Origin of the sequence: Nakamurella alba, from assembly GCF_009707545.1 — a bacterium.
In the GTDB taxonomy this organism is placed as follows: Bacteria; Actinomycetota; Actinomycetes; order Mycobacteriales; family Nakamurellaceae; genus Nakamurella; species Nakamurella alba.
Genome location: NZ_WLYK01000011.1, coordinates 114,878 through 172,548, shown reverse-complemented (window position 1 = coordinate 172,548; position 57,671 = coordinate 114,878). Strand labels below are relative to the sequence as shown.

The window sequence follows — 57,671 nt, the reverse complement described above, 5'->3', positions numbered from 1 at the left end:
CCGGGTCGATTCCGCGCGCGGCGGTCAGGTGATCACCACCGACGGTCCGTACGCGGAGACGAAGGAGGCGCTCACCGGTTACTACGTGATCGAGGCCGAGGACCTGGATCAGGCGGTCGCGATGGCGGCGCAGCTGCCGGCGGCCCGCAACGGCGCGGTGGAGATCCGCCCGCTGATCGCCTTCCGGTGACCGACCCGGCCCGGGACCTGTTGGCGCACACGGTGCGTCGCGAAGGCGCGCGGGTGCTGGCGACGCTGATCCGGACAGTCGGCGACGTCCAGGTGGCCGAGGACGCGGTACAGGAGGCGGTGGTCGCGGCGTTGACCAGTTGGCCACGCACCGGCGTCCCGGCGGAACCCCGGGCGTGGCTCACCCTGACCGCCCGTCGCAAGGCGCTGGACGTGCTGCGCCGGGAATCCGGACGGTCCGCCCGCGAGGAAGAAGGACTGCGCATGATCGAACTGGGGCGCTCGGACCTGCCGCCGGAGGACGTGGTGCGGGACGACCAGCTGCGGCTGATCTTCACCTGCTGCCACCCGACCCTGGCCCCGGCCACCCGTGTCGCGCTCGCGCTGCGGACCCTGTGCGGGCTCGACGTCCCGACGATCGCCACCGTCCTGCTGGGCACCGAGGCGGCGACCGCGAAGCGCCTGACGCGGGCCCGGCAGAAGATCGCGGCGGCCCGGATTCCCTACCGGGTACCGGATGTCGCGGACCTACCTGACCGGCTGCCGGCGGTCTGCGCGGTGATCCAGGCGCTCTACACCGCCGGGTACCGTCCGTCGTCCGAGGATCCGGTGGTCCGCACCGAGGCCGTCCGGCTGGCGGAACTGCTGCACGACCTGCTCCCGGCGCAGACCATGCCGCAGGGCCTGCTCGCCCTGCTGCTGCTCACCGAGGCGCGCCGGCCGGCCCGGCTCGACGACCGCGGGGAGCCGGTACCGCTGGACCGCCAGGACCGGAACCGCTGGGACCGGCCGATGATCGACCGCGGCATCGACCTGTTGAACCGGTCGCTGCTGGCGACGCAGGGATCGGCGGACCCGTACCAACTGCAGGCTGCCATCGCCGCCGAGCACGACCGGGCGGTCAGCGCGGACGCCACCGATCATGCGGAGATTCTCCGGCTCTACGACCTGCTGGTGGCCGTTGCGCCGAGCGAGCCGGCCCGGCTCGCCCGTGCTGTTGCGGTCGCAGAGGTGCACGGCAGCGCCGCAGGTCTCGCCGCCCTGGACGAGCTGCCGCCGGGTGGGCGCCGGGACGAGGTCCGTGCCGACCTGCTGGAACGCAACCGGGGCTGAGACCTGCTGCTGAGAACTGCCCCTACCGACGGGCTGCCGCTCGTGGGCGCCCGTGTCAGGATCACCCCGCAGGTCCGGTGGTCTGCCGGGCCGCACCGGGAGGGAGCAGATCGGTGGCACACCCGAGGGCGAAGATGCGCCGCATGTTCGAGCTGGTCGAGCCGATCGCTGCGGTGTCCTTCGGCGATGCCGTGCTCGGTGCGTTCCTGGAGCACGGCATGCGGACCATCTGGGACGGCTACTTCGCCGGCCGGGCCGCGGCCCTGGGCCGGGTCCCGGCGGAGGTGGTGCACGCCGCCTTCTACAGCTTCGCCGAGGGCGAGGCGGCGCGGCACATCCCGTGGGTGTGGAGCAAGGTCACCCCGGACGAGGCGATCCGCATCCGCGAGCGGAGCAGTGCCGCTGCACTCCGGCACCGGTTCGGCGCTCTTGCCGATCCTCCGGGTCTGGACCGGACGATCGCACTCGCGACCCGGGCGGCGTTCTCGGCACCGACCGAGGGCCGGGTGCTCTACGCCGCACTCCGCTCACTGGATCTGCCCGCGGACCCGGTCGCCCGGCTCTGGCACGTCACCACGCTGCTCCGGGAGTACCGGGGCGACGGCCACAGCATCGCGCTCGCCGCCAACGGGATCGCCGGGACCGAGGCGCACGTGCTGTTCGCCATCTCGCTCGGGATGCGGCCGGCGGAGTTCGGCCGGCTGCATCACCTCCCGGCCGCCCGGCTCGACGCCGTTCTCGGCGGTCTCCGACAGCGCGGCCTGATCGACGGCAATTCCTTCACCGCTGCCGGCCGGGCGCTCCACGGCCGGATCGAGGCACTGACCGACGACCTGGCCGCCCCCGCCTACGAGGTGCTCTCCCCCGGTGAACTCGACGAACTGATCGCCGGTCTCGAGCCGCTGACCGCGAGCTTCCCGGCCGACACCTCGACCTGAGTGCGGGCTCTCAGCCGCGGACCCGCACCAGGCCCTCCTGGACCACGGTCGTCAGCAGGTGACCGTCGGCGTCGAGGAAGGCTCCGGTCGCGAGTCCGCGCCCGCCCGCGGCGACCGGTGCCTGCATCTCGTAGAGCACCCAGTCGTCGAACCGGATGGGCCGGTGGAACCACATGGCGTGGTCCAGCGAGGCCATTTGCTTGATGGTGTTCTCCGCGACGACTCCGTGCGGCCGGAGCACGGTGTCGAGCAGAGTCAGGTCCGAGACGTAGGCCAACAGGCAGACGTGCAGCAGCGGATCGTCCGGGATCCGGCCGTCCGGCCTGATCCACACCCGCACCCGTTCCTCCGGAGCGGCGACGCGCTGCTCCGGAGGCATCAGCCAGGTCGGCAGCTCCACGTAGCGGATGTCGAACGGCCGCGGCATGTGCGCCCACACGTGCCGGGTGTCCGGCACCGCGGTCAGCCGCTCGTCCAGGGTCGGCACCTGGTCCGGCGGCGGGACGTCCAGCGGCGCCGGCTCGTGCTCCATCCCCTCCTCGTCGCTCTGCCACGACGAGGACATGGCGAAGATCGTCTTGCCGTGCTGCACCGCGGTGACCCGGCGGGTGGTGAACGAGCGGCCGTCCCGGACCCGTTCGACCTGGTAGATGATCGGCACCCGCGGGTCGCCGCCGCGGATGAAGTAGGCGTGCAGCGAATGCACCCGCCGATCCGGCGGGACGGTACGACCCGTGGCCACCAGCGCCTGGCCGGCCACCTGCCCGCCGAACACCCGGACCGGCGAGATCTCCGGGGACACCCCGCGGAACAGGTCGTCCTCCAACCGCTCCAGGTCGAGCAGTGCCACCACGGCGTCCACCGCGGTCTGCCCGCGCACGGAGCTGGCGGGGTGGATCAACGGGTCCTGGGTCACCGGGACACCGTAGCGGCCCCGCACCCGCCCGACCTGCCTGCGAGGCCCGTCGGGATCAGGTGTGACGCACCCCGCCGAACCCGCCCGACACGCCCGACACAGTGATCACCGTTCCCCGCGACCCGACCCCCCGCCCGACGCGATGATCAACTTCCCCTGCGACCCGACCGTCGCCCGACGCGATGATCAACTTCGCCTGCGCGTAGGAACTCGTCGACTCCTGTCCCACCCACAACAAAAACACCGTGATCCCACGCGTCGACGAAGTTGATCATCGCGGGGTCGGGGAGGTGGAGCGGCCGGGCGGGCGGGAGGTCGGAGGCGGGGTCAGTCCTGCATGCCGAGGCGGTGCACGCGGATGAGGTTGGTCGAGCCCGGGGTGTTGGGCGGCGAGCCGGCGACGATGACCACGGTGTCGCCGACCTGGTAGCCGGTCAGCTCGAGCATGGCGGTGTCGACCAGTGCGACCATCTCGTCGGTGGAGTCCACCGACTCGACCTCGAAGGTCTTGGTGCCCCAGGTCAGTGCCAGCTGGTTACGGGTCGACTCCAGCGGGGTGAAGGCGAGCAGCGGCAGGTGCGTGTGCAGCCGGGCGAGCCGGCGCACGGTGTCGCCGGACTGGGTGAAGGCGACCAGCGCCTTGGCCTCCAAGCGCTCGCCGATGTCCCTCGCGGCGTAGGACAGCACGCCACGCTTGGTCCGCGGCACGTGCGAGAGCGGCGGTGCGGCAACGGATTCGCTCTCGACGGCCTCGATGATCCGGGCCATCGTCGCGACGGTGAGGAAGGGGTACTTGCCGACCGAGGTCTCGCCGGACAGCATCACCGCGTCGGCGCCGTCGAGCACCGCGTTGGCGACGTCCGAGGCCTCGGCACGGGTCGGGCGGGAGTGCTCGATCATCGAGTCGAGCATCTGCGTCGCCACGATCACCGGCTTGGCGTTCTCCCGGGCGATCTGCACGGCGCGCTTCTGCACCAGCGGCACCTGCTCCAGCGGGAGCTCGACACCGAGGTCGCCGCGGGCCACCATCACGCCGTCGAACGCCAGCACGATCGCCTCGAGATTGGCGATGGCTTCCGGCTTCTCGAGCTTGGCCACGACCGGGACCCGGGTGCTGCCGACCTCGTCCATGACGCCGTGCACGAGGTCGACGTCGGACGGCGACCGGACGAAGGACAGCGCGACGAAGTCGACACCGAGGGAGAGGGCGAACTTCAGGTCCTCGATGTCCTTCTCGGACATGGCAGGGACGGAGACGTTCATGCCGGGCAGGGAGATGCCCTTGTTGTTCGAGACCTGGCCGCCCTCGGTGACGGTGCAGTGCACGTCGTCGCCGTCGACGGAGGTGACCACCAGGCCGACCTTGCCGTCGTCGATCAGCAACCGGTCGCCGGGGCGGGCATCGCGGGCCAGGCCCTTGTAGGTGGTGGAGACGCGCTCCTTGCTGCCGATGCAGTCCTCGACGGTGATGGTGACCTGCTCGCCGTTCGCCCACAGGTGCGGGCCGTCGGCGAATCTGCCGAGCCGGATCTTCGGACCCTGCAGGTCGGCCAGGATGCCGACGGTCTTGCCCAGGCGCTGGGCGGCGGCCCGGACGTGGCCGTGCACGACGGCGTGGTCGGCGTGGTCACCGTGGGAGAAGTTCATCCGGGCGACGTTCATGCCGGCCTCGATGAGCGCGGTGATCGCCTCCTCGGACGAGGTGGCGGGCCCGAGTGTGCAGACGATCTTCGCGCGGCGTTCCATGAGGACCTAGCCTACTGCGCTCTCTGAACCGATTCTGTACACGGGGTCACAGATGTCCGACCCTGTCGCGAAATCCCGCCCGGATGCGTGGCGTTTGCGGGCGCAGCAGTCCCCGGTCAACGGAGGCGCCACAAGCTCGGCAGGTCGGCGTGTGGGAGCGGGCCGCGCTCGGGGGATCTGCCCTGCAGGCAGGCGGCGACGGAACAAGTGCCCCGGAGAAGGACGCCCGGGCAGGGTGTCGGGAACGGAACAAGCGCCCGGAGAGGGACGGCCCGCCCAGCGGGCCGTTCGGTAGGCCCGCACCCGGGCAGGCGGAAACGGCACAAACGCCCGGAGAAGGACGGACCGGGCAGTGGGTCGGCCGGCCTGCCCGGACGTGTGCGGACCAGCCAAGGATCACGCCGCCCGCTGCCGGCGCTCCCGGGCCGAAAATGGACAACCCGTGTAGCCAGAAGGACCCGGAACGAACAACGGCCCACACCACCACCCCCGAACCCGGACGCCGGCGCTCCCGGGCCGAAATGGACAACCCGTGTAGCCAGAAGGACCCGGAACGGGCCTCGGCCCGCACCACCATCTCCGAGCCGGGAAACCGCTACCCGTACCGATCGGCGGCATTCGTTGGCCCTCCACCCGGGTGACAACCGGCGGAGGGGCCAACGAAGCTCACGCCGGACGCCGACGACCACTCCCGGGCCGAAAATGGACAACGCGTGTGGCCAGACGGACCCGGAACCAACCGCGGCCCCACCACCACCCCGAACCCGCCGCCCGACACCTCCGGAGCAGCAACCCCGGCCCGACACCCGCCGGACCAGTACCCGCCGGAGGACCTCAGCGCAGGGCGACGGCGGAGGGCTGGAGGGGGTCGGGCAGGGCGGAGACGGCGGAACCACCGGAGAGGAAGGCGTCGACACCCGCTGCGGCAGAACGACCCTCGGCGATGGCCCAGACGATGAGCGACTGACCACGACCGGCATCACCGGCGACGAAGACGCCGGGCATGTTGGTCATGTAGTCGTCGTCGCGGGCGACGGTGCCGCGGGCGGTGAGATCCACGCCGAGCTCGTCGAGCAGACCCTCACGCTCCGGCCCGGTGAAGCCCAGGGCCAGCAGCACCAGGTCGGCCTGCAGGTGCGCCTCGGTGCCCGGCGACGGGACGAACCCGCCCGGCACCCGCTTGCCCTCCATCAGGTGCAGTCCGGTGACATGGCCGTCGACACCCTCCAACGACGTGGAGTTGACGCCGAAGACGCGCTGGCCGCCCTCCTCGTGCGCCGCAGAGGTGCGCAGCAGCAGCGGGTAGGTCGGCCACGGGGTGGAGGCGTCCCGGGTGACCGGCGGCTGGACGTGGATGTCCAACTGGGTCACCGAGGCCGCACCCTGGCGCAACGCCGTGCCGTAGCAGTCGGCGCCGGTGTCACCGCCGCCGATGATCACGACATGCTTGCCCTCGGCACTGATCTCGGGTGCGGCCAGGGTCCCCTCGAGCACCTTGTTGGCCTGCACCAGGTAGTCCATCGCCAGGTGCACGCCGGACAGCTCGCGGCCGTCGACGGTCAGCTCGCGCGCCACGGTCGACCCGGTGGCCAGCACGATGGCGTCGAACCGGCGGCGCAGGTCGTTGACCGACAGGTCGACGCCGACGTTGCAGTGCGAGATGAAGCGGACGCCCTCGGCGGTCATCTGCTCGAGGCGGCGGTCCAGCACGGCCCGGTCCATCTTGAACTCCGGGATGCCGTACCGCATCAGGCCGCCGATCCGACCGTCCCGCTCGAACACGGTGACGGCGTGCCCGGCCCGGGCCAGCTGCTGCGCGGCGGCCAGGCCGGCCGGCCCGGAACCGACGACGGCGACGGACTTGCCGCTGGACACCAGCGCCGGCCGCGGGGTGAGGCCGCCGGCCGCGATGGCCCGGTCGGCGATCTCCTGCTCGACCAGCTTGATCGACACCGGGTCGTCCCCGATGCCGAGCACGCACGCGCCCTCGCAGGGCGCCGGGCACAGCCGACCGGTGAACTCCGGGAAGTTGTTGGTCGCGTGCAGCCGGTCGGAGGCGTCCTCCCAGCGGCCGGTGCGGACCAGCTCGTTCCACTCCGGGATCAGGTTGCCCAGCGGACATCCCTGGTGGCAGAACGGGATCCCGCAGTCCATGCAGCGGGCAGCCTGCACCTTGGTGTCGCCTTCGGCGAACGGCTCGTAGACCTCGCGCCAGTCCTTGAGCCGCAGCGGCACCGGCCGGCGGGGCGGGGTCTGGCGGCCGTACTTGAGGAAACCGTTCGGGTCAGCCACGGGAGGCCTCCATGATCAGCAGGTCGGCGTCGGCACCGGTGCGCTCCGCCTCGGCCTGGATGTCCAGGACCTTGCGGTAGTCGCGCGGCATCAGCCGGCGGAAGCGGGTGGCCGAGGCCGGCCAGTCGGCGAGCAGCGAGGCGGCGATCGCCGACCCGGTCCAGCGGCGGTGATCGCTGATCACCTCGCCGAGCCACACGAACTCGTCCTCGCCGGACAGCTCCTCGACGTCGACCAGCTCCGGGTTGATCCGGCTCAGGTCGGGGTCGAGCAGGTAGGCGATGCCACCGGACATGCCGGCCGCGGCGTTCCGGCCGGTCCGGCCCAGGATGACGACCCGGCCGCCGGTCATGTACTCGCAGGCGTGGTCGCCGGTGCCCTCGGCGACGAAGAGCGCCCCCGAGTTCCGGACGGCGAACCGCTCGCCGACCCGGCCGCGCAGGAACACCTCGCCCGAGGTGGCGCCGTAGCCGATGGTGTTGCCGGCGATGACCTGGACCTTCGATCCGGGCGCCTGGGCCGGCGAGTTCTCCGCCGGCCGCACCACGACCCGGCCGCCGGACAGGCCCTTGGCCACGTAGTCGTTGGCGTCGCCCACCAGGTCCAGTGTGATGCCGCGCGGTAGGAAGGCGCCGAGCGACTGGCCGGCGGTGCCGGTCAGCTCCACGGTGACGGTGCCGTCGGGCAGCCCGTCGGGGCCGAACCGGCGGGTCACCTCGGAGCCGAGCATGGTGCCGCTGGTGCGGTCCACGTTCCGGATCGGCGACCGCAGGGTGATCGTCCGGCCGTCCTGCAGGGCCTCGCCGGCGCTCTCGATCAGCTTGGCGTCCAACGTCTTGGACAGGTCGTGCTGCGCCGGGCGCAGACACGAGTGCCCGCTGGCGGTGTCGGCCACCGCGAGCAGCGGCGCCAGGTCCAGCCCGCGCGCCCGGTGGTGGTCCACCGCGGGCGCGACGTCCAGCAGCTCGGCGTGCCCGACGGCCTCCTGCAGCGACGAGAAGCCCAGGGCCGCAAGGTATTCGCGGACCTGCTCGGCGAGGAACAGGAAGAACGTCTCGACGAACTCCGGGGTACCGGTGTAGCGGTCGCGCAGCACCGGGTTCTGGGTGGCGATGCCGACCGGGCAGGTGTCCAGGTGGCAGACGCGCATCATCACGCAGCCGGCGACGACCAGCGGAGCGGTGGCGAAACCGAACTCCTCGGCGCCCAGCAGCGTCGCGATGACCACGTCACGGCCGGTCTTCATGCCGCCGTCGGCCTGCACCCGGACCTGCTCGCGCAGGTCGTTGAGCCGCAGCGTCTGCTGCGCCTCGGCCAGGCCCAGCTCCCACGGCTGGCCGGTGTGCTTCAGCGAGGTCAGCGGCGCGGCACCGGTGCCGCCGTCGTACCCGGCGATGATCACCCGGTCCGCATGTGCCTTGGCCACGCCGGCCGCGACCGTGCCGACACCGGGCTCGGCCACCAGCTTCACCGACACGTCGGCGCGCGGGTTGGCGTTGCGCAGGTCGTGGATCAGCTGCTTGAGATCCTCGATCGAGTAGATGTCGTGGTGCGGCGGGGGCGAGATCAGTCCGACACCGGTGGTGGCGTGCCGGGTGTTGGCGATCCACGGGTAGACCTTGTTGCCGGGCAGCTGCCCGCCCTCGCCGGGCTTCGCACCCTGTGCCATCTTGATCTGGATCTCGTCGGCGTTGACCAGGTAGGCGCTGGTCACGCCGAACCGGCCGGAGGCGACCTGCTTGATCGCGGAGCGCCGGGTCGGGTCGTAGAGCCGGTCGATGTCCTCGCCGCCCTCGCCGGTGTTGGACCGGCCGCCGAGCCGGTTCATGGCGATCGCCAGCGTCTCGTGGGCCTCCTTGGAGATCGACCCGTACGACATCGCACCGGTGACGAACCGCTTCACGATCTCCGCGGCCGGCTCCACGTCCTCCAGCGGGATCGGCAGCCGGACGTCGGTGCGCAGCCCGAACAGGCCGCGCAGGGTGCCGCCGCGGCGGGCCAGCTCGTCGACGGTGTCGGTGTACCGGCGGAAGACGGACTCCTGCTTGGTCCGGGTGGAGTGCTGCAGCAGGTAGACGGTCTCCGGGTTGAACAGGTGGATCTCGCCCTCCCGCCGCCACTGGTACTGCCCGCCGACCTCCAGGCCGCGGTGCTCGCGGACGGAGGTGTTGGGCACGAAGGCCAGCTCGTGCCGGATCCGGATGTCCTCGGCCAGGACCCCGAGATCGCTGCCGCCGGTCCGCGAGGTGGTGCCGGTGAAGTACTCCTCCAGCACCTCCTCGTCGATGCCGAACGCGGCGAACACCTGGGCCTGCCGGTACGAGCCGACCGTCGAGATGCCCATCTTGGACATCACCTTCAGCACGCCCTTGCCCAGCGCGTACACCAGGTTCCGGGCCGCCTTCGCCGGCGTGACGTCGCCGAGCAACCCGCCGGCGGCGAGGTCCTCCGCGGTTTCCACGGCCAGGTACGGGTTGACCGCACCGGCGCCGTAGCCCAGCAGCAGCGCGACGTGGTGCACCTCGCGGGCGTCACCGGCCTCGACGACCAGCGCCACCTTGGTCCGCGACTTCATCCGCACCAGATGGTGGTGCACGGCCGAGGTCAGCAGCAGTGACGGGATCGGTGCCCGGTCGGCATCGCTGTCCCGGTCGGACAGGATCAGGATCCGCGCACCGTCGGCGATGGCCTGGTCGGCCTCCGCCCGGCAGCGGGCCAGCGCCTCGCGCAGCGCCTCTCCCCCGCCGGCCACGTCGTACAGGCCGGAGATGGTGGTGGAGCTGAAGCCCGGCAGGTCGCCCTCGGCGTTCACCCCGACAAGCTTGGCCAGCTCGTCGTTGTCGATGACGGGCGAGGGCAGCTTGATCAGCCGGCAGGACGTCGGCCCGGGTGCGAGCAGGTTCTGCTCTGGGCCGATGACGCTGGCCATGCTGGTGACGACCTGCTCCCGGATCGCGTCCAGCGGCGGGTTGGTGACCTGCGCGAACAACTGCGAGAAGTAGTCGAACAGCAGCCGCGGGCGCTCGGACAGCACGGCCTCGGGCGTGTCGGTGCCCATCGACCCGATCCCCTCGGCACCGGTCTTCGCCATCGGGGTGAGCAGGACCCGCAGGTCCTCCTCGGTGTAGCCGAACACCTGCTGGCGCCGCAGCACGGCCTCGTGGCCGGTGACCACGTGCTCGCGGGCGGGCAGGCTCTCCAGCGGGATGAGCCCGGCGTGCACCCACTCCGAGTAGGGCTCCTGCGCCGACAGGTACGCCTTCACGTCGCGGTCGTCGAGGATCTTCCCGCGGGCGGTGTCGACCAGGAACATCCGGCCGGGCTGCAGCCGGCCGCGCTCCACGACCTGCTCCGGCGGGATCGGCAGCACGCCCGACTCGGAGGCGAGTACCACGGTGTCGTCGGTGGTCAGCCACCACCGGCCCGGGCGCAGGCCGTTCCGGTCCAGGACGGCGCCGAGCAGGGTGCCGTCGGTGAAGGTGACACAGGCCGGGCCGTCCCACGGCTCCATCAGGCAGGCGTGGAACTCGGAGAAGCCGCGGAATGCCGGATCCATGGTGTCGGCGTTGTTCTCCCACGCCTCCGGGATCATCATCAGCACCGCGTGCGGCAGCGACCGGCCGCCCAGGTGCAGCAGTTCCAGCACCTCGTCGAACGACGCGGAGTCGGACGCGTCCTTGCTGTTGATCGGGAACACCCGCGCCAGGTCGCCCGGGATCAGGTCGGAGGCGAGCATGGCCTCGCGGGCCCGCATCCGGTTCCGGTTGCCGCGCACGGTGTTGATCTCGCCGTTGTGCGCGATGAAGCGGAACGGGTGGGCCAGCGGCCACGCCGGGAAGGTGTTGGTGGAGAACCGGGAGTGGACGATCGCGATCGCCGACTCCACCCGCTGGTCGCGGATGTCGGTGAAGAACGCCGGCAGCTGCTCGGTGGTCAGCATGCCCTTGTAGACGATGGTCCGGCTGGACAGCGACGGGAAGTAGATGTCGACGCCGGCCGCGGCGGTCTCGTGCTCGATGCGCTTGCGGGCCGGGTAGATCAGCCGGTCCAGGGCGAGCCCGGACGGGCGGACGCCGTCGGCGTCCGCCGGGGCGGCGATGAAGAGCTGCTCGAAGACCGGCATGACGTCGACCGCCATCCGGCCCACGCCGGCGGCATCCGGCTCGGTCGGGACCGCGCGCCAGCCGACCAGCTCGAGGTTCTCCTCGGCCAGGATCTGGGCGACGATGCTCTTGGCCGTGCGCCGCTCGGCGACGTCCACCGGCAGGAAGGACAGACCGGTGGCGTAGGCGCAGCCGTCGGCCCGGCCGTCCGCGTCGCGGGACACGGTGGGCAGGTCGAAGTCGACCACGGCGCGCAGGAACGAGTCCGGGACCTGGATGAGGATGCCCGCACCGTCACCGACCGCCGGGTCGGCGCCGGCGGCGCCGCGGTGGTCCAGGTTGATCAGTGCGGTGATGCCGTCGGCGACGATCTTGTTCGAGCGACGCCCGCGGACATCCGCGACTGCGGCGACACCACATGCATCGTGCTCCATGGCGGGGTCGTAGAGACCCTGGGCATGGGGCTGGGCCGAGTACTTCACGGCAACCTCCCGTCGTCATGTCGCGGCGGCGACCTGAACAGTGGCACCGACCCCCGGAGGGGCGGCGGAGTGCGGCAGATCCACATCGGATCGGCCCGGGGGCGGGAGAGCTTCCTCCCTGACGGCAGCGTGCCCGGCGACGATGGCTGGTGGCACGCGACGGACGACACCGGTGCGGACACGGCGCAGCTCCGTACAGGATGTCCGTCGGTTCTGCGACCCGTGAACTGCCGGGTCCTTGGGACGACGGTGGCCCAGTTACCGGCAGATTACAGGAACTCCGCACCTCCCCCACACGTGAGAAATGCCCGCTGGATAACGGTCCGGAATCGAAAACCTGTCAGTTCGCCCGGTGACCGGGCAGCGGCGTGCCCGATACCGGTCACGGCGTTTCAGTCGCCGCCGCCCCCGCCGCCGCCGTCGGAGCTGCCGCCCGTGCTGTCGGTCCCGCTGTCGCCACCAGTGCTGTCGCTGGAGCTGTCCGTCGACGTGTCAGTTTCGGCGGAACTCTTCTGCCCGGTCGTGGTGGACGACGTGGATCCTCCGTCGTCCGCGGAGCGGGGATCGTCCTTGGACAGCGCCACCGCACCGGCGGCACCCCCGGCATCGACGGCCGGTGACGACGTGGCGGAGGTCGACGCCGGGGTCGCACCGACGACCGCCTTGTCGCCACCGTTCTTCTGTTCCTCGTCGGCCGGCTTGTCGTCGTCGGGATCCTCGTCCCCGCGCCCGCGCAGCAGCGCCGGGTCCTCTCGGTGCCGGCCGCGCAGCGCGATCAGGAACCCGATGGCCACCACGAACATCACGATCGAGGTGAAGACGTTGATGCGCAGGCCGAGGAAGGTGTTCGCGGTGTCGATCCGCAGCATCTCGATCCAGCCACGCCCGGCGGTGTAGCCCGCGACGTACAGCCAGAACACCCGGCCGGCGCCGAGCCGGAACCGGCGGTCGGCCCAGACCAGCAGCGCGGCGACCGCCAGGTTCCAGAGCAGTTCGTAGAGGAACGTCGGGTGATAGGTCCCGCAGAGGATCTCCGGGGTGGCCTTGATGTAGTCGGTCGGGAACTCCGGCGTGGAGCCGGCGATGCCGCAGGCCTCCTGGGTGCCGGCGGCGCCGCCCGGGGTCCGCAGGAACACCTCGAGCGCCCACGGCACGGAGGTCTGCGCGCCGAACAACTCCTGGTTGAAGTAGTTGCCCAGCCGCCCGATCGCCTGGGCCACCACGATGCCCGGCGCGATCGAGTCGGCGAACGCGGCGAAGGAGACCTTGTAGTAGCGGCAGCCGATCCAGGCGCCGACGCCGCCGAGGGCGATGGCCCCCCAGATGCCGAGCCCGCCGTCCCAGATGGCGAACGCCTTCCAGGGGTTGCGGCCCTCGCGGAAGTACAGCTCGTTGTCGGTGATGACGTGGTAGAGCCGACCGCCGACCAGGCCGAACGGAACGGCGAACACGGCGATGTCGGTGACCCGGCCGGCCCGGCCGCCGCGGGCGACCCAGCGCTTGTTGCCCCACCAGACGGCGACGACGATGCCGACGATGATGCAGACCGCGTAGGCCCGCAGCGGCAGCGGTCCGACGTACCAGACGCCCTGCGCCGGGGACGGGATGTCCGCCAGGTAGGCGGTGGCCGTCCCGGCCATGTCGGCGGCGCTCACGCGCCCACCCTCGCGCCGGAGCGCACGCCGGCGGCGAGTTCGGCGGCCAGGGCACGGACGGCGTCGAGTCCGTCCGGTCCGGGCTCGCCGGCCAGCGCGGTGAAGGCGGAACCGACGATGACCGCGTCGGCGAAACCGGTCATGGTGGCGGCCTGTTCGCCGTTGCGGACGCCGAGGCCGACGCCGATCGGCAGGTCGGTCTGCTCGCGGCAGCGGGCGACCAGGCCCTCGGCCGCTTCCGACACCGAGTCCCGGGCGCCGGTCACACCCATCACCGCGGCGGCGTAGAGAAAACCGCGGGTCCGGGCGGCGGTGGCATGGATGCGCTCGGCGGACGAGGACGGCGCAACCAGGAAGATCGGGTCGATGCCGTGGGTGTCGGCGGCGGCGAGCCAGTCCTCCGCCTCGTCGACGATCAGGTCCGGGGTGATCACGCCGAGTCCGCCGGCGGCGGCGAGGTCCCGGGCGAAGGCGTCCGGGCCGTAGGCCAGCACCGGGTTGAAGTAGGTCATCACCACGGCCTTGCCGCCGGCCGCGGACACCCGCTCGACCACGGTGAAGATGTCGCGGATCCGGAACCCGGCGGACAGCGCCGTCTGCGACGCGGCCTGGATCACCGGACCGTCGAGCACCGGGTCGGAGTACGGCAGACCGACCTCGACCAGGTCGCACCCGGCGTCGATCATCCCGGTCAGCAGCTCCGCGGAGCGGTCGACGGTCGGGAACCCGGCCGGCAGGTAACCGACGAGCGCCGCCCGGCCCTCGGCCCGGGTGCCCGCGAAGAGATCCTGCAGTGCACTCACCGGCTCACTCCTGTGCCGTTCACCGGGGGCAGGACGCCACGGGCCTTCGCCGGGTCCCCGTCCAGTCCGAACCATTCCATCGCGGTGCCCATGTCCTTGTCGCCGCGGCCGGAGACGTTGATCAGCACGATGCCGTCCTTGCCGATCTCCTGTGCCAGCTTCACCCCGCCGGCCACCGCGTGCGCCGACTCGATCGCGGGGATGATCCCCTCGGTGCGCGACAGCAGCGCGAAGGCGTCCATCGCCTCGGCGTCGGTGGCCGCCCGGTACTCGGCGCGGCCGATCTCGGCCAGGTGCGAGTGCTCGGGGCCGACGCCCGGGTAGTCCAGTCCGGCCGAGATCGAGTGCGACTCGATGATCTGGCCGTCCTCGTCCTGCAGCAGGAACGTCCGCGCGCCGTGCAGCACACCGACGGTGCCGGCCACCAGAGTGGCGGCGTGGCGGCCGGTCTCGACCCCGTCGCCGCCGGGCTCGATCCCCACCAGCCGGACGTCCGGGTCGTCGATGAAGGCGTGGAAGACCCCGATCGCGTTGGAGCCACCGCCCACGCAGGCGGTGACGGCGTCCGGCAGCCGGCCGGTCAGCGACAGCGACTGCGCCCGGGCCTCCAGCCCGATGATCCGCTGCAGGTCGCGGACGATCAGCGGGAACGGGTGCGGCCCGCCGACGGTGCCGAAGATGTAATAGGTGTCGTCGACGTTGGCCACCCAGTCACGGAAGGCCTCGTTGATCGCGTCCTTCAGGGTCATCGAGCCGGTCTCCACCGGGATGACCTCGGCACCGAGCAGCCGCATCCGGGCGACGTTGAGGGCCTGCCGCTCGGTGTCGACCTTGCCCATGTAGATCCGGCAGCTCATGCCCATCCGGGCGGCCGCGGTCGCGGTGGCGACACCGTGCTGGCCGGCGCCGGTCTCGGCGATCAGCCGGGTCTTGCCCATGCGCCGGGCGAGCAGCGCCTGCCCGAGCACGTTGTTGATCTTGTGGCTGCCGGTGTGGTTGAGATCCTCCCGCTTGAGCAGGATCCGGGCCCCGCCGACGTGCGCGGTGAGCCGCTCGGCGTCGGTCAGCGGGCTGGGCCGGCCGGCGTAGGTCTCCGCGAGATGGTCGAGCTCGGCGAGGAAGTCGGGGTCCAGCTTGGCCTTGTCGTAGGCGTCGGCCACCTCGTCGATGACGGTGACCAGTGCCTCGGGCAGCCAACGCCCGCCGAAGGATCCGTAGTAGCCGCGGGCGTCCGGGTCGTGCGCGGTGCCGGTGATGCCGTCGGACATCCGGGGCAGGCCGTCGGGACGCGGGGAGGGGCGGTAGAGGCCCAGGTTCTGGCTCACGGTCACAGCTGTGTCGACTTCCGGGTCGTGCGGGTGGTGGGCGGGACGTCGGGGTGGCTGCTGCCGTGTCGTCGTCCCTGCCGGCCGGGCCGCCCGTCGGTCGGCGGGGCGATCAGCGGGCCGGGCGGGGGCAGGACGGGTGGGATCCGGCGGTGACCAGGTCCGCCACGGCCGCCCGCGGGTCGCCGCTGGTGACCAGGCCCTCGCCGACCAGCACGGCGTCGGCGCCGGCACCGGCGTAGGCGAGCAGGTCGGCGGTGCCGCGGACACCGGACTCGGCGACCCGGACCACCTCGCTGGGCAGCCCGGGGGCGATCCGGGCGAAGACGTCCCGGTCGATCTGCAGCGTGGTGAGGTCACGGGCGTTGACGCCGATGATCTTGGCGCCGGCCTCCAGGGCCCGGTCCGCCTCGGCCTCGGTGTGGATCTCGACCAGCGCGGTCATCCCGAGGGACTCGATGCGCTCGAGCAGGCCGTGCAGCACGTTCTGCTCCAGGGCCGCGACGATCAGCAGCACCATGTCCGCACCGTGCGCCCGGGCCTCGTGCACCTGGTACGGCGAGACGATGAAATCCTTGCGCAGGACCGGGATGTCGACCGCGGCGCGGACCGCGTCCAGGTCGGCGAGCGACCCGCCGAAGCGCCGGCGCTCGGTGAGCACGGAGATGGCGCGGGCTCCCCCGGCGGCGTACCCGGCGGCCAGCTCGGCCGGATCGGCGATGGAGGCGAGGGCGCCCTTGGACGGGCTGGCCCGCTTCACCTCGGCGATGACGCCCACCCCGGGCTCCCGGAACACCGGCAGCACCTGCTTGGCGGCGGGAGCGGCGAGGGCGCGGGCCTTGATCTCGGCCAGGGGCACCGCCGCCTCGCGGGCGGCAAGGTCCTCGCGCACACCGACCAGGATCTCGTCCAGTACGTTCACCGGCTCGTCTCCTTGGGGCTGCTGTGGTTCCCGGATGAGGTGGTGCCCGTGGCCTCTCCGCAGGCCGTACGGCCTCCGGCGATGCGATGAGCCTTCGCCACGGCCGGTCCCGATCCCGACCCGCAGGGCATCATCGTAACCGCCCCGGGGGGTCCTTCCGGACACCGAGTCCCGATTCGTCCGGGTCGGCGACCGCGGCGTCCGGGTTGTCCGCCGGGCCGGTCGCGTCCGGCGGAGGTGTGACGGGCATGTGGTGTGCAACGGCGTCACGGTCCGGACGGTTCACCAAGGTGTCCGGACGGTCCTGCCCGCCCTCGTCCACCCGGTCGGCCGGATCGCCGGCGGTCGGGTCCGCACCGGCGTCCAGCGCCTTCCACCAGCCCGCGGCCGCGTCGGCGTCACGCACGTCGTCGGTGACCGCCGCCTCCCGCGCGGCGCGCCGGCTGGTCGGCGCCTCGTACCGGCTGCCCATCGCCGGCCGGGTGGTCCGCACAGCGGGGGCGAGCACCCGCAGCAGTCCGGACACCAGCACCAGCAGCCCGCCGACCGCCGCGAGCACCGGGGCCCAGGCATGCACCTCGACCGGGCCCATCAGGTCCGGGGTGGTGGGCAGGCCGGTGTCGGGTGCGGTGGCGTCCGAGGGTGGTGCGAACAGCACGGTGAGGGCGGCCGCACCGATGCCGGCACCGATCGCCGCCACGAGCACACCGACCGCCCGGGACCACCAGCCCCGCACCGCGAACGAGGCGGCCAGGCCGGCGAGGGCGACCAGGGACAGCGCCACCAGGGCCGGCGCCGCCTGGTGACCGGTGCGGGAGAGCTGTTGCTGCGCACCGTCGGGACCGTAGGTCTGGCTGATCCAGGTGGGCAGTCCGGCCAGCAGCGCGAGGGCCACGCCGAGCAGCAGGAGCACGACGGCGATGCCGGTCCGCCGACCACTGCGACCTGCGGGTCGAGCCGGCGGTTCCGCTTCGGAACCGTGCGCGACCTCCCCCGGCCCGGTCACGCTCCCCCAGCCGGGCGCAGCGTGCCGGCGGCGGCGACCGCGCGGATCACCGCGGCGGCCTTGTTGCGGCACTCCGCGTCCTCATTGGCGGGCACCGAGTCGGCCACCACACCGGCGCCGGCCTGCACGTGCGCAACACCGTCGGCCACCAGCGCGGAGCGGATGGTGATCGCGGTGTCGGCGTCACCGGCGAAGTCGAGGTAGCCGACCACGCCGCCGTAGGTCCCGCGTCGGGCCGGCTCCAGCTCGTCGATGATCTGCATGGCCCGCGGCTTGGGTGCGCCGGACAGGGTGCCGGCCGGGAAGCACGCGGTGAGCGCGTCGAACGCGGTGCGGCCCGGGGCGAGCCGGCCGGTGACCGTCGAGACGATGTGCATGACGTGGCTGTACCGCTCGATGGTGAAGAAGTCGACGACCTTCACCGTGCCGGCGGCGCACACCCGGCCCAGGTCGTTGCGGCCCAGGTCGACCAGCATGACGTGCTCGCTGCGCTCCTTGGCGTCGGCGAGCAGGTCCTTCGCCAGCAGGACGTCGTCCTCCTCGGTGCGGCCGCGCGGCCGGGTGCCGGCGATCGGGTGCATGGTGACCTCGCCGTCCCGCACCGTCACCAGTGCCTCCGGTGAGGACCCGACGACGCTGGCCGTGCGGCCGGACGGGGTCGGCACCCGCAGCAGGTACATGTACGGGCTCGGGTTGGTCGCCCGCAGCACCCGGTAGATGTCGAGCGGGTCGGCCTCGGTGTCCATGTCGAACCGCTGGCTGATCACGATCTGGAAGGCGTCGCCGGCCCGGATGTGCTCCTTCGCGCCCTCGACCATGTCGGTGTACTGGTCGGACGTGGTGCGCCGACGGACCTCCGGCTCGGGCCGACCGAAGACGGCGGCCGGCAGCGGCACCGGGGTGCCCAGCTGCTCGGACATCTGCTCCAGCCGGGCGACCGCGTCGTCGTAGGCGGCGTCCACCCGCTCGTCGGTGGCGTCCCAGTTCACCGCGTTGGCGATGAGGGTGACCGTGCCCTCGTGGTGGTCCAGCGCGGCCAGATCGGTGGCCAGCAGCATGACCAGCTCCGGGACCTGCAGCTCGTCGACGGCCGGGTGCTCGCCGTCGATCCGTTCCAGCCGGCGGACGATGTCGTACCCGAGGTAGCCGACCATGCCGCCGGTCAGCGGCGGCAGACCGGACAGCGGCTCGGTGTGCAGCAGCCGCAGCGTCTCGGCCAGCACCTGCAGGGTGTCCCCGTCGGTGGGCAGGCCGACCGGCGGCGTGCCGATCCAGTGGGCCACGCCGCCCTTCTCGCTCAGTGCGGCCGGGCTGCGCACCCCGACGAACGACCACCGCGACCACGACTTGCCGTGCTCGGCGGACTCCAGCAGGAAGGTGCCCGGCCGGTCGCCGGCCAGGGTGGCGTAGAGCCCGACCGGGGTCTGGGTGTCGGCGAGCAGGGTGCGGGTGACCGGGATGACCCGGCGGTCCCGGGCGAGCTCGCGGAACTCCGCGCGGGTGGGCCGGATCTCGCCGAGGGTGCCGGCGGCCGCGGCCGGGGCGGCGCCGTGTGCTGCGGGGGCGAGGGGTGGTGCGGACATGGCGATCATTCTGCCCCGCCGCCGACACCCGGTCGGACCTCCCCGGGGGTGCCCCCTACGATCCCCGGGTGCCGATTCCGCCGCTGCCCGACCCCGCCGGACTGCAACGGCTGATGGCGCACGGCTGGCAGGGAGTCATCGAGCAGCCACTGGGCGAGTGGGTGCTGCGGTACGGCAACGGGTTCACCAATCGCGCGAACTCGGTGCTGCCGCTGGGCGATCCGGGGATGTCGTTCCCGGAGGCGCTGGCAGCGACGCAGCAGTTCTACGCCGAGCACGACCGTCCGCCGGTCGCCCAGATCCCCGTGGATACCAGTGGTCTCGATGCCGTGAACCCGGTGGACGACGCCTTCGCCGAGGCCGGCTGGGCGGCGGACAGCCGCACGCATGTGATGACGATCCCGCTCGCCGACCTGCTCGATGTGTGCCCGCCGGTGCCCGGTCTGCCGGCGGCCGAGTTCGAGGACTCCCCCTCCGCGGCCTGGCTGGACGGCTACCTCTACCGCGGGGCCCCGCTGCCGCCGTCCGCGATCGAGGTGCTGGTACGCGCGGACCGGCCGGTCTTCGCGGCGGTCCGGGACGAAGCGGGGCAGGCCGGGGTGGCGCGGGGTGTGGTGCACGACGGCCTGCTCGGCGTCACCGCCGTCACCGTCGACGTCGCCCGCCGCCGGTCCGGGGTGGCCGGCCATCTGATGGGCGAGCTCGCCCGCTGGGCGGCCGCGGTGCCCGGCGCCGGTGTGCACACCGTCTACCTGCAGGTCGACGTCGCCAACACCCCTGCCGTCACCCTCTACCGCAAGCAGGGATTCGTCGTGCACCACGACTACCACTACCGGCGACCGGTCTGAGTCGGCCGGCAGTCAACGGGTGAGCTTGCCGAGAAGCTCCTCGAATCCCGCCCGGGTGTGCGCGGACATCGGCTTCATGGCAGTCGCGCCGGCGGACCGGCCCACTTCCGGTGCCGTCGATGCTCGACCATGGTCGGCGCGTGCCAACCGGCCCGTACCATGACGCCGCTCCGCGGTCCGAGCCGCGATGATACGGGGCGCGAGCCACCGGGATCGTCGAATCATGAACCCTCCTCGCCCCTCTCGAGCCGCTCTTCCACGATCGCTGCAAGCATTGCTTCCTGCTGGTCAGTATGCGCCTGGTCGGCCAATGCCCGGCAGATCCTCAGCATCCGATCCGGATCGAGGGAGGATGCCTGGGCGTACACCCACATCAGCAGGTCCCACCAGTGCTGATCCTGGGCCAGGTCCGCGGCGGCGTCCTGGTCGTAGCGGATCCTGCGGCCCACTGCCCGGTAGGCGACGACCGCAGCGACCAGTGCCCCCAGTGCGCCGAGCCCCGGCGATTTCACAAAGCCGTCGAACCAGCGCAGGGCGGGTTCGATCCAGATCCATGAGGTCGAGAAGCCGAACACGACAGTGCCGACCAGCAGCGCGCCGACCACGGCGAGCGGCACACTGCGCCGCTGTGTGTCGGAACCCGGATGCACCTGTCGATCCCACCACGTCGGAACAGCCGATGGGGCGGACCGCCGGGAGGGTGTGGACAACTTCGCGGACACCCGCGATCAGCCCTGCGGCAGCAGCGATCTCGACTCGTCGAAGCAACTGCGGGTGCCGGTGTGGCAGGCGGCGCCGACCTGGTCGACGAGGACGAGCACGGTGTCGCCGTCGCAGTCGTGCCGCACGTCCTTGACGGCCTGGGTGTGGCCGGAGGTGTCGCCTTTGACCCAGTACTCGCCGCGGGACCGCGACCAGTAGGTGGCCCGTCCGGTGGTCAGCGTCCGGCGCAGTGCCTCGGCGTCCATCCACGCCACCATCAGCACCTCGCGGGTGTCCCACTGCTGGGTCACCGCGCACACCAGGCCGTCGGCGTCGAAGGTCAGCCCGGCGGCGAGCTCGGCGCCCAGCACCGCGACCGGGTCCTGCACCGGCGGCTTCACCGCGACGCCCCGGTCTGCAGCCGCACCGGCAGGCCGGCCTCGGCGAGCTGCTGCTTGACCTCGGAGATGCGGAAGGTGCCGAAGTGGAAGACGGACGCGGCGAGCACGGCGTCCGCACCGGCCTCCACCGCCTCCGGGAAGTGGCCAAGTGCGCCCGCGCCGCCGGACGCGATCAGCGGTACGGCGACGGCGGACCTGATGCTGCGCAGCATCTCCAGGTCGAACCCGGCCTTGGTGCCATCGGCGTCCATCGACGTCAGCAGGATCTCACCGGCGCCGGCATCCTCGGCCCGGCGGGCCCAGTCGAGGGCGTCGATGTCGGTGGCCTGACGGCCGCCGTGGGTGGTCACCGTGTAGCCGGAGGGGCAGCGCGGGTCGTCGGTGCGGCGGGCGTCGATGGCGATCACCACGCACTGCGACCCGAACCGCCTGGCCGCCTCGGACAGGAACTCAGGGCGGGCGACCGCGGCCGAGTTGACCGACACCTTGTCCGCGCCGGCCCGGAGCAGGGCATTGATGTCGTCGACGGTGCGGACTCCCCCGCCGACGGTCAGCGGGATGAACACCTGCTCGGCGGTGCGCCGGATCATGTCGTAGGCGCTGGCCCGGTTGTCGCTGGTGGCCGTGATGTCGAGGAAGGTCAGCTCGTCGGCACCCTCGGCGTCGTACGCGCGGGCCAGCTCGACCGGATCACCCGCGTCCACCAGGTCGACGAAGTTGACGCCCTTGACCACGCGGCCCTCGGAGACGTCGAGACAGGGGATGACCCGGACGGCAACACTCACGCCGGCCATTCTCCCACCGCGGGCCGGGCGCACCGGTCGCAGCTCCGCGCGGTCAGCCGGCCCAGGCCTGCAGCTCGACCTCGACCAGCATCGCCGGGTCGATCAGGCCGGACACCTCGACCATGGTGGCCGCCGGGCGGATGCCGGCGAAGACCTCGCCGTGTGCGGTGCCGACCTCGTCGGAGCGGGAGATGTCGGTGACGTACATCCGGGTGGACACCACCTGCCAGGGCTCGATCCCGACGCCGGCCAGCGCGTCGAGCGCGATCTGCAACGCCAGCTTCGTCTGCGCGCCGGCGTCACCGGGGTGGCGCACCACACCGTCCACGGTCGCCGTGCAACCGGCGGTCACCGCCAGCGGGCCGACCCGGACCACCCGGGAGTAGCCGTACGCGGCCTCCCACGGCCCGCCGGATCCACGGCGCTCGCCGACCGGGCCACTCATCGTCGGTCCGAGGTCAGACGCCCACCGCGGCGACCGCGGTCAGCGCCTCGGGGAGGGTGAAAGCGCCTGCGTAGAGCGCCTTCCCGACGATCGAGCCCTCGACACCGACCGAGGCCAGTCCGGCCAGCGCGACCAGGTCGTCGAGCGAGGACACCCCGCCGGAGGCGACCACCGGGGCCTTTGTCGCAGCGCAGACCTGTTGCAGCAGTTCGAGGTTCGGCCCCTTGAGGGTGCCGTCCTTGGTGACATCGGTGACCACGTAACGGGAGCAGCCCTGCTGGTCCAGGCGCTCCAGCACCTCCCACAGGTCGCCGCCGTCCTGGGTCCAGCCGCGGGCGGCGAGGGTGGTGCCGCGCACGTCGAGCCCGACCGCGACGCGATCGCCGTACCGGGCGATGGCGGAGGCGCACCACTCCGGGTTCTCCAGCGCAGCGGTGCCGATGTTGACCCGGGTGCAGCCGGTGGCCAGCGCGGCATCCAGGGAGGCGTCGTCCCGGATGCCGCCGGACAGCTCGACCTTCACGTCGAGCGTGCGCACGACCTCGGCCAGCAGTTCGGCGTTGTTGCCGCGGCCGAAGGCGGCGTCCAGGTCGACCAGATGGATCCACTCCGCGCCGTCCCGCTGCCACGCGAGCGCCGCGTCCAGCGGTGCACCGTAGGTCGTCTCGGTACCGGCCTTGCCCTGGACCAGGCGCACGGCCTGACCATCGGCCACATCAACAGCGGGGAGCAGCTCGAACGTCACAGCGGACCACTCTATCGGCCCCTCCACCCTGCTCCGCCCCCTCCACCCGCACCCCTCCCCTGCATGGATCTTCTTCGTCGGCAGGTGCGCAGAGCCCGGAAATGGGACAGCTGGTGCAGGAGTCGCCGAGTTCGCCCCTGCAAGTGGTTGTCGCACGACGTGACGGCCGGTCAGGTGCTGTTGCAGGGATCAACTCCCTCCGCAGGCTGCAGAGGTCCGGAATGGGACGGGTGGTGCAGGAGTCGCCGAGTTCACCCCTGCGAGCTACTGCTGATACGGCGACGGGGCCGAGCGCGTCGCGCCCGGCCCCGTCGTCGGATGTTGCCGCTCAGGAGCAGCGGTGAGTCAGCTCAGTGCCCACCAAGCCGTGGTGTAGCTGCCGTAGACACTGGTGTCGTCCGCCCGCCATTTCCCTCCGGCGATCGCGCCGGCCGGAACCTCCACGATGGTCGCGAAAGTAGCCGACGCACCCTTGTACAGACCGCCCACCGCGTAGATGTTGTTGCTCCAGTAGAAGTTGTTCGTGTCGGTGTACGTGCGACCGTCACCGCCCACGAACTCGACGTCCAAGTCCCACGAGGCGTAGGCCGGGCCGTCGTTGCCGCCGTACTCGACGTCGACGAAGGCGGTGACCTAGCGGTACCCGGGCCTGGGCGACGGAGCATCTGGGATATCCCGACGGATCGATGCCAACGCGTCGGTGTTCGAAGTGCTCACAAGGACCTTCCACGTGGTCATCCCGACGACGGTGTTCGCACGCTCGGGATCTTCCCGGGTGGACTGGACATAGAGAGTGGCCGGAGCGGAGTAGGTGACCCCACCGGCATTGCGGACGACCAGTCGGTACCGCGCTCCGTTGATCGCGGTCCGGGCGACCACGCTGTGGATGGTCCGGGTGGCGTTGGTGTAGTTCCGGAACACATCGCCCGGCAGTTCCTGCTGCCACTGGTAGCTGAGCCCGTAACCGGACGCGGCCGCGCTGAAGGTGACCTTCGTCCCGGCACGGACGATGGTGACCTTGGCCGGCTGCGCGGTGATCTTCGGGGCCGCGGTGACCACGGTCAGCTTCACGGCCTGGGAGATGGCGGTGCCGCCGGCATTGCGCACGAGCACCCGGTAGCGGGCACCGTCGCGACCCGGGGTGGCGACCGTCCGGTGGTAGCTCTTGGTGGCATTGGTGACGTTCTTGAAGACCCCGCCGCGGATCTCCTCCTGCCACTGGTACGAGATCCCGTACCCGGTCGCGGCCGAGGTGAAGGTGACGGTCTGGCCGGCGGACGCGCGGGTGGCCTTCGGCTGGGTGGAGATGCGGGCGATCGGGGTGCTGACCGCGAGCTTCACCGCCCGGGAGATCGCGGTGCCACCGGCGTTCCGAACGAGGACGCGGTAGCGGGCGCCGTCCCGACCGGGGGTGGTGGCGACGTTGTGGTAGCTCTTCCGGGCGCCGGGGACGTCGACGAAGACCTTCCCCTTCAGCTCCTCCTGCCATTGATAGGTGAGGCCCTCGCCGGTCGCGGTGACCGAGAACCGCACGGTGCGACCGGCGGTCGAACTGATCGGGGCGGGCTGGACGGTGATCCGCGGGATCGCGACGGCCGCCGCGATCGCCGGGGTGGCGGGAGCCGGTGTGCTGGTCCCCGCCGCAGCGACGGGGACCAGCCCGACCGTCGCCACCAGAACTGCCGTCAGAACGGCACAGGGCCCCGTCGCCGCGCGACGGAGCCGGGAGCGCATCGATGCGCTGGAGTTGGACATGCCTGTGAGAGTCCTGTGGGCTGGAAGTATGACGCCGTCACGGCTGATTGTGATGCAGCCCACTCCAGGCGAGCGAGCTGCTCGCCGTGCCCGGACGACGCGCTTCTGCCGGGTCCACCACCTAGAAATCGCGAATGGTTATCATTTCGATGAACCGACGGTGCCATCGACGACAGGTCGGCGCGCAGATCACCGAGCAAGGAGCCGCACCGATGAACAGAGCCGAACTGATCCAGGACGTCGCCGGGAAGGCCGGCGTCGACCCGGCGCAGGCGACGGCAGTGCTCGACGCCCTCGCGCAGTCGATCGCCGCGGTGGTGGCCGGCGGCGGCGAGGTCCGCATTCCCGGATTCCTGACCGCCCAGCGGGTCAGCCGACCCGCCCGCACCGGCCGCAACCCGCGGACCGGCGAATCCATGGAGATCCCGGCGAAGTTCGTCGTGAAGCTCACCCCCGGGACGACGCTGAAGAACGCCGTCTGACCCACGAGTGGTCGGCGCCGGGTATCCGGCACCGACCACACAGCCATCAGCCTTGGCGCGCCTTGAGTCTCGGATTTCGCTTGTTGATCACGAACACCTTGCCGTGGCGGCGGACCACGATCGAGCCCTCCTTCTTCTTCAGTGCTCGCAACGACGCCCGGACCTTCATCTCCACTCCTTCCGCGGCAGGCCGCCCGGCCCGCCCCTGGGTTGCCGCTACTATAAATGAGATTCGTTCTCATTAGGAGGTGGCATGACGATCCCCGTGGTGATCGTGTCCTCGATCGACCCGGTATCCCGGGACACCGCGATCTTCGGAGCGGTGTCCGACCTGCCGGGCACCGGCGTCCTGCAGCAGGACCTGGACGCCGCGTCCGGTTCCCTGCGGCGCGTGATCAGCGACGAGACGGGCGTGTTGGAGGAGCGGGTGACCCTGCTCGAGCACGCCTGCCTGGGGTGCGCGATCCGGGAGGACTCGTTGCCGACGCTGGAGGCGATGGCGGCATCGGGGCGCTGGCAGCGGATCCTCTGGGCCCTTCCGGTCGGCGCCGACACACCGCCCGCTGCACGGCCTCTCGCCGATCCGGAGAACGCCGGCCGGATGGAGGTCGAATTGGCCGCGGTCATCGCCCTGCTGGACACCGACACGGCCGTGGCCGACCTGATGGGCGACGACCTGCTCGACGAACGCGGTCTGGCGCTCGCCGAGGACGACCGGCGTTCGGTCGGTGAGACCCTCGCGGGCCAGCTGCGCCATGCCGACCTCGTCCTGGTGACCGGCGACAACCCGGTCGGGACCGCGCTGGTCGACCTGCTGCGCGGGCGGGGCAGCCGCCGGAGGAACCTGTTCGAGACCCCCGGCGAGGAGCTGGTGCAGCGGCGCTACTCGCACTCCCGCGCGGAGGCACGGATCGACCCCCGGTCCCCCGTGCTGCCGGACGCGATCGGCGGCGCCGGTGCCTGGTCGTGGACCCTGAGCTCCGACCGGCCGTTCCACCCGGACCGGTTCCTCGACCGGCTCGACGAGCTGGTGGTCCCGGATGTGCTCTCGCACGGCTGTTTCCGGGTCGCCGGCCGGCCCGACCAGGTCGGTGAATGGGATGGCGCGGGCAGTCAGCTGTCGATCGGCGACGGTGGGGACTGGCATCCCTTCACCCCGGTGACGCGCCTGCGTTTCGTGGGGACCGGTCCCCGCCCGACGGGACTCGAGCAGGTCTTCCGGGAACTGCTGCTCACCGACGAGGAGATGGCCGACCGTGACCGCTACCTGCACACCGACGACGGACTCGAGCCCTGGCTCGGCGAGCGCACCGCGGTGATCTGACCGGATCCCGGACACACGACAAGAGCCCCCGTACCGAAAGGTGCGGGGGCTCTGTCGGATCCGGGTCGGTTCCGGGGTCGGTTCCGGGTCGCGTTCCGGGGCGGGACGTCCCGGCGGCACCCGCGGCGACCCGATCCGCCCGCCCGGGACCGGACGTCGGGGTGTCCGGTCCCGGCACGAGCGGTCGGCACAGCTACCAGCTGGACTTGGTGACCCCGGGCAGCTCGCCGCGGTGGGCCATCTCGCGGAGCCGGATCCGGGACAGCCCGAAGGCGCGGAAGTACCCGCGCGGCCGCCCGTCGACCGCATCGCGGTTGCGCAGCCGCACCGGCGAGGAGTCCCTGGGCAGCCGCTGCAGCGCGGTCCGCGCCGCCGATCGCGATTCCTCGGTCGCCCGGGGATCGGTGGCCGCGCGCCTGAGCTCGGCGCGGCGGACCGCGTGCCGGGCCACGATCTCGCGCCGCTGCGCGTCCTTGGCGATCTTCGACTTCTTGGCCATCAGAGCTTCACCCCCTGGGCGAGCAACTGCGCCACGACGGCGTCGATCCCCCGCCGGTCGATGATCCGGATCCCTTCGGTCGACACCGTGAGCCGCACCGTGCGCCCCAGGCTCGGGACGAAGTAGCGCCGCCGCTGGATGTTCGGATCGAACCGCCGCTTGGTGCGGACGTGCGAGTGCGAGATGGTGTGGCCGAAAACGGGTTTCTTCCCGGTCACCTGGCAGTGTGCGGACAACGGCTGAACTTTCGTGGTCGGGGTCGGAGGAATCGGTGCAGGGCAGTGCACGTGGAGCAGGGGGTTGCGGCCGCCGGTGGGAGCCCGACGGTCAGTCGAGTTCCTCGGGATGGCGGCGGTAGTAGGGCACCAGCCGGTGCGGAACCATGAACCGCCGTCCGGCGATGACCAGCGGCACCAGTGCGGGCGCCTCCGCCTTCCACTGCGACCGTCGGGACCGGGTGCGGGAGCGGGACATCCGCCTCTTCGGGACGGCCATCAGCTCGCCGCCCCGTCACGCCTGCGCACGCCGTACCGGCGGGTGAACTTCTGCACCGCGCCGGCGGTGTCGACGATGCGCTGCTGCCCGGTCCAGAACGGATGGGAGTAGCTGGTCACGTCCACGACGATGAGCGGATAGCTGTTGCCGTCCGACCACTCGACCGTCTGGCTGCTGGTCGCGGTCGAGCGGGTCAGGAACTGGTCCCCGGTCGACGAGTCGCGGAACACCACGGGGTGGTAGTCCGGGTGGATCGAATCCCTCACGACATCTCTTTCCTCGGCGGGCGCACAACCGGCACCGATCTAATTGGGAACGATTATCACTCTAGCAGTGGTGCGAGCGTGAGGCGCCGCCTCCTGGTCGGCGTGGGCCGCTTCGATCAACTCGCGTCGCCCGATACCGGGAACGGCACCGGTGGCGCAGGATTCGCCGGACTCGCCGCGAGCTGACGATCGGTCACCACGCCGACCAGACGACCGACAGCAGGGCACCGCGCGGGCAGTTCCAGGCCGCACGCTCACTGGAACCGGAGCGCGTCCACCAGTCGCACCGGCCCGAGAGTCCTACGGGGGCAGGCGGTCCGGCCGGAGCACCCGCAGGAACGGGCGCCGGATCGGTCATCGCGGAACCGCGAGTGCCCTCCACCGATTCTGAACATCGTGTGCCCGTGAGAAGGCGGCGGATGTTCAGGATCCGAACGGGTCACCCGCCCGGCACGACCTCACCCCCGCACCGGGTCGACCGCCTCGCACCACACGGCGAGCTGCCCGCGACCGACCCGGGCGACGACCAGGGTCCGGGCGACCCGGGTGTCCCGGCTCATCGCCGGGCGCAGGGTGCGGCGCAGGTCGTCCGGGACCACGGGCGTCCCGCGCTGCTTGATCTCCAGGGTGCCGACCCCGTCCCGGCGCAGCCAGTCCCGCACGGTCCGCTCCCGGTACTCCGCGACCTCCAGCACCCGGAAACCGCGCGTCCACGGCGGGACGGCCGGGCCGGTGAGATAGGCCAGGTGCGGGTCGATCTGGGAGAGCCCGTGCCGCACCGCCCAGTGCCGGACCAGCCCGGACCGCACCACGGCCGGATCGGGATCGACCAGGTACTCACCGACCGACAACACTGCCGAGTCGGACGGGTCGTCCGAGGTCAGCACCTCGGTCGGGCCGTCGGTGCGCAGGACCGTGGCCCGGCGCGACACCACGGCCAGCTCGGGCGGCCAGAGCACGGACTCCCGGGCCGACCCGTCGAGCGAGACGATCTCCACCTCGCCCGGCCGGGCCAGGGCGTCGAAGTCAATCCCGGGCGGCAGTCGCAGCACCGGCAGCCGGTCGGCGTGCACCCGGTCCAGATCGGCCACCGACGGCAGGGTGTCGACCCCGGTGATCCGCCGGCCGCCCTCCCGTCGCGCCGGGTCTGCGTAGCCCAGCAATCCGGAGGTGCTGCGGGACAACGCATCCGCGATGAAGACCCGGCCCGGCACGCCGGACGCGCCCAGGTTGTGCGCCGCCATCAGCACCCGGACCGGGTCGAGGTCCGACCCGACCGCGGTCCCCCGCCCGGCCAGCACGGTCAGGTCCGCACCGATGGAGCAGGTGAGGTCGTGCACACCGAGACCGCCCAGCCGACCCGCCCGGTGCACCGCCACCGGTGCCGGTGATCCCTGCTGCAGCGACTCCTCGGTCAGCAGCCAGCCGGCCGCCGCCGGGCCGAACTTGGGCACCGCCCGCCTCCGCAGCCGCACTGTCTCGGCCACCGCAGGCGCCAGCTCCCCCACCGTCCGGCGCAGCCGGGTCAGGTCGGCGAGCAGGGTCCGGTCGGACAGCTCGAGACCGGAGGCTGCAGCCGGCAGGTCGGGATCACCGGAGAGCCGCCGCACCTCGTCCGCGGTGAAGGCGTAGCCGGCCCGGCCACCGGTCACCGGCCGACGAAGCGGGCCTTGCCGGGCCCTTCCTGCAGGAACGTGCTCATGCCGATCTTCTGGTCCTCGGTCGCGAACAGGTCGGCGAACAGCCGACCCTCCAGCGCGAGGCCGCCGGCCAGGTCGCCGTCCAGACCCCGATCCACCGCCGTCTTGGCAGCTGCGATCGCGGCCGTCGCCCCGGCGGCGAGTTCTTCGGCCAGTGCCATCGCGACGGTGAACACCTCGTCCGGCTCGACCACCCGGTTCGCCAACCCGATCCGGCCGGCCTCCTCGCCGCTGACCGGCTTGCCGGTGAAGATCATCTCCTTGGCCCGGGCGGAGCCGATCAACCGCGGGAGGCGTTGTGTCCCACCGGCTCCCGGGATCACCCCGAGGGAGATCTCCGGCACGCCGATCCGGGCGTCCCGGGCCACCACCCGCAGGTCCGCCGCCAGCACCAGCTCGCACCCGCCGCCCAGCGCGTAGCCGTTGACCGCGGCGATCACCGGCACCGGCAGCCGGCCGATGAAGTCGATCGCATCGGAGAGCCCGCGCCCGAAGGAGGCGATGCCCGCCGGGTCCAGGTCGGCCATCTCCGACACGTCGGCACCGGCGGCGAACGCCCGCTCGCCGCCGTACACGACGACCGCCCGCACCTCCGGGGTCTGCGCCAGAGTGCGGGCGGTGGCGTACAGGTCCTTGTGCATCTCGCGGTTCATCGCGTTCACCGGCGGGCGGTTGAGTCGGACGACGCCGACTGCGCCCTGGACCTCGAGCAGCACCGTGTCACCCATGTCGACTCCTCCCGTTCGGCGCGGCCCCGGCAACCCGCCGCACCGCACGACCGTCACTCAACCGCTTCACCGGTACCCACCTTGCCCGTCCCCGGCGAACGGCGCAGCACCGCCCCGGGCACCGGTACGGACCGTGCCCGCGCAACCACGAAGTGCTGCCGGGGTCAGCGTGCCCGGGCGAAGTACCGGCCGTCCCGCTGCTCCAGCACGAGGCCGAGACCGAACGTCTTCGACAGCGACTGCTCGGTGAGGGTCTCGCCGAGCGGCCCGGCGCCGACCACGGCACCGCCGCGGACCAGCAGCACATGGGTGAACCCGGCGGGGATCTCCTCGACGTGGTGGGTGACCAGGATGGTTGCCGGGCTCAGCGGGTCCGCGGCCAGCCGGGTCAGCCGGCCGAGCAGGTCCTCGCGCCCGCCCAGGTCGAGCCCGGCTGCCGGCTCGTCGAGCAGCAGCAGTTCGGGATCGGTCATCAGCGCCCGGGCGGCCAGCGTGCGCTTGCGCTCCCCCTCGGACAGCGTGCCGTAGAGCCGGTCGGCCAGGTGCGCCACGCCGAAGGCGTCGAGCAGCTCCAGCGCCCGGTCGTCGTCCATCGCGTCGTACCGCTCGCGCCACCGGCCGATCACGCCGTAACCGGCGGACACCACGACGTCGCGCACCTTCTCGTTCGGCGGCACCCGGGTGGCCAGTGCGGCGGAGGAGAAGCCGATCCGCGGCCGCACGTCGGCCAGGTTCACCGCGCCGAGCCGCTCGCCCAGCACGTGCGCCCGGCCACTGGTCGGGTGCATCGTCGCGGCGGCGATCTGCAGCAACGTGGTCTTGCCGGCGCCGTTGGGCCCCAGCACCACCCAGCGCTCGTCGGCGTCGACGTTCCAGCTGATCCGGTCGAGCAGCGTCGTCGATCCCCGGCGGACCGTGACCTCCCAGAGGTGCAGTACGGAGGCCTGGCCGGGACGGATCGAAGGTGTCACGCGGCTCATTCTGTCCCACCCGCCGGATGCCGCGACCCGCGGGACCGCCCGAACGGAGCAGAACCGGAGCAGAACCGGGCGAAGGGATGCGGTCCGCCCGGAAACCGGTGGAGGATGCCCGGAGCGGGAACACGAGGGGCGGCGCGGTTCCGGGCCCGGGGCGGCGGCGACCACGACCCGATCAGCACCGCACGCCTGGCCCGAGGTCACGCCGCACCGGCCGAACGGAGAGAATCACCCCATGGCTCCGCCCTCCGATCCGCCGAACGGACTCCACCTCGCAGCACTTCCGGGTGCCGCGGGCACGAGCATCTTCCCCGGCACGCCGTTCCCGCTCGGCGCGCACGTGGTGGACGGCGGCACCAACTTCTCGGTCGTCGCCGACACCGAGGACATCGAGTTGTGCCTGGTCAACGCCCAGGGCGAGGAGCTGTGCCTGCCGCTGCAGGAGCGCACCTACGGCATCTGGCACACCTTCGTGCCCGGCGTCGGCGCCGGCCAGCGGTACGGCTACCGGGTGCGCGACCGGGATCCGTCGAAGATCCTGCTGGACCCGTACGCCCGTCGGCTCGACTCCACCGCCTACGACCTCGAGGCGGCGAGCACACCGGGGGCCGACACCCTGGGCAAGGTGCCGCTCGGCATGGTCACCGGGGGCCAGGTCTCCACCTCCCCGCGGCCGGAGGTGCCCTGGGCGCACACGGTGATCTACGAGGCGCACCTGGTCGGGATGACCCGCCGCCACCCCGCGGTGCCGCCCCGGCTGCGCGGTACCTACCTGGGCATGGCCAACCCGGCGATCATCGACCATCTGAAGAGCCTGGGCGTGACCACGGTCGAGCTGCTGCCGGTGCACGCGCACGCCGACGAGCCCGGTCTGGTCGCCTCCGGTCGGACGAACTACTGGGGGTACGCGACGCTGTCGTTCTTCGCACCGCACCCCGCCTACGCCACCGCGCCCGGCCGGGAGAACGCCGAGTTCGTCGCAATGGTGGACGCGCTCCACGGCGCCGGCATCGAGGTCATGCTCGACGTCGTCTACAACCACACCTGCGAGGGCGGCGCCGCCGACCCGATCACCCTCGCTTACCGCGGCCTCGCGCCGGACCGCTACTACCTGCCCCCCGGCCACGACATCACCGGTACCGGCAACACTCTCGACCCGGCCGGGATGGCGGTGATCCGGCTGGTGACCGACTCGCTGCGACACTGGGCCGCCCTCGGCGTCGACGGATTCCGGTTCGATTTGGCCTCGGTGCTCGGTCGCCCGCACGGCGGTCACTTCGACGCCGGATCGGCGCTGCTGTCGGCGATCGCCGCCGATCCGGTCCTGTCCCAGCGGAAGCTGATCGCCGAACCGTGGGACGCCACCGGCGAGGGCTACGCGGTCGGCCGGTTCGGCGCCCACTGGTCGGAGTGGAACGACCGCTACCGGGACGGCGTCCGCGACTTCTGGCGCGGTGTGGGCGGTGTCCGGAACATGGGCTACCGGCTCTCCGGGTCGCAGGACCTCTACGGCGACCGGCGGCCGTGGGCGTCGATCAACTTCGTCACCGCGCACGACGGCTTCACCCTGCGCGACCTGGTCTCCTACGACCACAAGCACAACGAAACCAACGGCGAGGGCAACCGGGACGGCACCGACAACAACCGGTCCAGCGGGTACGGCGCCGAGGGCGAGACCGACGACCCGGCGATCCGGGAGATCCGGCTCCGCCAGGCGCGCAACATCGTCGGCACCCTGCTGCTGTCCTCCGGCACGCCGATGCTGACCATGGGCGACGAGCTCTGGCGCACCCAGGGCGGCAACAACAATGCCTACTGCCAGGACAACGACACCAGCTGGGTGGACTGGGCCGGCCTGCTCCGCCCGGACGGCTCCCCGGTGTCCGGGACCGATGAGGCGGACATGCTGGCGTTCGTCACCCGGACGCTGGCGCTGCGCATCGACTCCCCCGCCCTGCACCAGGCCGAGTTCTTCGAGGGCCGGGCCCCGGTCGGCGGCGACGGGGTCGCCGACCTGGTGTGGTTCTCACCGGACGGCAACCCGATGACCGACGGCGACTGGTTCGACGACGGCCGGCACACGCTGATGATGTGGCTGGACGGCCGGGACGTCCGCGGGCACACCGCCGCCGGCGGCCCGTTGATCGACGACTCCTGGTTGCTGGTGCTACATGCCGGCGCGGACCCGGTGGAGATCAGCCTGCCCGGCCGCCCCTACGGCGACGCCTACACCCGGGAGATCGACACCGCCTCGCCCACCGGTGAACCGCGGGAGATCCAGAACGACCCGCTGCCGCTGGTGCTGGCCGCCGGTCTGGAGATGACCCTGCCCGGCCGCACCCTCTGGCTGCTCCGCGCCCACCGCGACCCGGCCTGAGCCGGCGGCCCCCGGTCACGCCGCAGCACCGCGACGGACCTGGCCGACCGACGCATTCGTCGGCCGAAAAACCGCCCGTCGCAAGGATTTCCGGCCAACGAACGAAAGAAGGGGTGGCGCGGCCCGGCAATTCCCCACTGCCGGTCCTTCCACCTACATCCTCTGTAGGTAGGAGGACCCCGAAGTACGGGAACCCGGGATCCGCGCCCTTTCCCGGCCCCTGTCTGACAGCAACCCGGCCGCCGGACGTGCCCCACCGGTCCACTGCCCCCTCCCGGCGCAGTGGACCCGGCCACGTCGTCACGCCACCGGTCGGATCGGACGTGATCCCCTCTCAGCCAGAAGTCTCCGAGCCGGCGACCACATTCCCGAAGCTGACAGTCCTCGGAAGCACGGAACCCTGCTCCGGAACACCGCAGGGGCGCGACCCCGACGGGATCGCACCCCTGCGGGCAGCGCGGGACTCAGGCGGTGACGATCAGCCCGAGCTCGGCCGGTGAGGCCAGCAGACCGTTGCGCGGCAGCACCCGGACGGTGTAGCCGACCGGCCCGGACCGGGTCAGCGGCAGCTGCGCCTCGTAGCGGAAGCCGTCACCCTCGGCACCGTCGGTGCCGCCCTGGATGACATCCATGGGCACCACGGTGATCTCGTGCAGCTGCTCGTTGTCGTCGACCCGCCCGGTGACGGTCTGCACCTCGACGTCCTCCGGCAGCAGCCCGCCGAGGTCGACGAACGCCCGCACCGCCATCACGTTGCCGAGCGAGGGCTCGGTGCCGATCCCGGAGGTGTCGACGTTGACCACGCGGACGGCCGGCCACGCCGCGCGCACCCGGTCCTTCCAGGTCGAGAGTTCCTTCGCCACCGTGAGATCCGTGGTGATGGCCCGGCTGAAGGTCGCCGCCGGCGAGTAGTACTCGTTGACGTAGTCGCGCACCATCCGGGTGGCCTGCACCCGCGGCCCGAGGTAGGACAGCGTGTGCCGCACCGTGTCCACCCAGCCGTCCGGCCGGTCGTCCCGCGGGCGCTCGTAGAACAGCGGCGCCACCCGGGTCTCGATGAGGTCGTACAGCGCGGCGGCCTCGAGGTCGTCGCGCCGGTGCTCGTCGGTCACACCGTCCGCGGTCGGGATGGTCCAGCCGTCGTGCCCGTCGTAGAGCTCGTCCCACCAGCCGTCGCTGATCGACAGGTTCAGCACGCCGTTCAGTGCGGCCTTCATGCCCGAGGTGCCGGAGGCCTCCTGCGGCCGGATCGGGTTGTTCAGCCAGACATCGGCGCCGGCGCACAGGATCGAGGCCATGCCCATGTCGTAGTCCGGCAGGAACGCGATGCGGTGTCGGATCTCCGGATCGTCGGCGAACCGCACGGTCTCCTGCATGAAGCGCTTGCCGTACTCGTCGGCCGGGTGCGCCTTGCCGGCGATGATGATCTGCACCGGACGGTCCGGGTCGAGCAGGATCTTCTTCAGCCGCGCCGGGTCGCGCAGCATCAGGGTCAGCCGCTTGTAGGTCGAGACCCGCCGCGCGAACCCGATCGTCAGCACCTTCGGGTCGAGAATGGTGCTGGTCCAACCGAGTTCGGCCGACGAGCGGCCGCGCTGCAGCCAGGACTCCTTGACCGCGACCCGGGCCATGTCGATCAGCCGGCCGCGCAGCGTCTGCCGCAGGTGCCACAGCCGCTCGTTGCTGACCCGGTCGCCCTCCGGCCAGTCCTCGGCCGAGGCGAGGTCCCGCCAACCGGCCATGTCCCCTGCCACGTCGTACATCTCGCGGGCGGCCCAGGTCGGCAGGTGCACGCCGTTGGTCACCGAACCGATCGGCACCTCGGACGGCTCGAAGCCCGGGTAGAGCCCGGCGAACATGTCGCGGGAGACCACGCCGTGCAGCTTGGCCACGCCGTTGGCCCGCTGCGCCAGCCGCAGGCCCATGTGCGCCATGTTGTACCGGTGCGGGTCGTCCTCGGCACCGAAGGCCAGGATGTCGTCGACCTTGACCCCGGGGACCAGCTTCGACACGCCCTCGCCGTCGGCGTCCAGGTAGTGCCGGACCATGTCCATCGGGAACCGGTCGATCCCGGCGGGGACCGGGGTGTGCGTGGTGAAGACGGTGCCGGCCCGGACGGCGGTGACCGCCTCGGCCAGCGACAGGCCGTCGGAGGAGATGACGCTGGCGATGCGCTCGAGACCGAGGAAACCCGCGTGGCCCTCGTTCATGTGGAACACCTCGGGCAGCGGGTGCCCGGTGATCTCGCAGTAGGCGTTGACGGCGCGCACGCCGCCGATGCCGAGCAGCAGCTCCTGCTTGATCCGGTGGTCCTGGTCGCCGCCGTAGAGCCGGTCGGTGGTGGCCCGCAGCTCGTCGTCGTTCGCCTCGATGTCGGCGTCCAGCAGCAGCAGCGGCACCCGGCCGACGGATGCCTGCCAGACCCGGGCGGTGAGCTCGCGGCCGCCGGGCATGGCGACCGAGATGGTCAGCTGCTCACCGTTCGCGTCCAGCACCCGGTCGATGGGCAGGCCCTGCGGGTCGTGGGCGAAGTAGTGCTCCTGCTGCCAGCCGTCGCCGGACAGCGACTGCCAGAAGTAGCCGAAGCGGTAGAGCAGACCGACGCCGATGATCGGCACGCCCAGGTCGGAGGCGGACTTGAGGTGGTCGCCGGCCAGGATGCCGAGGCCGCCGGAGTAGATCGGCAGCACCTCGGTGACGCCGAACTCCATGGAGAAGTAGGCGATGGCCTTCGGCAGCGCCCGGCGGCCGGGCTCGCCCAGGTCCGGGCCGACCTCCTCGATCTGCTGCTGGTACCAGCGCGGCTCGGTCAGGTAGGAGTCCAGGTCGGCGGCCAGCCCGCGGACCCGGTCCAGGAAGCCCTGGTCGCCGGCGAGCTCCTCGAGCCGGGCGACGGAGACGGCGCCCAGCAGCTTGACCGGGTCGCCGTCGAACTTCTCCCAGAGGTCCTGGTCGATGTCCGCGAACAGGTCCTGGCTGGCGGGATGCCAGGACCACCGCAGGTTGCGGATCAGGGAGCCGAGCGGCTGCAGCTGCTCGGGGAGCTGGGGGCGGACGGTGAACCGTCGGAGTGCCTTCACGGGGCGTGAATCTACCGGTGACGTGGCCGCACCGGAACCTCCGCGCCGGACGTTCCCCGAACGTGCACCCGGCACGGCGTCGCAGTAGGGAACGATTCAGAACATTCCGGCGAACCGGTGACAGCCGGTCCCCCGGACGCCGCACAGCCAACCCGCGGAACGCGCAGGAGTACCCGCTCGCAACCGGTCCCACACCCCGATGCGGCACATCCGTTCATGATCTTTTCCGACCCGCGCGACGCGCCGGGAGCGCCGCTGCGGACCGGTGTCCGCACCGGTACGTTGACGGCGTGGCTGGACGCATCGGACTGACAGACATCGGGCCGTCCGTCGCGGGAGGGCGTTATCCCGCGAAGGCCTCGGTCGGGGAGAGCATCGAGATCACCGCGACGGTGTTCCGCGAGGGACACGACGCGGTGGCGGCCAACGTGGTCTGGCGACCACCGCCCGCCGCCGACGCGGTGCGCCGCCGTGGCGGCAACCGGGAGGCGGGTCCGCTGCTCCGGATGAAGGCCGGCACCTACGGCACCGACCGCTGGTCGGCCACCGTCGTCCCGGACCGGATGGGCATGTGGTCCTACGTCGTCGAGGCGTGGAGCGACCCGCTCGCCACCTGGCGGCACGCGGTCGAGGCGAAGGCCGCGGTGCACCAGACCGGCGAGGAGATGGCCAACGACCTGGAAACCGGGGCGCGGTTGCTGGAGCGGATCGCCCGGCGCCCCGGCCAGCAGTACGCCACCGCCATCCGCGCCGCCGTCGAGGCGCTGCGCGACCCGGAGCGGTCGGTCACCGAACGCATCGGTCCGGCGCTGTCCACCGAGCTCTGGCCGGTCCTCACCGCGGACCCGATCCGCGAGCTGATCACCCGGTCCTCCCCGCAGCAGGTGTGGGTGGACCGGCAGCTGGCCGAGTTCGGCTCCTGGTACGAGTTCTTCCCGCGGTCGATCAACTCCGAGATCGACGCCGACGGGCGGCCGCTGCGGCACGGCACCTTCGCCGACGCCACCACCCAGCTCCCCCGGGTCGCCGCAATGGGTTTCGATGTCGTCTACCTGCCGCCGATCCACCCGATCGGCGAGCTGAACCGCAAGGGGCGCAACAACACCGTCACCCACGAGGACAGCGACGTCGGGTCGCCGTGGGCCATCGGATCGGCGGCCGGTGGTCACGACGCCATCCACCCGGAGCTCGGCACGATCGAGGACTTCGACGCGTTCGTCGCGGCCACGAACGAACTCGGCATGACCGTCGCGATGGACCTTGCCCTGCAGTGCGCACCGGACCACCCCTGGGTGGCCGAGCACCCGGACTGGTTCACCGTGCGGCCGGACGGGTCCATCGCCTACGCCGAGAACCCGCCGAAGAAGTACCAGGACATCTACCCGCTGGACTTCGACAAGGACACCTCCGGCCTCTACGCCGAGGTGCTCCGGGTGGTGGAACACTGGATCTCCCATGGCATCTCGGTGTTCCGGGTGGACAACCCGCACACCAAGCCGATCAACTTCTGGGAATGGCTGATCACCCAGGTGCACCTGCGGCACCCGGAGGTGATCTTCCTGGCCGAGGCCTTCACCAAGCCCGCGATGATGCACGAGCTGGCCCGGGTCGGCTTCACCCAGAGCTACACCTACTTCACCTGGCGGGTCACCAAGGCCGAGCTGATCGAGTACGGCGTGGAACTGGTGCAGGGGTCGGACCACATGCGGCCCAACTTCTTCGTCAACACCCCGGACATCAACCCGTTCCACCTCCAGTCCGGCGAGCCGGCCTGGTTCGCGCTGCGTGCCGTCCTGGCGGCCACCCTGGTCCCGACCTGGGGCGTCTACGCCGGCTACGAGCTGTTCGAGCACGAGGCGCTGGCGCCCGGCCGCGAGGAGTACAAGGACTCGGAGAAGTTCCAGCTCCGGCCCCGTGACTTCGACGCCGCACTGGCGGAGGGCCGCTCGCTCGAGCCGCTGTTCACCCGGCTGAACCAGATCCGCCGCGAGCACCGGTCGCTGCAGTACATGAAGGGGCTGTGGTTCCACGGGATCGCGAACGACAACCTGCTCTGCTACTCCAAGCGGCATGAGGCCAGCGGTGACGTGACCCTGATGGTGGTCGCCGTCAACCCCGGGAACCACTGGGGCACCACGGATCTGCACCTCCCCTCGCTCGGCCTGGACTGGACCGACACCATGGAGGCGGTGGACGAGCTGTCCGGCGAGGTCTACCACTGGGGCCAGTTCAACACCGTCAACCTGGACACCGCCTCGCGGGTCGCGCACATCTTCCGGATCCGGAAGGTCTGACCCGGCTCCCCGACGATCCGGACCACTCCCGGGTGTGATCCACCGACCCGCAACGGCGCGGGCGGCATGAGCCCGACCGCACCGGGTATCAGATCCCCAGACGACCTCGCGGCGACGAGCAGAGAGGCACCCATGACCGACACCCTGGGCCGCACCACGACGGCCCCCACGGCGCCTGCAGGTGACGCCGCGCCCGCGTTCCAGGAGGAGCCGCAGGCGGACCAGTTCACCTCGGCCCGGCCGATGCCGATGGACGACCCCGAGTGGTACAAGAAGGCCGTCTTCTACGAGGTGCTGGTCCGGGCCTTCTCCGACTCGGACGGCGACGGCACCGGCGACCTGCGCGGACTCATCGACAAGCTGGACTACCTGGCTTGGCTCGGCGTCGACTGCCTGTGGCTGCCGCCGTTCTACGACTCGCCGCTGCGCGACGGCGGGTACGACATCCGCGACTACCGCAAGGTGCTGCCCGAGTTCGGCACGGTGCAGGATTTCGCCGACCTGATCGACGCCGCGCACCAGCGCGGGATCCGGGTGATCACCGACCTGGTCATGAACCACACCAGCGACTCGCACCACTGGTTCCAGGAGTCGCGGCGGGATCCGGACGGCCCCTACGGCGACTTCTACACCTGGGCCGACGACGACACCGGGTTCCCGGACGCACGGATCATCTTCGTCGACACCGAGCCCAGCAACTGGACCTTCGACCCGGTGCGCAAGCAGTACTTCTGGCACCGGTTCTTCTCGCACCAGCCCGACCTGAACTTCGAGAACCCCGCCGTCGGCGACGCGATGATCGACGTGATGCGGTTCTGGCTGGACATCGGCATCGACGGCTTCCGGCTGGATGCGGTCCCCTACCTGTACGTCCGCGAGGGCACCAACGGCGAGAACCTGCCGGAGACGCACGACTTCCTCAAGCGCTGCCGCGCCGTGGTCGAGGAGGAGTACCCGGGCCGGATCATGCTCGCCGAGGCCAACCAGTGGCCGGCCGACGTCGTCGACTACTACGGCGACCCGGCCACCGGCGGCGACGAGTGCCACATGTGCTTCCACTTCCCGCTGATGCCGCGCATCTTCATGGCCGCCCGGCGGGAATCCCGGTTCCCGATCTCGGAAATCCTGGCGCAGACCCCGGCCATCCCGGAGACCGGCCAATGGGGCATCTTCCTGCGCAACCACGACGAGCTCACCCTCGAGATGGTCAGCGACGAGGAACGCGACTACATGTGGGCGGAGTACGCCCGCGACCCGCGGATGAAGGCCAACATCGGCATCCGCCGCCGGCTGGCCCCGCTGCTGGACGGCGACCGCAACCAGATCGAGCTGTTCACGGCGATGCTGCTGTCGCTGCCCGGGTCGCCCTGCCTGTACTACGGCGACGAGATCGGCATGGGCGACAACATCTGGCTGGGCGACCGCGACGGTGTGCGCACCCCGATGCAGTGGTCCCCGGACCGTAACGCCGGGTTCTCCCGGTCCGACCCGGCCCGGCTCTACCTGCCGGCGATCATGGACCCGACCTACGGGTTCCAGGCGGTCAACGTCGAGGCACAGATGAACACCACCGCCTCGCTGCTGCACTGGACCCGCCGGATGATCGAGATCCGCAAGCGGCACCCGGAGTTCGGCACCGGCGAGTTCGTCGACCTCGGCGGTTCCAACCCGACGGTGCTGTCCTACCTCCGCAAGAAGGAGGCGACGCCGGACGACCCGGGCGTGGTGCTGTGCGTCAACAACCTGTCCCGCTTCCCGCAGCCGGTGGAGCTGGACCTGCGCCAGTACGAGGGCCACACCCCGGTCGAGCTCACCGGAGGGACTCCTTTCCCGCCGATCGGGGAACTGAACTACCTGCTGACCCTTCCGGGTCACGGTTTCTACTGGTTCGAACTGACCGCGCCCGAGCCGCGCGGACCGGAGGTGTCCTGACGCCGTGCCGGACCTGCCCGAGCAGCCCCCGAAGGAGACCCGCATGACCGAGGCCGGCGGACCCGCCGTGACCCCCGATCCCGCCGACCCGACCTCCGGGAGTGTCGCCGGCGGAGCGGGCGGCAGCACGGACGAACTGATCGGCCTGCTGGAGCACTGGCTACCGGAGCAGCGCTGGTTCGCCGGGCGCGGTCGCGAGCGCGGCCCGATCCGGGTCGTCTCCCGGACCCCGGTGGCGAAGGTGCGCGGCGACGCCGAGGTCGAGCTGGTGCTGCTGGAGATCGACATCTCGGTCGGCGGCACGCCGACCGTGCAGCGGTACCAGCTGTGGCTGGGCTGGCACCCGTGGCTGCCGCAGATCCTGGACCACGCCCGGATCGGGTCGGCCGGCAACTGGACGGCCTACGACGCGCTGCACGACTCCGAGGTCAGCGCACTGCTGCTGCAGCACCTCGCCGCCGGCGCGGTGGTCGGCGACCTGCGCTTCGAACCGGAGCCGGGCACCGTCATCGACACCACCGCTCCCGGCCTGCCGATCGGCGCGGAGCAGTCCAACACCTCGATCGTCTACGGGCAGTCGTCGATCCTGAAGATGTTCCGGCGCCTGGAGCCCGGCCCGAACCCGGACGCCGAGGTGCACCGCGCCCTGCACGCGATCGGCGGGAAGCACGTCGCCACCCCGCTGGGCACCCTCACCGGCATCGTCGACGGGGTGGACACCACCCTCGGCGTGCTGATGACCTTCTTCGCCGGGAGCGCGGAGGGCTGGGCGATGGCCACCACCTCCGTCCGCGACCTGATGGCCGAGGGCGACCTGCGGGCCGACGAGGTGGGCGGCGACTTCGCCGCCGAGTCGCTCCGGCTGGGCAAGGCCGTCGCCGAGGTGCACGCCGACCTGGCCACGGCGTTCGGCACGGCCGAACTCACCGACGCCGAGCGCGCACATCTGGCGGCCGGGATGGCCGAGTCGGCCAAGGCCACCGCGCTGCTGGTGCCCGAGGTGGAAGCTGCACTGGAGCCGGTGCTGGAGACCTTCGCCAGGTTCGCCGCCGACCCGACACCGCTGACGGTGCAACGGATCCACGGCGACCTGCACCTGGGCCAGACGCTGCGGGTGCTGGTCGGCGGCTGGGCGATCCTGGACTTCGAGGGCGAGCCGGCGAAACCGCTGGCCTACCGGCGCGCGCTGTACAGCCCGCTCAAGGACATCGCCGGGATGCTGCGCTCCTTCGACTACGCGGCCCACCACTCGCTCGTCGGCCGCGCGCCGGACGGGCAGCACCAGTACCGTGCGACCGAGTGGGCCCGGCGCAACCGCGCCGCGTTCTGCGAGGGCTACGCGTCCGTCGCCGGCAGCGATCCACGCGACCACCCCGCGGTGCTGGCGGCGTTCGAACTGGACAAGGCGGTCTACGAGGTCGCCTACGAGTACGGTCACCGCCCTGCATGGGTACCGATCCCCCTGCAGGCGATCAACCGCCTCATCACGAGCAACGGAGGACGGTCATGAGCACCCACGGAACGTCAGAGACACCAGCGCCGGCCGCCGTCGTCCCCGAGCAGACCCCGGCCGTCCCGGTCCCGGCCACCGACGCCCCGGAGTCGCTCGGCTCGGCACCGGCCACCATCACCGATGCCGGCATCCCCGGCCCGGGGACCGACGCCTACGAGAAGGTCATCGGCGGCGACACCCACGATCCGCACGCGATCCTCGGCGTGCACCCGCTGGGCGACGGCCGGACGGTCATCCGCACGCTGCGGCACCACGCCAAGGGTGTGACGCTGCTGCACGACGGCGCCGAGGTGCCGCTGCAGCACGTGCACGGCGGTATCTTCGGCGTCGTCGTCGACGGCCCGGTCGGCGACTACCGGCTCCGCGTCGACTACGGCCCGGACGCCACCTACGAGGTGGACGACCCGTACCGCTGGCTGCCCACCCTCGGCGAGATCGACCTGCACCTGATCGGCGAGGGCCGGCACGAGAACCTCTGGAACGTGCTCGGCGCGCACGTGCGCAGCTACGACACCCCCGGCGGGACCGTGGACGGCACCTCGTTCGCGGTGTGGGCACCCAACGCCCGCGGCGTCCGGGTGACCGGGGACTTCGACCACTGGTCCGGTGCCGGCACCCCGATGCGCTCGCTCGGGTCCTCCGGCGTCTGGGAACTGTTCGTCCCCGGCATCGGCTCCGGCACCCGGTACAAGTTCCAGATCCTCGGCAACGACGGGGTCTGGCGCGAGAAGGCCGACCCGATGGCCTTCGCCGCCGAGCACTACCCGGCCACCGCCTCGGTCGTCACCACCTCGGCCTACGAATGGCAGGACGCGGACTGGATGACCGAGCGCGCCACCAAGGACGCGCTCAACTCGCCGATGTCGATCTACGAGGTGCACGCCGGCTCCTGGCGTACCGACATCGGCTACCGCGAGATGGCCGACGCCCTCGTCGACTACCTCGCCGAGACCGGCTTCACCCACCTGGAGTTCCTGCCGCTGGCCGGCCACCCCTTCGGCGGCTCCTGGGGCTACCAGGTCACGTCGTACTACGCCCCCGACCCGAGATTCGGTGCGCCGGACGACTTCCGGTACCTGATCGACCGGCTGCACCAGGCCGGTATCGGGGTCATCCTGGACTGGGTGCCGGCCCACTTCCCCAAGGACGCCTGGGCCCTCGGCCGGTTCGACGGCACCTCGCTCTACGAGCACGCCGATCCGCGCCGCGGCGAGCAGCCGGACTGGGGCACCTTCGTTTTCGACTTCGGCCGGCGCGAGGTGCGGAACTTCCTGGTGGCCAACGCGCTCTACTGGCTCGAGGAGTTCCACCTGGACGGCCTGCGGGTCGACGCGGTGGCCTCGATGCTCTACCTGGACTACTCGCGCAAGGACGGCGAGTGGCTGCCGAACGTCTACGGCGGCAACGAGAACCTGGACGCCGTGGCCTTCCTGCAGGAGACCAACGCCACCGTCGGCAAGCGGGTCCCCGGTGCGGTGATGATCGCCGAGGAGTCCACCGCCTGGCCCGGGGTGACCCGGCCGACCCACCTCGGCGGCCTGGGCTTCCACCTGAAGTGGAACATGGGCTGGATGCACGACTCGCTGGAGTACCTGCACCGCGACCCGATCTACCGCTCCTGGCACCACAACGAGCTGACCTTCTCGCTGATGTACGCGTTCTCGGAGCAGTTCGTGCTGCCGATCTCGCACGACGAGGTGGTGCACGGCAAGGGCTCGCTCTGGGGCAAGATCCCGGGTGACGACTGGCAGAAGGCCGCCACCCTGCGCACCTACTTCGCCTACATGTGGTCGCACCCGGGCAAGCAGCTGCTGTTCATGGGGCAGGAGCTGGGCAACCCGTCGGAGTGGAACGAGGCGGTCTCGGTGCCGTGGCAGCTGCGCGACGTCCCGCTGCACGACGGGATCCGGGCGCTGGTCGGTGATCTCAACCGGACCTACCAGGGCACCCCGGCGCTGTACACGCAGGACTTCACCCCGGCCGGCTTCCAGTGGATCGACGCGAACGACCGGCAGGGCAATGTGATCGCGTTCCTGCGCTGGGGATCCGACGGCAGCCCGCTGGTCTGCGTGGCGAACTTCTCCCCCACCCCGCACAGCGGGTACCGGGTCGGCCTGCCGTTCTCCGGCGTCTGGCGCGAGGTGCTCAACACCGACTCGTCGGTCTACGGCGGGTCCGGGATGGGCAACATGGGAGCCGTGGTGGCCGCCGAGCAGGAGTGGCACGGGCAGCCGGCCTCCGCCACCCTGACCGTGCCACCGTTGGGCGCGCTCTGGCTGGTGCCGGAGTCCGCCGCGCCCTGATCGCATGAGACCGTGACCGGGTGAGCCCGGAGCGCAGACCCACCTCGTCCCCGCTGCGGGTGACGGCGGTGGGTCTGCTCGTCGTGGGGCTGGTGGCGGCGGTGGTCGCCGGGTTGTTGGTGCTGCTGTCGGCCGTGCTGCCCGGCCCGACGATCCCGCGCCAGGGGCCGGCGCAGCTGCCGGACGAGGCTGCGATCACCGACGGGTCGGTGCCGGTGACCTGGTCGACGAGCCCGGTGCAACCGGACACCACCGGTCAGGTCAGCGGCGTGATCACCGATCTGGAGACGTTCTGGGGCTCGGTGCTGCCGTCGACGTTCGACGCGATGGTCACGCCGATGACCGGCGGCGTCGTCGCGATCGATCCGTCGGCGACCGCCTTCACCGGCGAGCCACCGGGCTGTGTGACCACGCCGTCCCGGATCGCCGGCAACGCCTACTTCTGCCCGGACCGGGACAAGATCCTCTACGACGCAGGCGGTCTCGTCCCGGTGCTGCTCGGGCACTACGGCCCGGCCGGGCTGGTGGCCGCCTTCGCCCACGAGTACGGGCATGCGATCCAGGCACGCATCGGGCCGACCCCGGCCGACCGGTCCGCCGAGCCCGCCCGCTGGCCGGCACTGCTGGTGGAGTTGCAGGCCGACTGCGACGCCGGGGTGTTCCTGCGGGCGGCAACGATCGGCCGGACGGCGCACGTGGCGCTGCTCGAGGCGGACCTGCCGGCAGCGGTCGGGCCGCTGCTGGACTTCGCCGACGCCCCCGACGTCCCGCCGGGAGATGCTGCGGCCCACGGACTCTCGCTGGACCGGCTGCGCGCGGTGCTGGCCGGGTACGCCGGCGACGCCGCCACCTGCCACGACCTGACCCTGGATGCGCTGCGCCCGACACTGGGTCTGGCCGGCGCGGTGCAGCCGGTCGACACTCCCCGGTACGCCGACACCGCGGCCGTGCTGTCCGCGGCCCGGTCATCGTTGCGCGCCTTCTCCAATGCCGACCTCCCGGCCGACATCTCCCCCACCGCCGAGGATCTGGCCGCCGCCGCACCCTACGGCCAGTTCGCCGAGGCCGCGGCACTGGCCCTTGCCCTGGGCCGGGTCACCGACCCGGACCACCCGACCTGTGTGGTCGGCGCCTGGACCGCCTCCGTACTCGGCGCCGTCCCGCCCGGCACCCTCGGCTCCTGGGCCACCGACGCCGACGAGGCCCTCGCCTTCCTCCGCGCCCGCCCCGGCGTGACCTGGGCCGACCTGCAGGACTACGCCCGCGGGTTCGACGGCGGGTGTCCCTGACCTGTCCCGGCCTGGCGGAACCGGTCCGACAGATCGGTGCACGCCCGGCGGAGCTCCACCGGTTCCACCTGGCTGACCTCGCAGTCGAAAGTGGCCAGGATGCCGGCGATCCCGGCCCAGGACCAGGCACCCAGCACGAGCCGGCAGCGGTCCCGCCCGAGGTCCTCGACCACCGATCCGCCGGGTGCCCACATGCCCACCACCCCCGCCGGCAGCGACAGCACCGCGGAGCCGAGACACTGCCAGTGCGCCGGGGTGTCGCCGCGGTCGGGGTGGGAGCGCACGTACTCGCCGACGTCGGTGGCGGGCAGCGGCCGGCGCTCGAACGGCACCCCGGTCGGCATCAGCGGGTGCAACCGGTCCACCCGGTGGATCACCCAGTCCGCCGCGCCGAGGTCGAAAGCGACGACGTACCAACGCCCCGCCCACAGCACCAGGTGGTGCGGTTCCAGCCGCCGGGGCGGCTCGAAGTCCGGCTCGCCGGGTGCCGGCCGGGACCGGTCCGGCCGCAGGACCTCCGCCCGCAGCAGGTGGCCACGCCGGACCGCGTCACCGACCGCCGCGACCACGTCCGGATCGATCGGTGCATCGGAGAAGTCCCAGTAGTTCCGCACCGTGGTGACCCGGGTGGCGTCCACCTGCGCCCGCAGCTCCGGCGGCATCACCTGCGCCAGCGTGCCCAGCGCCCGGTCCGCCGCGTCGCGCAGCCCGAGCACCGACACCGGCGCGGTCTGCAGGGCCAGCGAGATCGCCACCGCCTGCTCGCCGTCCAGCCGCAGCGGCGGCAGCACCGCACCGGGCGCCAGCCGGTAGGTGGCGTGCCGGCCGCCGCTGGACACGACGGGAGTGCCGAGCCCGCGCAGGGTCTCGATGTCCCGGCGCAGGGTGCGCAGGCTCACCCCGAGCCGGGCCGCGAGCTCCGGACCACCCCAGCGATCGGCGGTCTGCAGCAGCGACAGCAGTTCCAGGGTGCGGGCGGAGGTACGGGCCACGATGCCGATGCTGCCACTCGGCGGCCGCATTCGGCACGACCCTGTCGGCATGGCCAACTACACCGGATCGACCATCGACCACCTGAACATGTCCGTCACCGACGTGGCGACCTCCCGCGACTTCTACGACGCGGTGCTGCCGACCGTGGGGGTGAGCAAGTTGCTCGACTTCCCGGCCGACGGGGACCGCCCGTGGATGGTCGGCTACGGCATCCACCCGAAGCCGTTCCTCTGGCTCGTGGACCACGGGACCACCGACCCGAACCTGCATCTCGCGTTCACCGTCGACACCCGCGCCGAGGTCGACGCCTTCCACGCGGCAGCCTTGGCCGCCGGCGGGACGTCACGCGAGGAGCCGGCCGTGCATCCCGAGTACCACCCGGACTACTACGGCGCCTTCGTCAACGACCCGGACGGCCTCAACCTGGAGGCCGTCTGCCACGCCCCGGCCGCCCCCACCGATCAGTAGAGCGCAGCCGCCAACTGCCGGCGGGCCACCCGGACCAGGTCGTCGTCCGCCGGGAACAGCGCGAAGAGCCCGACCAGCCACTCCCGGGCGGCGGCCTTGTCGTCGCCGACGGTGCGCCGCACGGTGGCGATCAGCCGGTCGAACGCCGCCTGCGGATCGCCGGCGGCCAGCGCCAGATCGGCGGCCGCACCTTGCAGTGCCACGTCGTCGGGGGCGGCGTCGGCCAGCGCGGTGGCGTCCTGCGGGTGCTGGTCCACCCGGGCCAGGAACACCACCTGGGCCAGGGCCGCGGCGGCCTCGGCGTTGGCCGGCTCGACGTCGAGGATCTTCTGGTAGGCCGCGCGGGCGGCCTCGTAGTCGCCGGCGGCGAGCAGGTCCTCGGCCGCGGTGAACCGCGGGTCCTCCGGCTCGGCCTCCAGCTCACCGGCATCGGCGGCCGCCTGCTCGGCGGCCCGGATGCCCGGCAGCCGGTCGCGCAGCGCGTCCAGCAGGGAGGCGATCCACTTCTTCAGCTCCGGCTCGGACATCTGGCCGCTGAACCCGTCGACCGGCTGCCCGGCCGCCACCGCCATCACCGTGGGGATCTGCTGCACCTGGAAAGCCTGCGCGATCCGCGGGTTGGTGTCGACGTCCACCTGGGCCAGCACCCAGGCGCCGTGCCCCTTCGCGGCCAGCGCGGCCAGCATCGGCGAGAGCTGGGCGCTGACCGGTGACCGGGGCGACCACAGGTCGAAGACGATGGGCAGCTGAGCAGACGCCTGCAGCACGTCGCTGAAGTCGGCCTCGGTCACCGCCATCACGAAGGGCGAGGGTTCGGCGCCGGCCGGACCGGCAGGTGCGGCGGCGCCGGCCGGCGGTGCGGCCGGGCGGTTGGCGAGGGCGGAGAGATCGACGGCGCCGGCGAATGCCGCGGACATCGCGGCCTGCTGACGGGGGTCCGGACGGGTCATGCTGCCATCTTCACACGGCAGCACTTGCTACCGTCGACGGGTGAGTTCGCATGCCTCCTCCGGCCCGGCCCTGCCGTTCGACCCCATCGCCCGGGCGGCGCAGACCTGGGGCGAGCGGATCGGGCCGAACCACTCGATGGCGGCCGTCACCAACATCATGCGGGTCCAGCAGATCCTGCAGGCCGCCGTTGACGACTCGCTCAAGCCGCACGGCCTGACCTTCGCCCGCTACGAGGCGCTGGTCCTGCTGTCCTTCTCCCAGCGCGGGTCGCTGCCGATGCGGATGATGGGCGAGCGGTTGCAACTGCACCCGACGTCGATCACCAACATCGTCGACCGCCTCGAGGCCGACGGGCTGGCCCGTCGGCTCCCCCACCCGTCGGACCGGCGCACCACCCTGGTCGAGCTGACCGAGGCCGGCCGCACCCGGATGGACGAGGCCACCGCCGCGGTCACTTCGAACGACTTCGGGCTGATGGGCCTGGATCTCGCCGAGATCGGCCAGCTCTCCGGCCTGCTCACCAAGGTGCGGCGGGCGGCCGGCGACTTCGCCTGAGGCCGGGCAGCACTGCCTGGACGATCAGGCCGAGTCCCACTTGAACAGCCGGGTGGCGATCACCGTGATCACCGCGGCGAAGGCCAACAGCACCAGGATCGGGATCAGCGCCGCCGACGGGCCCTGGCCGCGCACCATCACGTCCTTCATGCCGTCGACCAGGTAGCCCAGCGGCAGGAACTTCGACACCACCTGCATCCACTGCGGTGCCACCTCCACCGGGATGAACGCCCCGGACAGGAACGCCATCGGCAGGGTGATCAGGTTGGCCAGGCCGCTGCCGCCCTCCGCGGTCTTGGCCACCGCACCGACGAGCAGACCGATGGCCAGGAACGAGAGTGTCCCGGCCAGCACCAGCGGGATGGTCATGTACCAGGCGCCCACCAGTTTCAGGCCGAGCAGCATCGAGAAGCCGACGAAGATCACCAACTGCAGCAGGGCGACACCGAGCGACACCGCCACCCGCGAGCCGACCACCGTCGAGGTGGACACCGGCGCCAGCCGCAGCCGGCGCAGCAGCTTCTTCTCCCGCCAGGTGATCAGCGTGAGCGCGGCGCCGAACACCGCACCGATGGAGACGCCGTAGGCGATCATCTGCGGTGCCACGTACTGCATGGTCTTGAGCGACTGGTCCTCGACCTGCTGCGGCTGCAGCGTGAACTGCGGGGTGGTCACCCCCGCCGCGGCCAGGTTCGCGTTGTCGATCAGCGCGGAGAACACGCCCTGCACGGTGGCGGCGGCGGTCTGGTCGGCGTTCGAGTAGTGCACGACGAGGGTGTCGCCCTGCTGCTCGACGGCCGCGGCGACATCACCCTTGCGCACGGATTCCAGTGCCGCATCCAGGGTCTGGCCCGACTCGAACTCGACCACCTGGGCCAGACCGTCCCGGGCCTGCTGCGGCAGCTCCTGGATCAGCGGTACCGAGCCGACCTCGATCACCTTCTGCTTCGAGGTGCCGCCGCCGGCGAAGACGATGCCGAAGATCACGATGAAGAACATCGGGAACAGGATGGCGAAGAAGACGGACATCTTGTCGCGGACGAATCCCTTGAACATCGCCCGGGACAGGCTGCCGAAGGCACTCACGCGCGGTACTCCCGTCCGGTCAGGTCCAGGAAGACGTCCTCCAGGGTGGATCCCTTCACCTGCAAGCCGGTCAGTGCTCCCCGCTCGGCCAGTGCCGGCAGCACCACAGCCGGTGCGGTGGTGGTGATCTCGGTCCAGCCGCCGGTGCTGACCACGGCGTCGACGCCGGGCAGCCCGGTCGCCGTGTCCTCCGGCAGGTCCCGCGACTCCACCGAGATGACCACCGGCCGGTCCAGGGCGCGGACCAGGTCGGCCGGCGCACCCATCTCCAGGATCTTCCCGCGGTCCATGATCGCCACCCGGTCGCAGAGGATCTCGGCCTCGTCCATGTAGTGCGTGGTGAGCACGATGGTCTTGCCGCGGGCGTTGATCTCACGCAGCACGTCCCAAAGGTTCCGCCGGGCCTGCGGGTCCAGTGCGGCGGACGGCTCGTCGAGGAACACCACCTCCGGGTCGTGGATCAGCGCGCAGGCGATCGACAGCCGCTGCGCCTGACCGCCGGAGAGCTTCTCGGTCTGCACCTTGGCCTTGTCGGTCAGCGCGACCAGCTCCAGCATCTCGTCCACCCGCGAGGGACCGACACCGTAGATGGCGGCGAAGGTCTCGAGTTGCTCACGGGCGGTCAGCCGCTCGAAGAAGGAGCTCGCCTGCAACTGCACCCCGATCCGCGGCAGCAGCCGGGTGTTGCGCGGCCACGGCTTCTCACCGAGCACGGTCACCGTTCCGGAGTCCGGCTCCCGCAACCCCTCGACGATCTCCAGGCACGTCGTCTTGCCGGCACCGTTCGGCCCGAGGATCCCGAAGAACTCCCCCTGGCCGACCGTGAACGAGACACCGTCCACCGCCGACAGATCCCCGTAGCGTTTGACCAGGTCCTGCACCGTGATCGTGTCGGCCATGCGGTGAACCTATCGAACGGTCAGCAGCAACCCTTCACCCTGCCCGCCGCCGCCGCACAGGCCGGCGGCGCCTGTGCCACCTCCGCGTCGCCGCAGTTCCAGCGCAAGGGTGAGAGCCAGCCGCGCGCCGGACATGCCGATCGGGTGACCGAGCGCGATGGCACCACCGTTCACATTCACCCGGTCCTCACCGATCTTGAGATCGCGGGCCGACGCGATGCCGACGGCGGCGAAGGCCTCGTTGATCTCGATCAGGTCCAGCGACTCCGGCGCGATCCCGGCCCGTTCGCAGGCGGCGCGGATGGCATTCGCCGGCTGCAGCTGCAGGGAGGAGTCCGGTCCGGCCACCAGGCCGGCCGGCCCGATCTCGGCCAGCCACGGCAACCCGCGTTCCTCGGCCAGCGCCTTGTCCATCACCACGACCGCGGCGGCGCCGTCGCTGATCGGCGAGGCGGAGCCGGCGGTGATGGTGCCGTCCGGGCGGAAGGCGGGGCGCAGCTTCGCCAGGGTGTCGACGGTGGTCTCCGGCCGGATGCCCTCGTCGGTGTCGACGACCACGTCGCCCTTCCGGCCGGGCACGGCGACCGGCACGATCTCCTCGGCGAAGATCCCGGCCGCCTGCGCGGCGGCGGCCCGCTGGTGCGAGCGGGCGGCGAACTCGTCCTGCTCGGTGCGGGTGAGCGGGGCCAGGTCGTTGGTCTGTTCGGTGAGCGCCCCCATCGCCTGGTCGGTGTAGACGTCCTCGAGGCCGTCGAAGGCCATGTGGTCGAGAAGGGTGACCGAGCCGTACTTGTGGCCGGCCCGGGAGCCGGGCAGCAGGTGCGGGGCCCGGGTCATCGACTCCATGCCGCCGGCCACCACGGTCCGCACCTGGCCGGAGCGGATCATCATGTCGGCCAGCGCGATCGATTCGAGGCCGGACAGGCAGACCTTGTTGATGGTCAGCGCCGCCGTGCTCATCGGGATCCCGCCGGCGACCGCGGCCTGACGTGCGGTCATCTGCCCGCAGCCGGCCTGCAGCACCTGGCCCATGATCACGTAGTCGACATCGGTGCCGGCGACGCCGGACCGCTCGAGGGCACCGGCGATCGCCGTCCCGCCGAGTGCTGTCGCCGCCACCGGTGCCAGCGCACCGGACAACCTGCCCATCGGGGTGCGCGCACCCGCAACGATCACCGTCGATCCCATGGCCCGACGGTACCGCCCCGCCGACGGCCGGGATCCGGTCCGTGGTTACCGTGACCGGGTGACCTCGATCTCAGAACTCTCCCTCGGCATCGTCGCCATCGACCACGTGGGCATCGCCGTACCCGATCTCGACGCCGCCATCGACTTCCACACCGGTGTGCTGGGCGGGCGTCTCGCCCACCGCGAGACCAACCAGGAGCAGGGGGTGGAGGAGGCGATGATCGCCTTCGGCGAGGGTCCGGCCGCCTCCCAGGTGCAGTTGCTCGCGCCGCTGACCCCGGAGTCGACGATCGCGAAGTTCATCGGCCGCAGCGGGCCGGGCCTGCAGCAGCTGGCCTACCGGGTGGCCGACGTCGAGGAGGCGTCCGCGGCCGTCCGCGCCGCCGGGCTGCGGCTGCTCTACGACGCCCCCCGGCGCGGCACCGCCGGTTCCCGGATCAACTTCGTGCATCCCAAGGACGCCGGCGGGGTGCTGGTCGAGCTGGTCGAGCCGCCGGTGGCCGGCGCCCACTGACCCTGACGGCGCGTCACCGACGGCAACCGTCGGGCAGTGACGCACCACACGGACGGACGCGGCGACCTCACCCGTACCCGGCATCGCGGGTGGGAGAATGGCGCCATGACCACCGGCGACTGGATGCCCGCGCAAGCCCCGTTCGACCTGGTCCGCCGCGGATACGCACCGGACCAGGTGACGGCGCATCTGGAGCGCCTGGAGTACGACCTGCGGATCGCCACGGCGAACCGGGACGCGACCACCCAGCGGTTGACCGAGCTGACCCAGCAGCTGTCGGCGGCACAGGCCGAGTCCGACGCGATGCGGGCCCAGCTGGACCGGATCGCGCTGGAGCCGATCTCGATGTCCAGCCTGTCCGACCGGATGCAGCGGATGATCCGCCTCGCCGAAGAGGAGGCCGGCGACATCAAGGAGCGGGCGCAGCAGGACGCCGACCGGATGCGCGGGCAGCTGCAGACCTCGCTGACCGAGGCCGCGGAGGCGCGGGCGCACTTCGATGCCGAGCGTGAGCACACCCGGGCGCAGCTGGCCGAGCAGGTGCACGGGCTGATCGGCGAGGCGACCGCGGAGGGCGAGGAGACCCGCCACCAGGCGCAGGAGGAGGCGGCCCGGCTGCTCGGCGAGGCCAACGCCGAGGCCGAGCGCACCCGTGCCGACGCCCGCCAGTACGCCGATGCCACCCGCGGCGACGCCGACCGGTACGCCGAGGCCTCGCGGGTCGAGGCGGGCCAGTACTCGGAGCACACCCGGACCGAGGCGGACAGCTACGCGGCCCAGCTCAAGGCCGAGACCGACGCCTCCGTCCGGGATCTCGACGAGCAGGCGCGGCTGCGCCGGGAGCAGCTCGACTCCGACGCCCAGGCCTACCGGTCGCAGGTGTTGGAGGACTTCGAGATCGCCATCACCGCCCGGCGCAACGACGCCAACCAGGAGATCGTCGACCGGGACAACGCCTCGCGGGCCGAGGCGCACCGCCTGGTCAGCGAGGCCACGCAGAAGTCGGAGGGACTGGTCGCCACCGCCACCTCGGACTCCGAACTGCTGATGGACCGCGCCACCACGTACTCCAACGCCCTGGTGCAGCACGCGACATCCGAGTCGCACCAGCGGGTCTCGGATGCCGATGCGGCGATCGCCCAGCTGCACGACCTGCGCGCCCACCTCACCGACCAGCTGCGCTCGCTGGCCGGCCACCTGGACCACATCCGGGAGCTCGCCGGCTCGGCGCCGGAGATCGTCACCCCGCCGGCCGCCGAGGCCGAGCGCCCGCGCCCCGCCGACTTCCCGGCCGATCCGACCGCCAGGCCGACGCCGGTGGCGGACGAGCTGCCGGTCCGGCCGGCCCCCGGTGACACCGGCCGCACCCCGGACACCGCGGGCCCGTCCGAGACGGTCGGATCCGTCGAGGACACCGCCGAGGTGCACGTCGACGACATCCCGCCCGCACTCGACGATGTCGCGGGGAACCCGGGCACGGCATCCGAGGAGACCGGCGAGACCCAGGTCTACGCCGCCGATCTGCTGGCGGACGAGTCACCGCAGGACTCCGAGCACACGGTGATGCTGAACCACAACCCGCGGCGCACCCCCGCCCGGCGGCGCTGACCGGTCCCGGCGGACTCGGCCGCGGTGCGGCCGGTCCGCCGGTGCCTCAGACCCGGTCGCCGAGCGAGACGATGTGCAGGATCTCCGGCATCGTGTCCAGGTAGCGCTTGGCGGTGACCGCTGACAGCACGGTCAGCATCGTGGCACCCACCACCACGCTCACCAGGATGCCGATCCAGCCCCACACCGGGGACACTGTGTGGGCCAGCAGGACACAGAGAGCGGACGGCACGGCCGAGGCGATCGATCCGCCGAGCAGCGCGAAGGTGGCGGCGCCGGTCCGGCCCTTCTGTCCCTCCACCGAGTTGGTGAACATCGAGTTCCGGGACTGCCGGACGGCGTAGGGCAACCGGGCCGACAGGTAGCCGGCCATCGCCGCACCACCGGCCAGCGCGGAGACGCAGATGCCGATCGCCCCGGGCAGCAGGTCCCAGTCGGACCACACCCAGGCGTGCACCACCAGGCCGATCGCCACGCACACCGCGCCGGGCACCAGCACGAACAGCGAATGCCCGAGCATCTCGCCGCGGGCCCGCACCCGGTCGGCGAACGCCACGATGTGCATCCACAGCGCGGAACCGTCCATGCCGTAGGCGTTCCCGGCCTGGGTACCGGCGATGGCCGCGGCCACCGCCACCCCGTAGACGGCGCCGTGCCCGCGGATCACCAGGAACGGCCAGGCCACGGCGAAGAACGCCACCATGAGCCACGGGATGCGCCGCATCGGGTCCCGCCAGGCCAGCAACCGGTCCCGGCCGGCGATCAGCCGCGCGGTGCCGCCGATCGTGGTGGCGACGCTGTCCCCGGCGGCGTCGCCGGCGGGCGCGGAGCCGCTGGTGACGGACGGCCGGGTGGTGAGCAGCCGGCGCAGGGCGCTCGACCACCACCACCAGATCAGTGCGGCCCCGGCCAGCACGATGACGATCCCGCCCACGGCCCGGAGCAACCGGCCGTCGGCCACCTGGGCGGGCAACTGGGCCAGCGCACCCGGCGGGATCCAGCCGAGCCCGGTGGCGATGTCGGTCAGCCCCTGGCCGAGCGCGGTGGCACCGGACCGGCTGTTCAGCGCGAAGGTGGCCGCGAAGTACAGCACGATCAGCCCGAAGCCGGCGAGCATGCCGAGATCACGGCCGCGGCGCCCGGACATCAGCTGGGAGATGGTCGTCGACAGCGCCCGGGAGAAGGCCACGCAGAGCAGCAGCTGGGCCGCCGCGCAGACCAGGGCGACAGGCAGCACCGCCCAGGTCGGCGACATCGCGATCGCGGCCGCGATCAGCACCAGCGCATTGATCACCGGCAGGTAGCCGACCAGCGACGCGGTCAGCAGGCCGGTCTGCAGGGTCCGGGAGGTCAACGGCAGCAACGCGAACCGCTGCGGATCGACCGTCTCGTCGACACCGAAGGCGATCAGCGGAGCCATCCCCCAGCCGACGAACTGCAGCACGAACAGGGTGGTGACCACGGTGACGGCGACGTCGGGCACCGACCGCACGGCCACCATGCCGAGGAAGACGAAGGCCACCACGACGAGCACCACGAACCAGCCGACCACGGTCCAGGCCTTCACCGCCGTGCTGGACCGGCGGAACCGGCCGGTGACCAGTGTCCACTTCAGGCTTGCGAAGACCCCAACCACTCCAGGCCCCCCTTCCCCACGTCGTCGGCGCCGATGAGGTGGATGAACGCGTCGTCCAGGTTGCGGGCGTCGCCGCGCACGGTGGCCAGGTCACCGCTGGCCACGATGCGGCCGCGGGCCATCACCGCGACGTGCGAGCACAGGTCCTCGACCAGTGCCATCACGTGCGAGGAGAAGATGACGGTGCCGCCGCCGGCGGTGTACCGGGACAGCACGGTGCGGATGATCCGGGCGGACACCGGGTCGACCGCCTCCAGCGGCTCGTCCAGCAGCAGCACCGGCGGCGAGTGCAGCAGCGCAGCGGCCAGGGTGATCTTCTTCCGCATGCCGGTGGAGTAGTCGGCCACCAGCTTGGTGCCGGCATCGGCGAGGTCGAGCACCTTGAGCAGTTCCTCGGCCCGGGACCGCACGGTGTCCGGGTCGATGCCGCGGAGCCGGCCGAGATAGCTGAGCAGTTCCAGCCCGGAGAGCCGTTCGAAGAGCCGCAGGCCGTCCGGCAGTACGCCCATCCGGGTCTTCGCGGTGACCGGGTCCTGCCAGACATCGACGCCGGCGAGCAGCACCCGCCCGGCGTCCGGGCGGAGCAGGCCGGTGACCATCGACAGCGTCGTGGTCTTGCCGGCACCGTTCGGCCCGACCAGGCCGAAGAACGATCCGGTCGGCACGTCCAGGTCGATGTCGTCGACGACGTTGCGGCCGTCGTAGGTCTTGCGGAGGCCGCGCAGCACCAGCGCGTTGCCGCGGGTGGAGGCAGCCAGTTCGTCAGGGCCGGGATAGTGCGGCAAGCCGGTCATGGACCCACCCTGCCACAGCCGGTTTCACGAAGGGCCGACCAGGTCGGGGTGGAAGACGTCGAGGAGAGGATCGACTCAGGGCAACGGGACGAACACGGACAGCAGTATCCAGGCCACGACCGCCGAGGGCAGCAGGGAGTCCATCCGGTCCATGACGCCGCCGTGGCCGGGCAGCAGGGTGCCCATGTCCTTGACGCCGAGATCCCGCTTGATCAGCGACTCGGCGAGGTCGCCGATGGTCGCCACCAGCGCCAGCACCAGGCCGAGCACCAGGCCCTGCCACCACGGGTGGTCCAGCAGCAGCCACACGGACAGCGAGCCGCCCACACCGGCGGTGACCACCGACCCGGCGAAGCCCTCCCAGGACTTCTTCGGCGAGATCCGCGGGGCCATCGGGTGTTTCCCGAAGAGCACACCGGCTGCGTAGCCACCGGTGTCGGAGCAGACCACGGCGATGAGGAAGGTCAGCACCCGCGCCGCGCCGTCCTCGGGGGCCACCATCATCGCCGCGAACGAGGCGAAGCCGCCCAGGTAGACCAGCAGGAAGACGGAGGCGGAGACGTCGGCGAGGTAGCCGTCGGCCCCGCCGGTGAACCGCCAGGCCAGCAGCACCAGGGCCGTCACCGCGATGCCGACGGCCTGGGCCTGGTGCCCCCAGGGCCACGCGCACACCACGGTGGCCACGGCGCCGACGGCCAGCGGCAGCCAGGCCAGCCTGATCCCACGGGCGGTGGCCAGGGTGCTGCGCATCTCCCAGATGGAGGCGCCGACCGCCGCGGCGATGATGATCAGGAACCCCTGCCGCCAGAGCAGCAGGGACGCCACGATGATCGCGCCCAGGAACAGGCCGACACCGATCGCCATGGGCAGGTTCCGGCCGGCCCGGGACGCCGGGGCGGGGCTCGCGGGCGCGGGGCTCGCCGACATCAGATACGACTCGCCGTCATCAGACCTCGAGCAGTTCTG

51 protein-coding genes (2 of these 51 running past the window's edge) are annotated in these 57,671 nt (G+C 71.7%); 16 read left to right on the top strand and 35 right to left on the bottom strand.

Translation table 11 applies throughout. The features are described 5' to 3' along the window. From GIS00_RS22705 to GIS00_RS22695, 3 genes are all read left to right on the top strand, one after another. Positions 1 to 190, top strand: the 3' portion of a protein-coding gene (locus GIS00_RS22705; protein ID WP_322098331.1) for a YciI family protein. The gene continues 158 nt to the left of window position 1, outside the view; 190 of the gene's 348 nt are visible here — the last part of the coding sequence; the start codon falls outside the window, past its left edge; the stop codon is at positions 188 to 190. Next, positions 187 to 1,302 (top strand): RNA polymerase sigma factor, encoded by a 1,116-nt coding sequence (locus GIS00_RS22700; protein WP_154770738.1) that lies wholly within the window; start codon positions 187 to 189, stop codon positions 1,300 to 1,302. The genes GIS00_RS22705 and GIS00_RS22700 overlap by 4 nt, the downstream gene beginning before the upstream one ends. A 113-nt stretch (positions 1,303 to 1,415) precedes the next feature. Next, a complete protein-coding gene (locus GIS00_RS22695; protein WP_230314005.1) occupies positions 1,416 to 2,240 on the top strand; it encodes an SCO6745 family protein in 825 nt (274 codons plus the stop codon). A gap of 10 nt (positions 2,241 to 2,250) precedes the next feature. Here the strand turns inward: GIS00_RS22695 and GIS00_RS22690 are convergent, their stop codons facing one another. From GIS00_RS22690 to GIS00_RS22645, 10 genes are all read right to left on the bottom strand, one after another. Continuing rightward, a complete protein-coding gene (locus tag GIS00_RS22690; protein WP_322098330.1) occupies positions 2,251 to 3,156 on the bottom strand; it encodes an acyl-CoA thioesterase in 906 nt (301 codons plus the stop codon). A gap of 327 nt (positions 3,157 to 3,483) precedes the next feature. Continuing rightward, positions 3,484 to 4,902: a pyruvate kinase gene (pyk, locus tag GIS00_RS22685; protein ID WP_154770737.1), complete on the bottom strand. Its 1,419-nt coding sequence runs from the start codon at positions 4,900 to 4,902 to the stop codon at positions 3,484 to 3,486. A gap of 834 nt (positions 4,903 to 5,736) precedes the next feature. Beyond that, positions 5,737 to 7,194 (bottom strand): glutamate synthase subunit beta, encoded by a 1,458-nt coding sequence (locus tag GIS00_RS22680; protein WP_322098329.1) that lies wholly within the window; start codon positions 7,192 to 7,194, stop codon positions 5,737 to 5,739. Then, positions 7,187 to 11,779 (bottom strand): glutamate synthase large subunit, encoded by a 4,593-nt coding sequence (gltB, locus tag GIS00_RS22675; RefSeq protein ID WP_322098328.1) that lies wholly within the window; start codon positions 11,777 to 11,779, stop codon positions 7,187 to 7,189. The genes GIS00_RS22680 and gltB overlap by 8 nt, the downstream gene beginning before the upstream one ends. A 392-nt stretch (positions 11,780 to 12,171) precedes the next feature. Next, on the bottom strand, positions 12,172 to 13,419 hold the full coding sequence (gene lgt / locus GIS00_RS22670) for a prolipoprotein diacylglyceryl transferase (protein WP_154770863.1): 1,248 nt from the start codon (positions 13,417 to 13,419) through the stop codon (positions 12,172 to 12,174). A gap of 11 nt (positions 13,420 to 13,430) precedes the next feature. Beyond that, complete coding sequence (gene trpA, locus GIS00_RS22665) at positions 13,431 to 14,237, bottom strand: tryptophan synthase subunit alpha (protein WP_322098325.1); 807 nt, start codon at positions 14,235 to 14,237, stop codon at positions 13,431 to 13,433. Continuing rightward, positions 14,234 to 15,505 carry a tryptophan synthase subunit beta gene (gene trpB / locus GIS00_RS22660; RefSeq protein ID WP_154770862.1) on the bottom strand — a complete coding sequence of 424 codons (1,272 nt, stop codon included), beginning with the start codon at positions 15,503 to 15,505 and terminating at the stop codon, positions 14,234 to 14,236. Before trpB ends, trpA begins: the two co-directional genes overlap by 4 nt. A gap of 169 nt (positions 15,506 to 15,674) precedes the next feature. Then, positions 15,675 to 16,520: an indole-3-glycerol phosphate synthase TrpC gene (trpC, locus tag GIS00_RS22655; RefSeq protein WP_407666914.1), complete on the bottom strand. Its 846-nt coding sequence runs from the start codon at positions 16,518 to 16,520 to the stop codon at positions 15,675 to 15,677. A 94-nt stretch (positions 16,521 to 16,614) separates the two neighbouring features. Then, entirely contained in the window at positions 16,615 to 17,397 is a 783-nt protein-coding gene (locus GIS00_RS22650; protein ID WP_154770735.1) for a Trp biosynthesis-associated membrane protein, read from the bottom strand. A gap of 89 nt (positions 17,398 to 17,486) precedes the next feature. Continuing rightward, a complete protein-coding gene (locus GIS00_RS22645) occupies positions 17,487 to 19,073 on the bottom strand; it encodes an anthranilate synthase component I (RefSeq protein ID WP_154770734.1) in 1,587 nt (528 codons plus the stop codon). Positions 19,074 to 19,141: 68 nt separating this feature from the next. Between GIS00_RS22645 and GIS00_RS29140 the strand changes: the two genes are divergently transcribed. Continuing rightward, the gene (locus GIS00_RS29140; protein WP_322098323.1) at positions 19,142 to 19,921 is read left to right on the top strand and encodes a GNAT family N-acetyltransferase; all 780 of its coding nucleotides are present in this window, start codon (positions 19,142 to 19,144) and stop codon (positions 19,919 to 19,921) included. A 221-nt stretch (positions 19,922 to 20,142) separates the two neighbouring features. Here the strand turns inward: GIS00_RS29140 and GIS00_RS22635 are convergent, their stop codons facing one another. From GIS00_RS22635 to GIS00_RS22605, 7 genes are all read right to left on the bottom strand, one after another. After that, complete coding sequence (locus GIS00_RS22635) at positions 20,143 to 20,571, bottom strand: hypothetical protein (protein ID WP_154770733.1); 429 nt, start codon at positions 20,569 to 20,571, stop codon at positions 20,143 to 20,145. Between the two features lie 78 nt (positions 20,572 to 20,649). Next, positions 20,650 to 21,024 carry a phosphoribosyl-AMP cyclohydrolase gene (hisI, locus tag GIS00_RS22630; protein ID WP_322098322.1) on the bottom strand — a complete coding sequence of 125 codons (375 nt, stop codon included), beginning with the start codon at positions 21,022 to 21,024 and terminating at the stop codon, positions 20,650 to 20,652. After that, positions 21,021 to 21,809 (bottom strand): imidazole glycerol phosphate synthase subunit HisF, encoded by a 789-nt coding sequence (hisF, locus tag GIS00_RS22625; RefSeq protein WP_322098321.1) that lies wholly within the window; start codon positions 21,807 to 21,809, stop codon positions 21,021 to 21,023. The genes hisI and hisF overlap by 4 nt, the downstream gene beginning before the upstream one ends. 52 nt (positions 21,810 to 21,861) lie before the next feature. Beyond that, a complete protein-coding gene (locus GIS00_RS22620) occupies positions 21,862 to 22,254 on the bottom strand; it encodes a Rid family hydrolase (RefSeq protein WP_154770731.1) in 393 nt (130 codons plus the stop codon). A 13-nt stretch (positions 22,255 to 22,267) separates the two neighbouring features. Further along, a complete protein-coding gene (priA, locus tag GIS00_RS22615; RefSeq protein WP_322098320.1) occupies positions 22,268 to 22,999 on the bottom strand; it encodes a bifunctional 1-(5-phosphoribosyl)-5-((5-phosphoribosylamino)methylideneamino)imidazole-4-carboxamide isomerase/phosphoribosylanthranilate isomerase PriA in 732 nt (243 codons plus the stop codon). 345 nt (positions 23,000 to 23,344) lie between these two features. Beyond that, a complete protein-coding gene (locus GIS00_RS22610) occupies positions 23,345 to 23,569 on the bottom strand; it encodes a hypothetical protein (RefSeq protein ID WP_154770730.1) in 225 nt (74 codons plus the stop codon). 63 nt (positions 23,570 to 23,632) lie between these two features. Next, entirely contained in the window at positions 23,633 to 24,754 is a 1,122-nt protein-coding gene (locus GIS00_RS22605) for a hypothetical protein (RefSeq protein ID WP_154770729.1), read from the bottom strand. Between the two features lie 212 nt (positions 24,755 to 24,966). On the opposite strand from GIS00_RS22605, the gene GIS00_RS22600 reads away from it, so the two are divergent. Further along, a complete protein-coding gene (locus GIS00_RS22600; RefSeq protein ID WP_154770728.1) occupies positions 24,967 to 25,236 on the top strand; it encodes an HU family DNA-binding protein in 270 nt (89 codons plus the stop codon). 46 nt (positions 25,237 to 25,282) lie between these two features. On the opposite strand, the gene ykgO is transcribed toward GIS00_RS22600, so the two are convergent. Next, entirely contained in the window at positions 25,283 to 25,405 is a 123-nt protein-coding gene (gene ykgO, locus GIS00_RS22595; RefSeq protein ID WP_154770727.1) for a type B 50S ribosomal protein L36, read from the bottom strand. An 84-nt stretch (positions 25,406 to 25,489) separates the two neighbouring features. On the opposite strand from ykgO, the gene GIS00_RS22590 reads away from it, so the two are divergent. Next, complete coding sequence (locus GIS00_RS22590; protein ID WP_154770726.1) at positions 25,490 to 26,560, top strand: GTP-binding protein; 1,071 nt, start codon at positions 25,490 to 25,492, stop codon at positions 26,558 to 26,560. A 193-nt stretch (positions 26,561 to 26,753) separates the two neighbouring features. Here the strand turns inward: GIS00_RS22590 and rpsN are convergent, their stop codons facing one another. From rpsN to GIS00_RS22555, 7 genes are all read right to left on the bottom strand, one after another. Further along, a complete protein-coding gene (rpsN, locus tag GIS00_RS22585) occupies positions 26,754 to 27,059 on the bottom strand; it encodes a 30S ribosomal protein S14 (RefSeq protein WP_154770725.1) in 306 nt (101 codons plus the stop codon). After that, positions 27,059 to 27,295, bottom strand: coding sequence for a 50S ribosomal protein L28 (gene rpmB / locus GIS00_RS22580; RefSeq protein ID WP_154770724.1), 237 nt, complete (start codon positions 27,293 to 27,295; stop codon positions 27,059 to 27,061). Before rpmB ends, rpsN begins: the two co-directional genes overlap by 1 nt. A 91-nt stretch (positions 27,296 to 27,386) precedes the next feature. Then, on the bottom strand, positions 27,387 to 27,554 hold the full coding sequence (gene rpmF / locus GIS00_RS22575) for a 50S ribosomal protein L32 (RefSeq protein WP_154770723.1): 168 nt from the start codon (positions 27,552 to 27,554) through the stop codon (positions 27,387 to 27,389). Then, entirely contained in the window at positions 27,554 to 27,820 is a 267-nt protein-coding gene (locus tag GIS00_RS22570; protein ID WP_322098319.1) for a type B 50S ribosomal protein L31, read from the bottom strand. The genes rpmF and GIS00_RS22570 overlap by 1 nt, the downstream gene beginning before the upstream one ends. Before the next feature lie 458 nt (positions 27,821 to 28,278). Beyond that, positions 28,279 to 29,472 (bottom strand): THUMP-like domain-containing protein, encoded by a 1,194-nt coding sequence (locus GIS00_RS22565; RefSeq protein ID WP_322098318.1) that lies wholly within the window; start codon positions 29,470 to 29,472, stop codon positions 28,279 to 28,281. Further along, positions 29,469 to 30,248 (bottom strand): enoyl-CoA hydratase/isomerase family protein, encoded by a 780-nt coding sequence (locus GIS00_RS22560; RefSeq protein ID WP_154770722.1) that lies wholly within the window; start codon positions 30,246 to 30,248, stop codon positions 29,469 to 29,471. Before GIS00_RS22560 ends, GIS00_RS22565 begins: the two co-directional genes overlap by 4 nt. Before the next feature lie 164 nt (positions 30,249 to 30,412). After that, positions 30,413 to 31,228, bottom strand: coding sequence for an ABC transporter ATP-binding protein (locus GIS00_RS22555; RefSeq protein WP_154770721.1), 816 nt, complete (start codon positions 31,226 to 31,228; stop codon positions 30,413 to 30,415). 232 nt (positions 31,229 to 31,460) lie between these two features. Here GIS00_RS22555 and glgX point away from each other — a divergent pair, with 232 nt between their 5' ends. Continuing rightward, entirely contained in the window at positions 31,461 to 33,602 is a 2,142-nt protein-coding gene (gene glgX / locus GIS00_RS22550) for a glycogen debranching protein GlgX (protein WP_154770720.1), read from the top strand. 464 nt (positions 33,603 to 34,066) lie between these two features. Here the strand turns inward: glgX and glgP are convergent, their stop codons facing one another. After that, positions 34,067 to 36,682: an alpha-glucan family phosphorylase gene (gene glgP, locus GIS00_RS22545; RefSeq protein ID WP_322098317.1), complete on the bottom strand. Its 2,616-nt coding sequence runs from the start codon at positions 36,680 to 36,682 to the stop codon at positions 34,067 to 34,069. A 290-nt stretch (positions 36,683 to 36,972) separates the two neighbouring features. Between glgP and GIS00_RS22540 the strand changes: the two genes are divergently transcribed. From GIS00_RS22540 to GIS00_RS22520, 5 genes are all read left to right on the top strand, one after another. Beyond that, complete coding sequence (locus tag GIS00_RS22540) at positions 36,973 to 38,976, top strand: alpha-1,4-glucan--maltose-1-phosphate maltosyltransferase (protein ID WP_322098316.1); 2,004 nt, start codon at positions 36,973 to 36,975, stop codon at positions 38,974 to 38,976. Positions 38,977 to 39,219: 243 nt separating this feature from the next. Continuing rightward, complete coding sequence (treS, locus tag GIS00_RS22535; RefSeq protein WP_407666913.1) at positions 39,220 to 40,908, top strand: maltose alpha-D-glucosyltransferase; 1,689 nt, start codon at positions 39,220 to 39,222, stop codon at positions 40,906 to 40,908. Between the two features lie 43 nt (positions 40,909 to 40,951). Beyond that, positions 40,952 to 42,418: a maltokinase N-terminal cap-like domain-containing protein gene (locus tag GIS00_RS22530; RefSeq protein ID WP_196073409.1), complete on the top strand. Its 1,467-nt coding sequence runs from the start codon at positions 40,952 to 40,954 to the stop codon at positions 42,416 to 42,418. Beyond that, positions 42,415 to 44,724, top strand: a complete 2,310-nt coding sequence (glgB, locus tag GIS00_RS22525; protein WP_154770718.1) for a 1,4-alpha-glucan branching protein GlgB — start codon at positions 42,415 to 42,417, stop codon at positions 44,722 to 44,724. Before GIS00_RS22530 ends, glgB begins: the two co-directional genes overlap by 4 nt. 20 nt (positions 44,725 to 44,744) lie before the next feature. Next, positions 44,745 to 46,013, top strand: a complete 1,269-nt coding sequence (locus GIS00_RS22520) for a neutral zinc metallopeptidase (RefSeq protein WP_154770717.1) — start codon at positions 44,745 to 44,747, stop codon at positions 46,011 to 46,013. Here the strand turns inward: GIS00_RS22520 and GIS00_RS22515 are convergent. Continuing rightward, a complete protein-coding gene (locus GIS00_RS22515; RefSeq protein WP_322098315.1) occupies positions 45,980 to 47,005 on the bottom strand; it encodes a helix-turn-helix transcriptional regulator in 1,026 nt (341 codons plus the stop codon). The genes GIS00_RS22520 and GIS00_RS22515 overlap by 34 nt on opposite strands. Positions 47,006 to 47,054: 49 nt before the next feature. Here GIS00_RS22515 and GIS00_RS22510 point away from each other — a divergent pair, with 49 nt between their 5' ends. Next, complete coding sequence (locus GIS00_RS22510) at positions 47,055 to 47,474, top strand: VOC family protein (protein WP_154770715.1); 420 nt, start codon at positions 47,055 to 47,057, stop codon at positions 47,472 to 47,474. On the opposite strand, the gene GIS00_RS22505 is transcribed toward GIS00_RS22510, so the two are convergent. Continuing rightward, positions 47,468 to 48,424, bottom strand: a complete 957-nt coding sequence (locus GIS00_RS22505) for a tetratricopeptide repeat protein (protein WP_154770714.1) — start codon at positions 48,422 to 48,424, stop codon at positions 47,468 to 47,470. The two genes, GIS00_RS22510 and GIS00_RS22505, sit on opposite strands and share 7 nt — an antisense overlap. 40 nt (positions 48,425 to 48,464) lie before the next feature. On the opposite strand from GIS00_RS22505, the gene GIS00_RS22500 reads away from it, so the two are divergent. Further along, complete coding sequence (locus GIS00_RS22500) at positions 48,465 to 48,980, top strand: MarR family winged helix-turn-helix transcriptional regulator (RefSeq protein WP_322098314.1); 516 nt, start codon at positions 48,465 to 48,467, stop codon at positions 48,978 to 48,980. A gap of 24 nt (positions 48,981 to 49,004) precedes the next feature. On the opposite strand, the gene GIS00_RS22495 is transcribed toward GIS00_RS22500, so the two are convergent. The 3 genes from GIS00_RS22495 to GIS00_RS22485 are packed head-to-tail and all read right to left on the bottom strand — an operon-like array spanning position 49,005 to position 52,153. After that, positions 49,005 to 50,066: an ABC transporter permease gene (locus tag GIS00_RS22495; RefSeq protein WP_322098313.1), complete on the bottom strand. Its 1,062-nt coding sequence runs from the start codon at positions 50,064 to 50,066 to the stop codon at positions 49,005 to 49,007. Further along, positions 50,063 to 50,965: an ABC transporter ATP-binding protein gene (locus tag GIS00_RS22490; protein ID WP_154770712.1), complete on the bottom strand. Its 903-nt coding sequence runs from the start codon at positions 50,963 to 50,965 to the stop codon at positions 50,063 to 50,065. Before GIS00_RS22490 ends, GIS00_RS22495 begins: the two co-directional genes overlap by 4 nt. A gap of 9 nt (positions 50,966 to 50,974) precedes the next feature. After that, the gene (locus GIS00_RS22485; protein WP_154770711.1) at positions 50,975 to 52,153 is read right to left on the bottom strand and encodes an acetyl-CoA C-acetyltransferase; all 1,179 of its coding nucleotides are present in this window, start codon (positions 52,151 to 52,153) and stop codon (positions 50,975 to 50,977) included. On the opposite strand from GIS00_RS22485, the gene mce reads away from it, so the two are divergent. Together mce and GIS00_RS22475 are read left to right on the top strand one after the other, a co-directional pair. Further along, a complete protein-coding gene (mce, locus tag GIS00_RS22480) occupies positions 52,152 to 52,667 on the top strand; it encodes a methylmalonyl-CoA epimerase (RefSeq protein ID WP_154770710.1) in 516 nt (171 codons plus the stop codon). The two genes, GIS00_RS22485 and mce, sit on opposite strands and share 2 nt — an antisense overlap. A gap of 105 nt (positions 52,668 to 52,772) precedes the next feature. After that, on the top strand, positions 52,773 to 54,275 hold the full coding sequence (locus GIS00_RS22475) for a hypothetical protein (RefSeq protein ID WP_154770709.1): 1,503 nt from the start codon (positions 52,773 to 52,775) through the stop codon (positions 54,273 to 54,275). Between the two features lie 46 nt (positions 54,276 to 54,321). Here GIS00_RS22475 and GIS00_RS22470 read toward each other — a convergent pair whose 3' ends face one another. The 4 genes from GIS00_RS22470 to frr all read right to left on the bottom strand — a co-directional run. Then, complete coding sequence (locus tag GIS00_RS22470; protein WP_154770708.1) at positions 54,322 to 55,911, bottom strand: hypothetical protein; 1,590 nt, start codon at positions 55,909 to 55,911, stop codon at positions 54,322 to 54,324. Continuing rightward, positions 55,887 to 56,705 (bottom strand): ABC transporter ATP-binding protein, encoded by an 819-nt coding sequence (locus GIS00_RS22465; protein ID WP_154770707.1) that lies wholly within the window; start codon positions 56,703 to 56,705, stop codon positions 55,887 to 55,889. The genes GIS00_RS22470 and GIS00_RS22465 overlap by 25 nt, the downstream gene beginning before the upstream one ends. A 75-nt stretch (positions 56,706 to 56,780) precedes the next feature. Continuing rightward, positions 56,781 to 57,632, bottom strand: a complete 852-nt coding sequence (locus GIS00_RS22460; protein WP_154770706.1) for a phosphatidate cytidylyltransferase — start codon at positions 57,630 to 57,632, stop codon at positions 56,781 to 56,783. A 19-nt stretch (positions 57,633 to 57,651) separates the two neighbouring features. Continuing rightward, positions 57,652 to 57,671 carry the 3' portion of a ribosome recycling factor gene (gene frr, locus GIS00_RS22455; protein WP_154770852.1) on the bottom strand. The gene runs 502 nt beyond the window's last position, so the window shows 20 of its 522 coding nt (coding positions 503-522); its start codon lies beyond the right edge, outside the window; it ends in the stop codon at positions 57,652 to 57,654.

Bases quoted from the DNA above. Each gene is read 5' to 3' on its own strand.
- pyk (WP_154770737.1), bottom strand. From the start codon at position 4,902: ATGGAACGCCGCGCGAAGATCGTCTGCACACTCGGGCCCGCCACCTCG.
- lgt (WP_154770863.1), bottom strand. From the start codon at position 13,419: ATGGCCGGGACGGCCACCGCCTACCTGGCGGACATCCCGTCCCCGGCG.
- trpB (WP_154770862.1), bottom strand. From the start codon at position 15,505: ATGTCCGACGGCATCACCGGCACCGCGCACGACCCGGACGCCCGCGGC.
- GIS00_RS22645 (WP_154770734.1), bottom strand. From the start codon at position 19,073: ATGTCCGCACCACCCCTCGCCCCCGCAGCACACGGCGCCGCCCCGGCC.
- GIS00_RS22620 (WP_154770731.1), bottom strand. From the start codon at position 22,254: ATGAGTGGCCCGGTCGGCGAGCGCCGTGGATCCGGCGGGCCGTGGGAG.
- GIS00_RS22605 (WP_154770729.1), bottom strand. From the start codon at position 24,754: ATGTCCAACTCCAGCGCATCGATGCGCTCCCGGCTCCGTCGCGCGGCG.
- GIS00_RS22600 (WP_154770728.1), top strand. From the start codon at position 24,967: ATGAACAGAGCCGAACTGATCCAGGACGTCGCCGGGAAGGCCGGCGTC.
- ykgO (WP_154770727.1), bottom strand. From the start codon at position 25,405: ATGAAGGTCCGGGCGTCGTTGCGAGCACTGAAGAAGAAGGAGGGCTCG.
- GIS00_RS22590 (WP_154770726.1), top strand. From the start codon at position 25,490: ATGACGATCCCCGTGGTGATCGTGTCCTCGATCGACCCGGTATCCCGG.
- rpsN (WP_154770725.1), bottom strand. From the start codon at position 27,059: ATGGCCAAGAAGTCGAAGATCGCCAAGGACGCGCAGCGGCGCGAGATC.
- rpmF (WP_154770723.1), bottom strand. From the start codon at position 27,554: ATGGCCGTCCCGAAGAGGCGGATGTCCCGCTCCCGCACCCGGTCCCGA.
- GIS00_RS22560 (WP_154770722.1), bottom strand. From the start codon at position 30,248: ATGGGTGACACGGTGCTGCTCGAGGTCCAGGGCGCAGTCGGCGTCGTC.
- GIS00_RS22555 (WP_154770721.1), bottom strand. From the start codon at position 31,228: ATGAGCCGCGTGACACCTTCGATCCGTCCCGGCCAGGCCTCCGTACTG.
- glgX (WP_154770720.1), top strand. From the start codon at position 31,461: ATGGCTCCGCCCTCCGATCCGCCGAACGGACTCCACCTCGCAGCACTT.
- treS (WP_407666913.1), top strand. From the start codon at position 39,220: ATGCCGATGGACGACCCCGAGTGGTACAAGAAGGCCGTCTTCTACGAG.
- GIS00_RS22530 (WP_196073409.1), top strand. From the start codon at position 40,952: ATGACCGAGGCCGGCGGACCCGCCGTGACCCCCGATCCCGCCGACCCG.
- glgB (WP_154770718.1), top strand. From the start codon at position 42,415: ATGAGCACCCACGGAACGTCAGAGACACCAGCGCCGGCCGCCGTCGTC.
- GIS00_RS22510 (WP_154770715.1), top strand. From the start codon at position 47,055: ATGGCCAACTACACCGGATCGACCATCGACCACCTGAACATGTCCGTC.
- GIS00_RS22505 (WP_154770714.1), bottom strand. From the start codon at position 48,424: ATGACCCGTCCGGACCCCCGTCAGCAGGCCGCGATGTCCGCGGCATTC.
- GIS00_RS22490 (WP_154770712.1), bottom strand. From the start codon at position 50,965: ATGGCCGACACGATCACGGTGCAGGACCTGGTCAAACGCTACGGGGAT.
- mce (WP_154770710.1), top strand. From the start codon at position 52,152: ATGGCCCGACGGTACCGCCCCGCCGACGGCCGGGATCCGGTCCGTGGT.
- GIS00_RS22485 (WP_154770711.1), bottom strand. From the start codon at position 52,153: ATGGGATCGACGGTGATCGTTGCGGGTGCGCGCACCCCGATGGGCAGG.
- GIS00_RS22475 (WP_154770709.1), top strand. From the start codon at position 52,773: ATGACCACCGGCGACTGGATGCCCGCGCAAGCCCCGTTCGACCTGGTC.
- GIS00_RS22465 (WP_154770707.1), bottom strand. From the start codon at position 56,705: ATGACCGGCTTGCCGCACTATCCCGGCCCTGACGAACTGGCTGCCTCC.
- GIS00_RS22460 (WP_154770706.1), bottom strand. From the start codon at position 57,632: ATGTCGGCGAGCCCCGCGCCCGCGAGCCCCGCCCCGGCGTCCCGGGCC.